General features: G+C 32.5%; 42 protein-coding genes, 1 other RNA gene and 2 other annotated features. Of the genes, 37 read left to right on the top strand and 6 right to left on the bottom strand.

Going from position 1 to position 42,922, the window contains the following annotated elements; genetic code table 11:
• The 14 genes from WBF61_RS00965 to WBF61_RS00900 form a co-directional block, all read left to right on the top strand.
• The coding region (locus WBF61_RS00965) for a cold shock domain-containing protein (protein WP_424253124.1) at nt 1–84 on the top strand (84 nt) is incomplete at its 5' end.
• Nucleotides 85–407: 323 nt separating this feature from the next.
• Nucleotides 408–1,421, top strand: a complete 1,014-nt coding sequence (locus WBF61_RS00960) for a rod shape-determining protein (protein WP_424253120.1) — start codon at nt 408–410, stop codon at nt 1,419–1,421.
• A 150-nt stretch (nt 1,422–1,571) separates the two neighbouring features.
• Entirely contained in the window at nt 1,572–2,423 is an 852-nt protein-coding gene (gene mreC, locus WBF61_RS00955) for a rod shape-determining protein MreC (RefSeq protein ID WP_424253118.1), read from the top strand.
• A gap of 2 nt (nt 2,424–2,425) precedes the next feature.
• Nucleotides 2,426–2,950 carry a rod shape-determining protein MreD gene (gene mreD, locus WBF61_RS00950; RefSeq protein WP_424253116.1) on the top strand — a complete coding sequence of 175 codons (525 nt, stop codon included), beginning with the start codon at nt 2,426–2,428 and terminating at the stop codon, nt 2,948–2,950.
• A gap of 47 nt (nt 2,951–2,997) precedes the next feature.
• Complete coding sequence (locus tag WBF61_RS00945) at nt 2,998–3,696, top strand: septum site-determining protein MinC (protein WP_424253115.1); 699 nt, start codon at nt 2,998–3,000, stop codon at nt 3,694–3,696.
• Nucleotides 3,697–4,491: a septum site-determining protein MinD gene (minD, locus tag WBF61_RS00940; RefSeq protein WP_424253113.1), complete on the top strand. Its 795-nt coding sequence runs from the start codon at nt 3,697–3,699 to the stop codon at nt 4,489–4,491.
• A gap of 23 nt (nt 4,492–4,514) precedes the next feature.
• Nucleotides 4,515–4,762, top strand: a binding site (T-box leader).
• 86 nt (nt 4,763–4,848) lie between these two features.
• Nucleotides 4,849–5,649 carry an amino acid ABC transporter substrate-binding protein gene (locus WBF61_RS00935; protein ID WP_424253111.1) on the top strand — a complete coding sequence of 267 codons (801 nt, stop codon included), beginning with the start codon at nt 4,849–4,851 and terminating at the stop codon, nt 5,647–5,649.
• Between the two features lie 116 nt (nt 5,650–5,765).
• Nucleotides 5,766–6,401: an amino acid ABC transporter permease gene (locus tag WBF61_RS00930; protein WP_424253110.1), complete on the top strand. Its 636-nt coding sequence runs from the start codon at nt 5,766–5,768 to the stop codon at nt 6,399–6,401.
• 13 nt (nt 6,402–6,414) lie between these two features.
• Nucleotides 6,415–7,089, top strand: a complete 675-nt coding sequence (locus WBF61_RS00925) for an amino acid ABC transporter ATP-binding protein (RefSeq protein ID WP_424253108.1) — start codon at nt 6,415–6,417, stop codon at nt 7,087–7,089.
• Between the two features lie 114 nt (nt 7,090–7,203).
• Nucleotides 7,204–7,278: a sequence feature (ribosomal protein L21 leader region), on the top strand.
• Nucleotides 7,279–7,293: 15 nt separating this feature from the next.
• Entirely contained in the window at nt 7,294–7,602 is a 309-nt protein-coding gene (gene rplU, locus WBF61_RS00920) for a 50S ribosomal protein L21 (protein WP_424253106.1), read from the top strand.
• Nucleotides 7,603–7,623: 21 nt separating this feature from the next.
• Nucleotides 7,624–7,962, top strand: a complete 339-nt coding sequence (locus tag WBF61_RS00915) for a ribosomal-processing cysteine protease Prp (protein WP_424253104.1) — start codon at nt 7,624–7,626, stop codon at nt 7,960–7,962.
• A gap of 20 nt (nt 7,963–7,982) precedes the next feature.
• The gene (gene rpmA, locus WBF61_RS00910) at nt 7,983–8,267 is read left to right on the top strand and encodes a 50S ribosomal protein L27 (protein WP_424253102.1); all 285 of its coding nucleotides are present in this window, start codon (nt 7,983–7,985) and stop codon (nt 8,265–8,267) included.
• A 539-nt stretch (nt 8,268–8,806) separates the two neighbouring features.
• The gene (locus tag WBF61_RS00905) at nt 8,807–9,820 is read left to right on the top strand and encodes a class I SAM-dependent methyltransferase (RefSeq protein WP_424253101.1); all 1,014 of its coding nucleotides are present in this window, start codon (nt 8,807–8,809) and stop codon (nt 9,818–9,820) included.
• 20 nt (nt 9,821–9,840) lie between these two features.
• The gene (locus tag WBF61_RS00900) at nt 9,841–11,031 is read left to right on the top strand and encodes an acetate kinase (RefSeq protein ID WP_424253099.1); all 1,191 of its coding nucleotides are present in this window, start codon (nt 9,841–9,843) and stop codon (nt 11,029–11,031) included.
• A 68-nt stretch (nt 11,032–11,099) separates the two neighbouring features.
• Here WBF61_RS00900 and WBF61_RS00895 read toward each other — a convergent pair whose 3' ends face one another.
• From WBF61_RS00895 to WBF61_RS00885, 3 genes are all read right to left on the bottom strand, one after another.
• The gene (locus WBF61_RS00895) at nt 11,100–11,561 is read right to left on the bottom strand and encodes a universal stress protein (protein ID WP_424253097.1); all 462 of its coding nucleotides are present in this window, start codon (nt 11,559–11,561) and stop codon (nt 11,100–11,102) included.
• 497 nt (nt 11,562–12,058) lie between these two features.
• Nucleotides 12,059–12,246, bottom strand: a non-coding RNA gene (gene ssrS / locus WBF61_RS00890) — 6S RNA.
• 95 nt (nt 12,247–12,341) lie between these two features.
• Nucleotides 12,342–13,613 (bottom strand): replication-associated recombination protein A, encoded by a 1,272-nt coding sequence (locus WBF61_RS00885; protein ID WP_424253095.1) that lies wholly within the window; start codon nt 13,611–13,613, stop codon nt 12,342–12,344.
• Nucleotides 13,614–13,845: 232 nt separating this feature from the next.
• Here WBF61_RS00885 and WBF61_RS00880 point away from each other — a divergent pair, with 232 nt between their 5' ends.
• The 8 genes from WBF61_RS00880 (at nt 13,846) to WBF61_RS00845 (ending at nt 24,097) form a co-directional block, all read left to right on the top strand.
• On the top strand, nt 13,846–14,877 hold the full coding sequence (locus WBF61_RS00880) for a hypothetical protein (protein ID WP_424253093.1): 1,032 nt from the start codon (nt 13,846–13,848) through the stop codon (nt 14,875–14,877).
• A 32-nt stretch (nt 14,878–14,909) separates the two neighbouring features.
• Nucleotides 14,910–15,440 (top strand): HAD family hydrolase, encoded by a 531-nt coding sequence (locus WBF61_RS00875; RefSeq protein ID WP_424253092.1) that lies wholly within the window; start codon nt 14,910–14,912, stop codon nt 15,438–15,440.
• Nucleotides 15,441–17,720, top strand: a complete 2,280-nt coding sequence (gene gshAB / locus WBF61_RS00870) for a bifunctional glutamate--cysteine ligase GshA/glutathione synthetase GshB (protein WP_424253090.1) — start codon at nt 15,441–15,443, stop codon at nt 17,718–17,720. It begins immediately after the preceding gene.
• Between the two features lie 109 nt (nt 17,721–17,829).
• The gene (locus WBF61_RS00865) at nt 17,830–18,978 is read left to right on the top strand and encodes a cysteine desulfurase family protein (RefSeq protein WP_424253088.1); all 1,149 of its coding nucleotides are present in this window, start codon (nt 17,830–17,832) and stop codon (nt 18,976–18,978) included.
• A gap of 126 nt (nt 18,979–19,104) precedes the next feature.
• The gene (locus tag WBF61_RS00860) at nt 19,105–19,446 is read left to right on the top strand and encodes a cysteine desulfurase (RefSeq protein ID WP_424253086.1); all 342 of its coding nucleotides are present in this window, start codon (nt 19,105–19,107) and stop codon (nt 19,444–19,446) included.
• A gap of 177 nt (nt 19,447–19,623) precedes the next feature.
• A complete protein-coding gene (mnmA, locus tag WBF61_RS00855) occupies nt 19,624–20,748 on the top strand; it encodes a tRNA 2-thiouridine(34) synthase MnmA (protein WP_424253084.1) in 1,125 nt (374 codons plus the stop codon).
• Nucleotides 20,749–20,878: 130 nt separating this feature from the next.
• A complete protein-coding gene (locus tag WBF61_RS00850) occupies nt 20,879–21,598 on the top strand; it encodes a tetratricopeptide repeat protein (RefSeq protein WP_424253082.1) in 720 nt (239 codons plus the stop codon).
• A gap of 3 nt (nt 21,599–21,601) precedes the next feature.
• Nucleotides 21,602–24,097 (top strand): ATP-dependent RecD-like DNA helicase, encoded by a 2,496-nt coding sequence (locus tag WBF61_RS00845; protein ID WP_424253080.1) that lies wholly within the window; start codon nt 21,602–21,604, stop codon nt 24,095–24,097.
• Nucleotides 24,098–24,114: 17 nt separating this feature from the next.
• Here the strand turns inward: WBF61_RS00845 and WBF61_RS00840 are convergent, their stop codons facing one another.
• Nucleotides 24,115–25,068: a diacylglycerol/lipid kinase family protein gene (locus WBF61_RS00840; RefSeq protein WP_424253078.1), complete on the bottom strand. Its 954-nt coding sequence runs from the start codon at nt 25,066–25,068 to the stop codon at nt 24,115–24,117.
• Nucleotides 25,069–25,223: 155 nt separating this feature from the next.
• Here WBF61_RS00840 and WBF61_RS00835 point away from each other — a divergent pair, with 155 nt between their 5' ends.
• The 12 genes from WBF61_RS00835 to WBF61_RS00780 all read left to right on the top strand — a co-directional run bounded on the left by WBF61_RS00835 (nt 25,224) and on the right by WBF61_RS00780 (nt 36,198).
• A complete protein-coding gene (locus WBF61_RS00835; protein WP_424253076.1) occupies nt 25,224–26,105 on the top strand; it encodes a YitT family protein in 882 nt (293 codons plus the stop codon).
• 383 nt (nt 26,106–26,488) lie between these two features.
• On the top strand, nt 26,489–29,137 hold the full coding sequence (alaS, locus tag WBF61_RS00830) for an alanine--tRNA ligase (protein ID WP_424253074.1): 2,649 nt from the start codon (nt 26,489–26,491) through the stop codon (nt 29,135–29,137).
• A 158-nt stretch (nt 29,138–29,295) separates the two neighbouring features.
• Nucleotides 29,296–29,562: an IreB family regulatory phosphoprotein gene (locus tag WBF61_RS00825; RefSeq protein WP_424253072.1), complete on the top strand. Its 267-nt coding sequence runs from the start codon at nt 29,296–29,298 to the stop codon at nt 29,560–29,562.
• Nucleotides 29,562–29,984: a Holliday junction resolvase RuvX gene (gene ruvX / locus WBF61_RS00820; RefSeq protein WP_424253070.1), complete on the top strand. Its 423-nt coding sequence runs from the start codon at nt 29,562–29,564 to the stop codon at nt 29,982–29,984. Before WBF61_RS00825 ends, ruvX begins: the two co-directional genes overlap by 1 nt.
• A 67-nt stretch (nt 29,985–30,051) precedes the next feature.
• Nucleotides 30,052–30,348, top strand: a complete 297-nt coding sequence (locus WBF61_RS00815) for a DUF1292 domain-containing protein (protein WP_424253068.1) — start codon at nt 30,052–30,054, stop codon at nt 30,346–30,348.
• A gap of 271 nt (nt 30,349–30,619) precedes the next feature.
• Nucleotides 30,620–31,774 (top strand): endolytic transglycosylase MltG, encoded by a 1,155-nt coding sequence (gene mltG, locus WBF61_RS00810; protein ID WP_424253067.1) that lies wholly within the window; start codon nt 30,620–30,622, stop codon nt 31,772–31,774.
• 76 nt (nt 31,775–31,850) lie between these two features.
• Entirely contained in the window at nt 31,851–32,492 is a 642-nt protein-coding gene (gene udk, locus WBF61_RS00805; RefSeq protein ID WP_424253065.1) for a uridine kinase, read from the top strand.
• A gap of 204 nt (nt 32,493–32,696) precedes the next feature.
• Nucleotides 32,697–33,170, top strand: a complete 474-nt coding sequence (gene greA / locus WBF61_RS00800) for a transcription elongation factor GreA (RefSeq protein ID WP_424253063.1) — start codon at nt 32,697–32,699, stop codon at nt 33,168–33,170.
• Nucleotides 33,171–33,341: 171 nt separating this feature from the next.
• Nucleotides 33,342–34,079 carry a cell wall-active antibiotics response protein LiaF gene (liaF, locus tag WBF61_RS00795; protein WP_424253061.1) on the top strand — a complete coding sequence of 246 codons (738 nt, stop codon included), beginning with the start codon at nt 33,342–33,344 and terminating at the stop codon, nt 34,077–34,079.
• On the top strand, nt 34,076–35,146 hold the full coding sequence (locus WBF61_RS00790) for a sensor histidine kinase (protein WP_424253060.1): 1,071 nt from the start codon (nt 34,076–34,078) through the stop codon (nt 35,144–35,146). The genes liaF and WBF61_RS00790 overlap by 4 nt, the downstream gene beginning before the upstream one ends.
• Entirely contained in the window at nt 35,143–35,775 is a 633-nt protein-coding gene (locus WBF61_RS00785; protein ID WP_424253058.1) for a response regulator, read from the top strand. Before WBF61_RS00790 ends, WBF61_RS00785 begins: the two co-directional genes overlap by 4 nt.
• A gap of 120 nt (nt 35,776–35,895) precedes the next feature.
• Nucleotides 35,896–36,198, top strand: coding sequence for a HesB/YadR/YfhF family protein (locus WBF61_RS00780; RefSeq protein WP_424253122.1), 303 nt, complete (start codon nt 35,896–35,898; stop codon nt 36,196–36,198).
• 42 nt (nt 36,199–36,240) lie between these two features.
• Here the strand turns inward: WBF61_RS00780 and rnjA are convergent, their stop codons facing one another.
• Nucleotides 36,241–37,917 carry a ribonuclease J1 gene (gene rnjA, locus WBF61_RS00775; RefSeq protein ID WP_424253057.1) on the bottom strand — a complete coding sequence of 559 codons (1,677 nt, stop codon included), beginning with the start codon at nt 37,915–37,917 and terminating at the stop codon, nt 36,241–36,243.
• Nucleotides 37,914–38,132, bottom strand: a complete 219-nt coding sequence (locus WBF61_RS00770; protein ID WP_424253055.1) for a DNA-directed RNA polymerase subunit epsilon — start codon at nt 38,130–38,132, stop codon at nt 37,914–37,916. The genes rnjA and WBF61_RS00770 overlap by 4 nt, the downstream gene beginning before the upstream one ends.
• A gap of 430 nt (nt 38,133–38,562) precedes the next feature.
• Here WBF61_RS00770 and WBF61_RS00765 point away from each other — a divergent pair, with 430 nt between their 5' ends.
• Genes WBF61_RS00765 through WBF61_RS00755 form a run of 3 tightly spaced genes read left to right on the top strand, consistent with a single transcriptional unit; the run spans nt 38,563 to nt 42,880 of the window.
• The gene (locus WBF61_RS00765; protein WP_424253053.1) at nt 38,563–40,293 is read left to right on the top strand and encodes an ABC transporter ATP-binding protein; all 1,731 of its coding nucleotides are present in this window, start codon (nt 38,563–38,565) and stop codon (nt 40,291–40,293) included.
• Nucleotides 40,290–42,068, top strand: a complete 1,779-nt coding sequence (locus tag WBF61_RS00760; protein WP_424253051.1) for an ABC transporter ATP-binding protein — start codon at nt 40,290–40,292, stop codon at nt 42,066–42,068. The genes WBF61_RS00765 and WBF61_RS00760 overlap by 4 nt, the downstream gene beginning before the upstream one ends.
• A 32-nt stretch (nt 42,069–42,100) precedes the next feature.
• Entirely contained in the window at nt 42,101–42,880 is a 780-nt protein-coding gene (locus WBF61_RS00755; protein ID WP_424253049.1) for a Cof-type HAD-IIB family hydrolase, read from the top strand.
• Nucleotides 42,881–42,922 lie beyond the last annotated feature (42 nt).

Here is a 42,922-nt window from a genome sequence, read left to right as displayed (position 1 = left end):
TCTTTAGAAGAAGGACAAGCAGTAACTTTCGACGTTGAAGAAGGAAACCGTGGACCTCAAGCAGCAAACGTAAACAAAGCTTAATTTAAAATTAAACTTCGAAAGACTTAGTGATTTTCACTAAGTCTTTTTTTGTTTTTAAAATCAATAGAATACACTAAAGAATCTGATTGATTTGTTGTTTCACTAGTTTAATTAAACATTTGATTAAGAATTTATAAGTTTTTTATTAAAAAAATGAAAAAAGTAATGTTTTGAGTGGCAAAAAGAAGTATGATGAAAGTATAATAAGGAAAGTATGTCTTTTTTTGTTATACTATCTTTAGAAACTTAATGGGTATTAATGATGAATAAAATAATACTCTATAAAAATGATAAGATTTGACCGACTCGAGAGGATGAAATATGTGTTTAGATTTGGAAGTAAAGATATTGGGATTGATTTAGGAACAGCGAATACGAATGTGTTTGTTGAGGGTAAAGGGATAGTTTTAAGAGATCCTTCAGTAGTCGCTAAAGATATATCAACTGGAGATATAGTGGCTGTTGGTGAAGATGCAAGAAATATGATTGGTAGAACACCTGGTTCAATTGTCGCTATTAGACCTATGAAAAATGGTGTCATTGCTGACTATGATACTACTGCTGCAATGATGAAATATTATATTGAAAAAGCTATTGGGAAAACGACATCTAAGCCTTATGTAATTGTATGTGTACCAAGCGGAGTAACGGAAGTTGAAAAACGCGCTGTAATAGATGCTACCAGAATGGCTGGAGCTAAAGATGCCTTTATTTTAGAAGAACCATTTGCGGCTGCTGTAGGTGCGGGACTGCCAGTTATGGAACCAACAGGTAGTATGGTTGTTGATATAGGTGGCGGAACAACAGATGTCGCAACTATAGCTCTAGGAGGAATTGTCAGTAGTCGTTCTATACGTTTAGCTGGAGACAGCATGGATGAGGGGATTATTCATTTTGTACGCAAAAAATATAATTTACTTATCGGAGAACGTACAGCTGAAGAAATCAAAATTGAAATAGGTTGCGCTTCTCTTGAAAAAGCAGCTGAGTACGGATCTATGGATGTTCGTGGAAGAGATCTATTAACTGGTTTACCGCAAACGATTCAAGTTTCAGCAGTAGATGTAGCAGAAGCAATCAAAGAAGTTGTTGATGGAATCGTTAGTGCTGTAAGGGAGACATTAGAAGAAACGCCGCCAGAGATTTCAGCAGACGTGATCGATCACGGGATTGTTTTAACGGGTGGTGGAGCATTGCTTAGAAATATTAGTGATGCGATAGCTGATGAAACTGAGGTGCCTGTTTTTGTAGCAAATGATCCTTTAGACTGTGTTGCTCTTGGAACTGGAGAATCAATTAAACATATGGATATTTATAAAAAGAAACGAATGAGATAAGATAAGAAACATATTCCAAACGAAAAGATGCAGAAGCTTTTTTGCTTCATGCATCTTTTCGTTTGAAATAAAAAATTAATGGATTCCTAAGCTATTTAGCTAAACTTATGGTAAAATAAACGAAGCCTGAAGAATTAATGAGGTGATAAATTGCGTCAATTTTTATCTAATAAAAAACTAATTATAGTATTGGTGAGTGTAATTGTTTGTTTAGGACTAATAGCCTATTCTATTTCAGGAAATGGTAGACCGCCAATAGTGCAACGATTTGGGAACGACATTACAGCGTTAACGGGTAGATTATTGTCAAAACCGACCAATGCGGTTATTAAGTTTGTAGATTCAGTAGAAAATTTAAAGAATACGTATAAAGAAAATCAATTATTAAAGTCAAAGATCGATGGACTATATGAGACAGAAGTAGAATTAAGTAACTTAAAACAAGATAACCAAAAAATGAAAGAGCAACTAGAATTGCAAGACACGCTTTCTGATTATAAAAAAATAAATGGGACTGTTATAAGTAGAAATCCTGATAACTGGATAAATCAAATCGTAGTTGATCGCGGAAGTCAAAGTGGTATAACGGTAGGTTTATCAGTTATGGCAGATAACGGTTTAATTGGGCGTGTAATTGAAGTAAACCCAGCTAGTTCAAAAGTTCAATTAATTACAACATCAGATCAAAATAATAGTAGAGTTGCCGCTTCCGTTTCTTCTAAAGAGGGATTTGTTCATGGAATTATAAATGGTTATGATTCAGAAACAAATCGACTGGTAATGAAACAAATTACAACTAAGGTAGCCTTAAAAAAAGGAGACCAGGTAATGACTTCAGGATTAGGCGGAATTTCACCAAGCTCTCTATTAATAGGTGAAATCGATGAAGTTAAACTGGATTCGCATGGTCTATCGCAAGAAGCTTACGTTGTACCCGCATCAGATTTTGATGATATTCGTTATGTGACCTTTATACAGCGCACAGCGGAAAGCGGGGAATAAAAATGAATGGAAAATTTAAAACAACTATTTTTGCCCCGATGCTTATATTTTTCGGTTTACTATTTGATGGTCTTATCTCAGCTGTGTTTTCTGAGTATTTATACACTGAAAACGGGAGTGTTATGGTGCCAAGATTGATTATCCTTATTTTTGTACTACTTTCATTCTATCTACCTAGAAATAAAATGATTTTATATGGAATTATTTTTGGATTTCTCTATGATAGTTATTACGTAGGGATTTTAGGAGTGTATGTAGCTATTTTCCCTTTGATTGTATACGTCACAAATAGTTTAAAGCAAGTTTTAAATCCGAATCCGATTACTATAGGAATGATGATTTTTATTAACTTAACCATTTTAGAAACAATGCTTTATTGGATATATAAAATTCTAGGTTTTACCATAATTGATATGAATACTTTTATGGCTGGAAGATTGGGTCCAACGCTGCTATTGAATTTAGTTTTTTTCATATTTACATTCTACCCGTTAAAGAAATTAATACTTAAAATGACTGGGAACTGAAAATAGTGTAATCCTTGTTCGTTATTTAGATGATTGGAGTTGTTTAAGTGAAGCAGAGTGTGACATTAAAAGGGAATAAAGATGGTTTTGTATTAACTTTAAACGAATCAGCTTCTTTTACTACAATTGTTGAAGAGTTAGAGCAGTTGCTAGAGCATCTTAAAGCGGAATCAAAAAAAGGTGACTTAAATGAAAAAAATAAGGAAATACAATTAGAAATATCCACTGGAAATCGTCTGCTAACAGTCGAAGAAAAAAATGTAGTAACAAAAGTAATTAAAGAGAATAGTCAATTTATAATAAAAAAAATTAATTCATCTGTTTTAACTTATGAAGCAGCAACGGCTTGGCAACAAGCCGTTAGCTTGCAGATGGAAATACAAACAATTCGTAGTGGCCAGGTACTGCAGGCTCCTGGGAACATTTTATTTGTAGGGAAGGTTCATCCAGGTGGGGTGATTCGTGCAAATGGAAGCATTTTTATTATTGGTGAATTACATGGTGTTGCTCATGCTGGATTTGAAGGGGATGCAACAGCGGTTGTTGTTGCAGATTTTCATACCAACGCACAAGTGCGAATTGCAGATAATGTTCAAATTATAGAAAACCAATTAACTGAAAAAGTAACGATAAAGAAAAATGAATTTGCATTTATAAATGATTTACATATATTAGATTTTCAAAATCTAGATCATTTAGGTAAGATGCGGCCGATGTTAGGTAAAATGACAGGGGGATTAATTTAAATGGGAAGAGCAATTGTCATTACTTCTGGAAAAGGTGGCGTTGGTAAAACGACGTCTACAGCAAATATAGGAACTGCGCTTGCGTTACAGGGTAAGCGGGTATGTTTAATTGATATGGATATAGGATTAAGAAATTTAGACGTTATTTTAGGATTAGAAAACCGAATTATCTATGATATTATTGATGTTGTTGAGGGACGTGCAAAATTACATCAAGCTATAATAAAAGATAAACGTTTCAATGATAATTTATATTTACTACCAGCAGCACAGAATGCAGATAAAAATGATGTTAATGGTGCACAAATGATAGAGATAGTGGCTGAATTAAAAGAAGAATATGATTATATACTAATTGATTGTCCAGCCGGAATTGAACAAGGATTTCAAAACTCTATTGCTGCTGCAGACGAAGCAATCTTAGTAACAACACCTGAAATATCAGCCATTCGTGATGCCGATCGTATAATTGGTTTGTTAGAACAGACTGAATTAGATCCTCCTCGTCTTATCATAAACAGAATTCGTAAAAGAATGATGCAAGATGGTGAGGTTTTAGACGTAGATGAAATTACAAGACACCTTTCAGTTGATTTGCTAGGAATTATTTTTGATGATGATGATGTTGTTCGTTCTTCTAATAAAGGTGATCCTATCGTCTTAAATCCGAAAAATCCGGCATCACAAGGATATAGAAATATTGCTCGTCGTATATTAGGTGAAACTGTACCTTTGATGTCCATAAAAAAAGAAAAAGAAAGTTTTTGGAAGAAAATATTTGGCAAAAAAAATTAAGTGTGTTATAGTCTTAAAAACAAACAAAAGCAAAGACGAGAAAAAGTAAGTTTAGAAACTTATCAGAGAGATTGCGGTTGGTGCGAGCAATTAAGAGTCTATTCCGAACACACATCTCTAAGCTGACAGTCGAACCATATATATAGTAGACTGATCCGGTTGTACCCGTTATAGTACTAGCGTTTAGTTGTTTTGAACGTGATGAGGTAGTTTTCTGTAAAGAAACTACAAAAAAAGGTGGTACCACGATATAAAAACTATCGTCCTTTGATTTCCTATTGTTTAGGAAATCAAAGGGCTTTTTTTGTTTTTATTTAAATAGGTTTTAAATACTAAAAAAGGATAGGGGAGATTGTAATGAAAAATAAATTATTTAAGATAGTAACAGGGTTGGGTTTATTGATAATATTTTTATCAGGTTGTAGTACTGAATCAGAAGAAAAAGATAATTATGAAGCAATAATGGAAAATGGCAAGATTATTATGGGATTAGATGATACATTTGCCCCAATGGGTTATAAAGATTCAAACGGTGAAATTGTTGGTTTTGATATTGACTTGGCTAAAGAAATTGGCAAACGCATGGATGTTGAGTTTGAGTTTCAAACAATTGATTGGGCATTAAAAGAAACAGAATTAAACGGTGGGAATATAGATGTTATTTGGAACGGGTATACAATAACAGAAGAAAGAAAAGAAAAAGTGCTATTTAGTAGTCCTTATTTAGATAATAGTCAACTAATTATTGTTTTAGAAGATAGCGAAATAAATAAAAAATCAGATTTGAAAAATAGAACCGTAGCAGCTCAACAATCATCGAGTGCAGTTGATGCAGTTATGGCTGACGAATCAAACATTATAGAGACTTTTAAGAATGGTGAAATAGTTCAGTATCCTTCAAATAATGATGTTTTTAATGATTTAGCATCAGGACGCAGCGATGCAATTGTAGTAGATGAAACGCTAGGTCGTTATTATATGAAACAAAATAAGGATGTTGACTATCGTGTTTTAGATGAAGATTTTGGCCAGGAAGAGTACGCTATAGGATTACGTAAGTCAGATGTCAAATTAAAAGAAGCTATTGATGAAAATCTAGCAGATATTAAAGAAGATGGAACCTACGATAAGATATACGCTAAGTGGTTTGCTGAGTAAAAGAATTTAGTGTTTAGGCGAAAAACATAAAAGTGCTTCGCTTAAACAACTGTTTAAAATTATTAAGATAAAGTAGTACGTTTCATTTGATTGTGCTATGTGAGAAGAGGGGAAATATGGATTTAATTAATGATATCGCACCTGCTTTAATTAGTGGACTAGGAACAACAATAAAGCTATTCCTTATTATTTTTTTTCTAACGATTCCTCTAGGTTTTTTAGTTGCATGTATACGGATATATTCACCAAAATTAATATCATGGATTATCCAACTTTATATCTATGTTATGCGTGGTACACCACTACTGTTACAATTAATGATTGTATTTTTTGGTTTACCATTAATTGGGATTACATTTGATCGTTTTACAGCTGCAATTATAGCTTTTGCTTTAAATTATACAGCCTATTATGCTGAAATATTTAGAGGTGGTATATTATCGATCCCAGACGGTCAGTTTGAGGCCATTAGAGTTTTGGGAATAGGGAAAGTACAAGGGTTTAGAAGGATAATCATTCCACAAGTTTTACGGACAGTTCTCCCTTCAGTTGGGAATGAGGTTATATCGTTAGTAAAAGATACCTCTCTAGTTTATATTTTAGGCTTAGGCGAACTATTAAGAGCTGGACAAATTGCAGCAAATACCTATGCTTCGTTGCTTCCTTTTGTAGCAGTAGGAATTATCTATCTTCTTATTACAGGGATACTTACAATACTATTGATGCTTATTGAAAAGAAAATCGATTTTTAAGGAGGCTAGCTATATGTTGATGGAGGCAAAAGGAATAACCAAGACATTTAATAAGGTAAAAATAATTAATAGTTTTGATTTTACAATTAGTCGCGGAGAAATTATATCTTTAGTAGGGGAGTCTGGGACCGGAAAGACAACCTTTATGAGGCTATTAAATGAACTTGAAAAAGTAGATGCAGGTACAATTTCAATAACAGGAGATTTCCTTTGCAGGATGACAGAAAAAAAAACAGTTCACTATTCATCAGCCAAAGAGAGAAATCAATATAGTAATAAAATTGGGATGGTTTTTCAAGATTATCAGCTATTTCCTAATTTGACAGTCCTACAAAACTGTGTAGAAGCACCTATACAAAAAAAAATAATGACAGTAAAAGAAGCAAAAATAAAAGCTGGAAAATTATTAAAACAGATGAACCTACTTGAAAAAAAAGAGTCTTATCCTAAAACTTTGTCTGGTGGACAACAGCAAAGGGTAGCGATAGCAAGAGCAATGATGTTGAGTCCAGAAATACTTTGTTTTGATGAGCCGACATCAGCGTTAGATCGACAATCTTCGAATGGAGTTGGGAAAATGATTCAAGATATAGCGGCTACCGGAACAGGCATACTAATTGTTACGCATGATATTGAGTTTGCAGATGAATTTAGTTCTAGAAGTATTTCTTCAGATACATTTATATAAAAACATATTTAATTAGTATTATCCAGTTTAGAGTGAATTTCAACAATTATTAAAACTATTGATTGACGTGAAGACTTGTCTTTGGTATGATACTACTGTTGTTAATGTGTAGCACCACAACTACAACCGCGCGGGAATGAGTCTGTAAGTCCAGTAATGGCACTCATGACGGCGAGTCTAAGTCTAATAAGGAGGTGCGAATAAATGTACGCAATTATTAAAACAGGTGGAAAACAAATTAAAGTTGAAGTAGGGCAAGAAATCTACATTGAAAAATTAAATGTTGAAGCTGGTGAAACAGTTATTTTTGACGAAGTTATCTTAGTAGGTGGCGAAGAAACAAAAGTTGGTGTTCCAACTATTGCAGGCGCTGTTGTTGAAGGTACTGTAGAAAAACATGGTCGTCAAAAGAAAGTTACGACTTTTGTCTACAAACGTAGAAAAGACTCACATCGTAAGCAAGGACATCGTCAACCATATACAAAAGTTATGATTAATGCAATCAATCTATAAGAAGAAAAGTGGTGTTTGTGAATGATTCATGCATTTTTTAAACGTAATAAAAAAGAGGAAATAATTTCTTTTGAAATTACAGGACATGCAGAGTCAGGAGCTTACGGAACTGACATTGTTTGTGCAGGTGTATCGGCTTTATCAATTGGGACAACGAATAGTTTATCTATTTTGGGAGAGTTTACTCCATTAGTTGAAACAAACGACGAAGTTGAGGGAGGTTATCTTTATGTTGAATTACCATTAGAAATTAATGAGAAACAACTGACCACTGCTCAAACCCTTCTGGAGAGTCTTCTAATTTCTTTGAAAAGTATTGAAGAAGAGTATCCAAAATATGTCAAATTGAATCTAGATTAAAAACAGGAGGTGCAATTAAAATGTTGAAAATGAATTTACAATTATTCGCCACTAAAAAAGGGGGCGGATCTACAACTAACGGTCGTGATTCTCAATCTAAACGTTTAGGAGCTAAACGTGCAGATGGTCAAACTGTTACAGGTGGATCAATTTTGTACCGTCAACGCGGAACAAAAATTTACCCAGGTACTAACGTAGGAATTGGTGGAGATGACACTTTATTTGCTAAAGTTGATGGTGTTGTTCGTTTCGAACGCAAAGGCCGCGACAAAAAGCAAGTATCTGTTTATCCTGCTGCTCAATAATTTAACAAAAGAAACTCTTCTATTTTAGAAGAGCTTTTTTTTTAGTTAATCTTTTAAAAAACAGAAAATAACTTTAAAAAAAAGGGGAATTATAGTGAGCGATTTCATTATTGGCATTATAGGTATTAGTATAATTTCTATAATTGTTATAACTATCCTTTTTGGTTTAGTAAAATTAGAACTGTGGGTATATAATGATGCGAATAGAAGAAACATGAAAGGCAGTTTTTGGATTTTTTTTGTATTTATCACCTTATTTGTTCCAGGAATTTTAGTTTATTTAGCTATTAGAAAATCTGCAAGTAGATTTAAGTACAATCGTTTTAAAAAAAATTCTTTTTAAGTGTTTTATCAACCATTACTAATAACATTAGTGGTATTATTGTAACAAGCTTAGATTTAAAATGAGTATTGAATAATTTAGATTTATTCGTTATTATAGTACAGGTAGTATATTTATTTAAAACAGAAAAATAAAAATATTTTTTATGAAAAAATTTAACGAAACATCTATATACAAAGAAAAGAGGTTGGGTAAAGTGTCTCAAAAAGAAATTGAACGTTTGTTTTCAGGATTAGATACTTCTGTTCAACTATTACAGAAAGAATTAGGTGTTTCATATCTAGAGGGACTTTCTGAAACAGGAGAAAACTTATTGAATAACAGAAAGGCAAGTCAAGAAAATGGAGTTCCTTCTGTCGAAACAATAAAGACATTGAATGAACTATATGAAGAATTACCTTTAAACGATATGGAAGCTGAAGAGATAAGAAAAAGTTTTCAATTAGCGCTATTGAAAGGGTCAAAAAATGACCAAATACAAGCTAATCATCAGATGACACCTGACGCTATAGGTTTCATATTAGCTTATCTAATTGAGAAATTATTTGATTCAGATGTAAAGAAAATTCGTTTACTAGATCCAGCAGTAGGCACAGGGAATTTGTTATCAACGGTTTATAATGGGTTGAGTTTAAGAAACATTGAAATTGAAGCTGAAGGTATAGATAATGATGATTTATTATTATCATTAGCTCTTATTAATACAGAACTTCAAGGGCAAGGCGTTAAATTAACTCATCAAGATGCATTAACTGATTTACTAATGGATCCGGTAGATCTAATTGTTAGTGATTTGCCTGTAGGTTTTTATCCAGTCGATGAGAATGCTAAGCGTTTTAAAACGAGTGCCTTGGAAGGCCATTCATACGCGCATCATTTATTTATCGAACAAAGTATGTATTACTTAAAGAATAATGGCTATGGTGCATTCTTGGTTCCTACTCAATTATTTGAATCAACAGAATCTGCAGCGTTAACTAAAACAATTCAAGCAGAAGCCTATTTACAAGGGATGCTTCATTTACCAAAAGAGCTGTTCAAATCAGAACAGTCAAGAAAATCGATTCTTTTAGTCCAGAAAACAGGAGAAAATGCAAAACAAGCAAAACAAGTTTTGTTGGCTCAGATACCTGATTTTAAGAACCAAACATCAATGCATTATTTTATGCAAGAGGTTGAAAATTGGAAACAAGAAAATATAAAAAAATAGAAAAATAAGGGGTTTTCATTATGTCAAAAACAATCGCAATTAACGCAGGTAGTTCTAGTTTAAAATTTACTCTTTATGAAATGCCAGCAGAAGAAGAAATCGTTTCAGGAATTATTGAAAGAGTAGGGTTGAAAGATTCTGTATTTACGACTAAATATAAAGATGAAAAATACAAAGTTGTTGAAGATATCAAGAACCATGAAATTGCAATACAGATGGTTTTAGATAAATTAATTGAATTAGAAGTAATCCAAAATTACGAAGAAATTACAGGAGTAGGTCATCGTGTTGTTGCTGGGGGAGAAATTTTTAAAGATTCAGCTCTAATTACGGATGAAGTTATCGCTCAAATTGAAGATTTAGCCGAATTTGCACCACTACACAATCCTGCTAATGCTACAGGAATAAAAGCATTTAAAAAATTATTACCCAATATTACTAGTGTTGCTGTTTTTGACACATCTTTTCATGCTGCTATGCCAAAGGAAAACTATTTATATAGTATTCCGATGAGCTATTATGAAGATTTTTCAGCTCGTAAATACGGAGCACATGGTACATCCCATAAATACGTTTCAGAGCGTGCAGCTGAGATGTTAGGTAAGCCGCTAGAAGAACTTAAATTAATTACTTGTCACTTAGGTAACGGAGGTTCTATAACAGCTGTAAAAGGAGGTAAATCAATTGATACGTCAATGGGCTTTACTCCTTTAGCAGGAATCACAATGGGAACTCGTTCAGGAGATATCGATGCATCTATCTTGCCGTTTTTAATGAATAAATTAGGTCTTAGCGACATTAATGAAATGATTTATATCTTAAATAACAAATCAGGGTTATTAGGACTTTCTGACATATCAAGTGATATGCGTGATGTAGAAGAAGCGGCAGAAGCTGGTAACGAACAAGCACAATTAGCTTTAGATATTTTCTATAACCGAGTGCAAAAATATATCGGACAGTACTTTGCCTTGTTAAATGGTGCTGATGCAATTGTTTTCACAGCAGGAATTGGAGAAAACTCACCAGAAACTCGTCAAATTCTTATTGAGGGCATTAATTGGTTTGGAGCAGAAATTGATGAAGAAGCGAATAAAGTTCGAGGAAAAGAACGTATTATTTCGACTCCTGATTCTAAAGTAAAAGTACTGTTAATCCCGACTGATGAAGAAATTGTTATCGCACGTGACGTAGAAAGATTACGTAAATAAAAAATTATTACAACAAAGAAGTCTTTAAAGGTACTTATGTACCTTTAAAGACTTCTTTTATTTAAAAATTATAAATCCGAAACATTATCTAAATCAGTTCGAACAATTAAAACATCACATTTAGCATGTCTAATAACGTATTCAGAAACAGACCCTATAAAAATACGTTCAACTGCGTTTAAACCAGTTGCCCCTAATAAAATCAAATCAATTTTTTTATCTTCTGGTATTTGTTTCGCGATTAAAACTTTTGGTGAACCATATTCAATAGAATAACTTATATCTGCAACTCGGTGATTTTTAGCATAACGTACATATTCGTCTAAAGTAGCAGTAGCTTGTTCATTAGCCTTTTCAGCCATAGAACCATCAAAGGTAGAGATACTTTGAAATGCTCTAGTATCGATAACGTGTGCTAAAATTAGCGAAGAATTATTTCTTACAGCGACTTGCACGCCTTTTTTAAAAGCAAGCTCAGCCTCTTTAGAACCATCAATAGCAACTAAAATACGACTATATTGTTGTAACATATAAACCACTCCATTCTAATAATTTATTCTATCTGTTGATATACTATTATTGTACCTCAAATAAATCCGTTTTCATAGAATTTGTATCTAATAAATACACGAGAGCGCTACATTAAGCTATTATAGGAAGAAATTTAAACCAAAAATGAATATAAGAATAAAAAGACTCACTAGACCTAAAATTCCGAATGAAAGAAGAATAGAGCTATAAAAAAGTAATACTAAACTGGATAATCCTAAAAGCATAAATATTATTCCGAAAGTAAAAAGGAACAATCGAGCATTTTTTTTCCTTTCAGTATGGAGATTAGAAATTAAACTAGCAATTTTTCCGCTTATTAAAAAATAAGATAGAAGGAATAAAAGAATAGAAAAGAGGAAGAATGAGATTTTAAGTAACATGCCGTTTTGCCCTTTCTTTCTAGAAATATTTTTAGTATTAAAATAGAAAAAAGCCACTCAATAAAGAATGGCTTTCAAAGTTTTTCAACTTTAACAAGAAATCCGGTGATGCCGTTTATACGTCCAGGTTGTATTGAACCCGCAGTTAGCAGGTGGGCTCCGCTGTCAAGCAGCTAACTACCAAGTGAAAAGGCATGTTATTTGTTTGAATCAGTTTGGATCCCAAGGTAATATTAATTGTTCGGTCAACACATGTTGGACATGACGAACATCTCAGAAATCTTATCTTTATATTAGCATACGATTAATAAACTGTCAATAATTCAGCAACATTTTAAATAGTATAAACACCTATATCATAACGAAGAAAGCGTTATCTTAGTCTTTATAATGATTTATCTTGTGGTATTGACGTGCTAAAGCATCTTCGTATTTTCCAGTATGGTTCGGATGGTAATAAATAGCTTTTTTTAATTTATCAGGTAAATATTGCTGATAAACCCACGCCTCAGGATAACTGTGAGGATATTTATATGTTAAGCCACGACCTAAATCTTTTGCACCTTTATAGTGAGAATCTTTTAAATGATCAGGTACATCTCCACTTTTCCCAGACCGAATATCTTGTATAGCAGCATCGATAGCAACTATAGAAGAATTTGACTTTGGTGAAAGGCACAAGTCTATAACTGCAGTTGCTAAGGGGATTCTAGCTTCTGGGAAACCGAGTTTTTCTGAAGCCTGAATAGCTGTGACGGTTCTTTGTGCAGCAGCAGGATTAGCTAGCCCAATATCTTCGTATGCAATTACCATTAATCTTCTAGCAATAATAGGCAAATCACCAGCTTCAATTAGTCGACCTAAATAATGTAAAGAAGCATTTACATCACTACCACGAATAGATTTTTGTAGGGCTGAGATAACATCATAATGAGCATCTCCATCTTTATCGTGAGTTAATGCTTTTTTTTGAATACACTCTTCTACTATATCTAGAGTAATTTGAATTATTCCGTTATCATCAGGATTGGTAGACTTGATAGCTAACTCCAACCCATTCAAAGAGCTTCTTAAATCACCGTTAGTTGTTCTTGAAAGATGTAAAAGAGCATTATCAGCAATATGAACAGTGTAATTGCCTAGGCCTCGTTCTTTATCTTCAAGAGCAGAAGATAATGCTAATTGTATATCTTTAATGGAAAGGGGCTTTAATTCAAAAATTTGAGTTCTGCTTCTAATGGCAGGACTGATAGATATATAAGGATTTTCGGTAGTTGCACCAATTAGGATAATTCGACCGCTTTCTAAATGAGGCAATAAAAAATCTTGTTTAGGTTTATCTAAACGATGTACTTCGTCAAGTAAAAGAATGACAGAACCACTCATTTTAGCCTCTTCTGCTACAATTTGTAAATCCTTTTTCGTATCGGTAGCAGCGTTCAATATTCGAAAAGCATATTGAGTAGAACCAGCAATTGCGCTAGCGATACTTGTTTTGCCTATACCTGGAGGACCATATAAAATCATAGAAGAGAGCATTTTTGCATCAACCATACGTTGAATGATTTTCCCAGGCCCTACTAAATGACTTTGCCCAATAACTTGATCTATGCTAGTGGGACGCATACGGAATGCTAAAGGTTTATTCATACTTAACACCTCCATAATGATTTCTCTAATAGTATATCACTTTAATAAGTTAGCTTCTACCTGAAAGGAAAGTCCGTTCTAATATCCTATTATACTTTATAATGAGAAAAAGTAAGTAATATTCCCTATTATTTAAAAATTATGCTATCATTACTTAGAATAGTGAGTGAAGTGTTTTTAATTATATATAAAACTTTCCTAAGAACTTTCGAGTTATGAAGGAGTGATAAAAGTGAGTAAAAATTTAGACGAAAAAAGTAGGATGTCTGTAGTTAATTCCAAAAAAATCAAGGCCCAGCTACAAACTAAGATGGAAGCTGAAGATATCTTGGATGAAGCCCACCGCCAAACTGAAAGTATTTATCGCCAAGTTCAAGGTGAACTAATAGAGATTAAACAAAAAATTAAAGAGTTTAAACAAATATCGGATATGAAAAATCAAGATATTATCCAACAGTGGGATAAAAACTATTCGTTATTGGAAGTTACTTATGCAATTAAGCAACAGTCATTAAAAAAAACATATGAGCAAGCTGGAAAAGAGATGGAGGCACTTCTAAGTGAAAAATCTATTGAATATAAAATTGAATTAGATATAAAAAAAGAACAATACCAAAAAGAATGGATAAGATACTTAGATTACTTAAGAAAAGAAAATCAATGGTTTATTTCATATCAAGAACAAGCTATGTCTAATTTAGAAAGCAAAGAAAAGCAATTATATTTAACTATGCAGAAAAAACAAGAAAAATATAAACTTAACGAGCAAGCATTAAAAAATCAATTAAATTATTATAAAGATTCAAAATATATGAATGAAAAGAGAATAGTTAAAATCGGCATAGGGATTCTTCTACTAGCTGCTGTGCGTATTATCCAGTTAACAATATCAAGACCGCAACTAATAATAGAAAAATTATTTCCCATCCTAATAGCTTGTGCAGCAGTATATTTACTCTCACTTAATATGTCAAAAGGAAAAAAAGAGAAAAAATATAATCAATTATTTCATCATAATCAACTTCTGATTGATCAAAATGAAAAACTAAAAAAGGAAGCAATGTATAGAGAAGAAGATTTAAGAAAACTAATGGATAAAAAAATTTTATCTGAAAAGTTAGATCGTTCTTTTTCTGATAATTTTCAATTTTTAAAAATTATGCAACAAGATCTTAGAGATTCAGAATTGAAACGTAAAGTTCTAGAATCAGAAAATACAGCCTTAAGAAAGTATTTATTATTAAAAAAAAATAATGAAGACTGAATTTTGTAAGTCTTGAAGGAGATAAGTTTAACTTGAGTATAAATCAACAATCTACATTTGAATTAGTAAAAGCATTTCATGATGTGTTTGATAGTCCAAAAAATAGTAGTCCAACAGCGCTTAACCAGAAAGAGGCACTCAATCGAGCGAACTTTTCTACAGAAGAAATAATAGAATTTCTATATGCAAGTGTACAAGGGGATATAAAATTATTTGAAAAAATTACCTTTCAATGGAAAGAGTCAATTGATAAAAGTGTAGCTAAAATTAAACGCGAAGAGAAAGAAGTTGAATCAATTTTAGTTGGGCAAGTAGATGCTTTAATAGATGCGAATTATTTTAATTATGGTTCATTTGTTTTAATGGGCATTGATCCAAGACCTATTTCAAGTATTGTTCATGAAGCGAATATGGGTAAGTTGTTTCCTGATGGTAGACCACATTATCGAATACCAGATGGAAAGGTATTAAAACCAAAGAATTGGGAAGCAGAATATGCTCCAGAAAAAAGAATTAAAGCTGAGATAGAAAGACAAATTAAAGAAAAAAGAGGGACTATATAAATGAAGACAGTTAAAGAAAACATTAAAGAACTTAAAATAAATAATGCTTTTTACAAAGCAATCTACGGAGTAGAAAAAGAAGGATTACGTGTTTTAGATACAGGAGAATTATCTCTAGCAGATCATCCAACTAAATTCGGTAATCGTTCATTCCATCCGTATATTCAAACCGATTTTAGTGAGTCGCAATTAGAATTGATTACACCGCCTCTAAGTTCTATTCAAGAAACATCTAGATGGTTGACTGCGGTACATGATGTAACATTGAGAACTTTGCCTGAGAATGAATTTATTTGGCCAATGAGTATGCCAGTCGCTTTACCAGAAGAATCGATTATACCGATAGCAAAATTAGATAGCAAAAAAGATGTGGCTTATCGTAAACATTTAGCGGATAAATATGGTAAAAATAAGCAGATGTTGAGCGGAGTTCATTATAATTTTGAACTAGATAAAGAGATGGTGAAACAGTTATTTTTAAACCAAACAGATAGTAAAGATATAGTTCATTTTCAAACTAATTTATATTTAAAATTAGCAAGGAATTTTTTGCGTTATAGATGGATTTTAACTTATTTACTAAGTGCTGCACCAGTAGTTGATTCTTCATTCTTCAAAAACAAAAAATGTGAATTGGCTCTTCCAAAAAAATATATTAGAAGTATTCGAAGCAGTCCATTTGGTTATGCTAATACAGACGATGTCGCTATTTCATTTGAGTCGATTGAAAAATATGTAGAAAATTTAGAATATGCTGTAAGTGAAGGTAAGTTATCAGAAGAAAAAGAATTTTATTCAGGTGTACGTTTAAGAGGAACCGAAGAAGCGCGCGGAATGTTAAAAAAAGGTATTTCTTATGTTGAATTAAGAATTTTCGATTTAAATCCATTCGATGCTTTTGGTATGTCTGAGCAAGATATGCAATTTATTCATTTATTCTGTATGCTAATGATTTGGAAAGATGAGTCGGCAACAATGCATGAAGTGGAAAAAGGGAAAGAAATGAGTGATTTAGTCGCTTTAGAATATCCATTTGACTCTACTCAGTACTACCAAGAAGGTATAGAAATTATTGATCAGATGTTTGAAATGATTCGAGAAACTAATGGTTCTATCCAGTATATCAATTGTGTTCAGCAAGCTAAAGAACAATTTGAAAAACCAGAAACAACACTAGCTGCGCGGATAGTAAAAAGGATTGAAGAAAATGGAACGTATGTAGCTCTCGGTATGCAATTAGCCAAAACATATAAAAAAGAGTCTCTTGAAAAACCTTATAGGTTAAGAGGATTTTCAAATATGGAATTATCAACTCAACTCCTTATTTTTGATGCTATCCAAAAAGGATTGAAAATAGAAATTTTAGATGAAACTGAACAGTTTTTAAAATTAAGTTATAAAGATCATGTTGAATATGTTAAAAATGCAAACATGACATCAAAAGATCAATATATTGCTCCCTTAATTATGGAAAATAAAACTGTCACAAAAAAAATTCTTGCTTCTAAGGGTTTTAATGTCCCAGCCGGAGAAGAATATCACACCAAAAAAGAAGCTGAAGAAAACTATTGGCTTTATAAAAATAAAGGGATTGTAATTAAACCTAAATCAACAAATTATGGTGTTGGTATTTCTATTTTTAAAGAAGGCGCAAAAATTGAGGATTATCAATCAGCCTTAGATTTTGCTTTTAAAGAAGACTCTACTATTTTAGTAGAAGAATTTATTGAAGGAACAGAGTATCGATTTTTTGTGCTAAACGGTGAAGTAGCAGCAATATTGTTACGTACACCGGCTAACGTAATTGGGGACGGAAAACACACTATAAAAGAATTAGTGTTAGAAAAAAATAAAAACCCGTTGCGCGGTACAAATCATCGCGCTCCACTTGAGGCTATACAGTTAGATGAAATTGAACAATTGATGCTAAAAGAGCAAGGCTATACTGTAACTAGTATTCCTGAAAAAGATACTCAAGTGTATTTACGCGAAAACTCAAACATGAGTACAGGAGGAGACTCTACAGACGTCACTGATATCATTGATGACTCTTATAAAAAAGCAGCAATAGAAATGACCGAAACAATAGGAGCTCGAGTTTGTGGGGTAGATTTAATTATTCCGGATTACACTCATATTTCTACAAAAGAATCTCCTGGATATACCGTAATAGAGGCAAACTTTAACCCTGCAATGCATATGCATGCATATGTTTCAAATGGACAAGGAAGACCACTAACGATGGGGATTTTAAAAATGCTTTTTCCAGAAATAATTTAATGTTATAAATAGATAAAGAGAGATTCGGCAAAAGTCGTTGAGTATCTCTTTTTATCTTTAATTTTAAAAAATTATAGGAAAGATAAAAATAGTGATACGGGGGATAATAATGGAAAGAATATATTTTGATTATGCTGCAACTAGCCCTGTTCATCCTGAAGTAATAGAGATTGTCTATGATGCTATGAAGAATCATTTTGGCAATGCATCAAGTATCCATTATTTTGGAAGAGATAGTCGACGTATTATGGATGATGCTAAGAAGGTATTTGCCAATAGCATTGGAGCTAAACCGAATGAAATAGTCCTAACAAGCGGTGGGACAGAAAGTGACAATACTGCTATTCTTGAAACGGCTTTAACTCGTGAAAAAGAAGGTAAGCATATCATCACGACAGTTGTTGAACACCACGCGGTCTTAAAACCAATGGAGTATCTAGAATCTTTAGGATTTGACGTTACGTATTTATCGGTAGATGAATTTGGAATGATAAACTTAAAAGATTTAGAAGAAAGTTTAAGAGAAGATACGACATTGGTTTCTATAATGTATGGAAATAATGAAGTAGGAACACTATCGAACGTTGAGGCGATTGGGAATATCATTCAAGAAAGTCTATCAACTGCCTATTTCCATACAGATGCTGTCCAAGCGTATGGATTAGAAAGAATAGACGTGAAAAAAGATCAAATCGATTTACTATCTACTTCAAGTCATAAAATAGGTGGACCTAAAGGGATTGGTTTCTTATATATAAACGAATCGATTCACTTACCAAGTTTTATGTTAGGTGGAGAACAAGAAATGAAACGCAGAGCAGGAACAGAAAATATTCCAGCATTAGCAGGATTCCAAAAAGCAGTAGAAATTACTCAATTAACAAAGGAATCACGCAAAGTAGAGTACAATGACTTTAGTACGCATTTAGTGAAACGACTAGAAGAATCTAACGTTGAATTTGAACTAAACGGTCATCTTGATTATCGCTTAATGCATATTATTAATATCTGGTTTAAAGGTGTTTCTTCAGAACAGTTGCTACTTTTATTGGACTTGTCTGGGATTTCAATTTCTGCTGGGTCAGCTTGTACAGCTGGAAATATTGACCCTAGTCATGTTTTAATGGCAATGTATGGTGAAAAAAGTCAGCGAGTCAATGAATCTGTACGAATTAGTTTTGGAATAGAAACGACTATGGAATCAATCGATTATTTAGCAAACGAATTAATTAGATTAATTAAAAAATTAAAAAAATAAAAAATATAGTTAATTCGTTTAAACTGATTATTATGATATAGTAAGTAAGTAAGTAAGTAAGTAAGTAAGTAAGTAAGTAAGTAAGTAAGTAAGTAAGTAAGTAAGTAAATGAATGAGGTGAAAGGATTGGCATTTGAAAAGACAGCAACACTTCAAGGATCAAATGACGTTTATACACTTAGTGCTAACTTGAAAAAATATACATTAAGAGATAATGCATTTGATGAATTAAAAACAGGTAATTTTCAATATCTTAGGACACTTACTAATGATTCTGTGACTAATCAAGAAGTTAAATTAAAAATTGTCATCTCTAATGACTTAACTAAATTAAAAATAGCAACAACTACTTTAAATGGTCTTAGACCGATTACTATTTATAAAAGTGCTGCTTTCAAAGAAATATGCGAAAAATATGAATTTATCATGCAAGATTTTTTAAACAAAGGTATTTTTGAAAAAAAATAAAGCAATAATAAAAAAGGCATAAAAGATGAGGTTGCTCATTTGATATGCTTTTTTTATTCACTAGAAAGTTCTGTTATCTTGCTTTCTTTCAAATAGTTAGTATAATGAATTAGACTGAAAAATACGACCTTCAAATCGTTAAGATTTTCAGAATCTATTTGAAATGATGGTGAAAACATGGAAGACAATAGCAATACACGTGTTGTAGTAGGTATGAGTGGTGGAGTAGATTCATCGGTTACTGCTTTATTACTAAAACAACAAGGGTATGATGTAGTAGGTATTTTTATGAAAAATTGGGATGATACGGATGAGTTTGGAATATGCACGGCTACGGAAGATTATAATGATGTAGCTCTAGTTGCAAACCAAATTGGCATTCCTTATTATTCGGTTAATTTTGAAAAACAGTATTGGGATAAAGTATTTCAATATTTCCTCGATGAATACAAAAAAGGCAGAACTCCTAACCCAGATGTAATGTGTAATAAAGAAATTAAATTTAAAGCTTTCCTAGATTATGCTATCGAATTAGGGGCGGATTATGTTGCTACAGGACATTATGCTCAAGTAGAACGTGACGAAAATGGTGTAGCTCATATGTTAAGAGGAGTCGACAACAATAAAGATCAAACCTATTTCTTAAATCAACTATCACAAGAACAACTAGCTAAAACCTTATTTCCGCTAGGTCATATGGAAAAAAGTGAAGTTCGTAAAATCGCAGCAGAAGCAAATTTAGCAACAGCTAAGAAAAAAGATTCTACGGGTGTTTGTTTTATTGGTGAGAGAGATTTTAAAAAATTCTTGATGAATTATTTACCAGCTCAACCTGGAAAAATGATGACGCCGGATGGAGAAGTAAAAGGGACTCATGATGGCTTGATGTACTATACAATCGGACAAAGACAAGGATTAGGTATTGGCGGAGGCGGGAATTCTAGCGAGCCTTGGTTTGTTATTGGAAAAGATTTAAAAACAAACACATTATTTGTTGGTCAAGGATTTCATCACGAATGGTTATATGCTACTCATCTAGATGCTACCGATATCCATTTTACAACCAATGAAATGAAATCAAAACCATTTAAGTGTACGGCTAAATTTCGTTATAGACAAGCTGATACAGCTGTCACAGTCCACTTGAATGAGGATGGTACAACAGCTAAAGTTGATTTTGACGAACCAGTCCGTGCAATTACCCCTGGACAAGCTGTTGTCTTTTATAAAGATATGGAATGTATAGGTGGAGGCACAATAGATGCTGCTTATAATGCATCAAGGGAATTACAATACGTTTAATTTTTTATACGGCGAGACAGAACGTTCTTAGTTCTGTCTTTTTTCTATTTTTAAAATTGAAGACTTAGTGAATATAGAAAAATTCAGTTGTTTAGTGTAAAATGAGATGAGTTGTAAAGGAGTGAGCAGAGTGAATAATGATCATAATGCTTTTCAATTATGGAGAAATGGTCAATTAAATGAAGCCGTTCAGCTATTATTTGGAGAAATTGAACTAAATAAAGATAACAGCGGTAGCTATTGTAATTTAGCAAGTATATTAACTTTGGCTAAAAAATATGAGGACGCACAGGCTGTTTTAGAGGTAGCTTTGGAAAAATTTCCAAACCATATAGAATTAGTATACGCCTTTGGAAATTTATATTACCAAAGGAACATGCCTAGAAAAGCTATTGAGTACTTTGAACAAGTTTTTAAAATAAATGAAACTAACTTCAAAAAAGATGCAACAGTTATGTTAGCTCAGTCTTATCTGTTGTTAAATAGTCCTAAAAAAGCACTGATTTATTTACTAATAGCGCATGATAATGATAAACAAGATAGTTTAATTATTAATTTACTTGGTGACTGTATGATGCAAACAAGGCATTTTAAGGAAGCAAAAGAATATTATATGCAAGTGCTAGAGAAATCCCCTGAAAATGACGAGGTTTTATTTAAGCGAGGATTGGTAGGCGCTGCATTAAAGGAAGAAAGAGAAACAGTTAATGCTTTTTTTGAAAAATCAAAAATAATAAATCCAAAAGCACATCAGGAAAGACTTTGCCAACTACAAGATAGTGAGAAATATAGTTCTACTTTAAGTGCAAAGATGATTAATAATGAAGCAAAAGAGAGAAAGGATGGATAAAAAATGGCTGAACAAGAAAACTTAGATCTATTTTCAACGGAAGAACCCTATATAGTGGGACAAACCGTAGCCATATTTTATCAAAATCCAACTAATTTTTATAAAGTCTTATTAGTAAGAATGACGGAGACAAACACAAGTTACGATGACAAAGAAATTGTTGTTACTGGAAGTTTTGGTCAAATTCAAGAAGAAGAGAGTTACCGGTTCTATGGGAAAATAACCGATCATCCAAAGTTTGGTGTTCAATTTAATGCGCATAGGTATAAACAAGAGAAGCCAACTTCTTTAGTTGGAGTAATAAATTATCTTTCTAGTGACAAATTCCCTGGAATTGGTAAAAAAACAGCAGAGAATATAGTTGAAGTTTTAGGAGAAGAAGCGATTGAACGAATTAGTGATAATCCTACCATTTTAGAAGAAGTTCAAGGTTTAAATGAAAAGAAAAAAGCTGTTTTAATTGAAACTATTCAAGCAAGTGATGGAATGGAGAAAATTATTATTGGTCTAAATGGTTTTGGGTTCGGAAGTCAATTAGCATATAATATTTATCAAACATATCAAAATGAAACTTTAGAAATTATTCAAGAAAATCCTTATCAATTGGTACAGGATATTGAGAATATTGGATTTAAAAAAGCTGATGCTATTGCTGAACAACTCGGTTTTGCTTCTGATTCACCAGCTCGTTTAAAAGCTGCAGTTTTTTACGCTTTAAATGAATTATGTTTAAGTCAAGGAAATACTTATACATTGGCAGGACCACTTTTAGAAGAAAGTCTGAGGGTTCTAGAATCTAGTCGACCATACATTATTGAACCAGAATCGGTTGCGTCTGAATTAGTTCATCTTATAGAAGAAAATCAAATTATTGAAGATGACAAAAAAATCTATATTAAATCTTTATATGCATCAGAATGGGGCATTTCTTCATCTATCAAAAGATTAATGGATCGAAAAAAAATAAGTTATAAAGCGCATAATATTCCAAAAGAAATTAGGAAGTTAGAAAAACGTTTAGCTATTTCTTATGGAAAGTCTCAATTACAGGCGATTGAAGAAGCGATGTTATCGCCTATATTTATCCTAACTGGTGGACCTGGTACAGGGAAAACTACTGTATTGAATGGGATAGTCTCTTTATTTGCCGAATTAAATGGGTTATCTCTAGATTTAAATGATTATAAGGAAATAGCTTTCCCTATTTTACTTGCCGCACCTACAGGAAGAGCAGCTAAAAGAATGAATGAAACAACCGGGTTACCAAGTAGCACAATTCACCGTCTTTTAGGATTAAATGGGAGGGAAAATAACAACGTAAATCAGCAATCTGAACGTGAATTAGAGGGCGGATTATTAATCATAGATGAAATGTCAATGGTAGATACTTGGCTAGCTAACCAACTACTAAGGGCAGTGCCCCAAAATATGCAAGTGTTATTAGTTGGTGATAAGAACCAACTTCCATCTGTAGGACCGGGCCAGGTTTTGCATGATCTAATTGACGCAAAATTAATATCAAGTATGGAATTAAGTGAAATATATCGTCAAGAAGATGGGTCTTCAATTATTCCTTTAGCACATGAGATTAAAGATGGTAATTTGCCAGCAGATTTTTCGGAAAATAAAAAGGACCGTTCATTAATCACTTGTAATACTTATCAAATTGAAGAAGTTATTCGTCAAGTAGTCACTAAAGCTAAATCAAGAGGGTATACTCATCAAGAGATACAAGTGCTAGCTCCAATGTATCGTGGACCAGCCGGGATTGATGCATTAAATAAAATGATGCAAGAGATACTTAATCCAAACGATACGGGAAGACGTAAAGAAGTTAAATTTAATGATAAAGTCTATCGAATTGGAGACAAAATTCTCCAACTAGTTAATAATCCTGAATTGAATGTGTTTAATGGAGATATGGGCGAGGTAACGAGTATCCTATATGCAAAAGAATCAGATGATAAAGTAGATGAATTAATAATTAAGTTTGATGCAAATGAAGTTACCTATAAAAGAAATGAATGGAACAAGATTACGCTTGCTTACTGCTGTTCTATTCATAAATCTCAAGGTAGTGAATTTAAAATGGTTATCTTACCAATGGTGCATAATTACGGTAGAATGCTCAGACGAGATCTATTATATACAGCTGTTACAAGGAGTAGCGAGCTATTAATTCTTTGTGGGGAGATTAGTGCTTTTCAAGAATGTGTTGAAAAATCTTCAGCTACAAGGCTGACAACATTAAAAGAGCGATTACGAGATAATGAAGGTATTATTTTAGAAGAAATAAAAAGTACGGAAGAAGAAGAAAATAGTGAAGAAATAGTAATTATAGAAAAAAAATCTCCAGAATTAACCAGAGAAAATGTATCTTTATTTGAAGAAGTAGTACAAGAACAACAAGATCAACCAAAAAATTATCGTTTAACAATGAATATGATAAAAAACAAAGAGATACATCCGATGATAGGAATGGAAGGAATAACTCCTTAAAAAATTAATTTTTTTTATTAAATCCAAAAATAACGAGCAGAAGGTTGAATAGACAAATTTATTGATTTATTTCCAGAAAATTCTCCGTCTGCTTGTACATCTTCTGATTGATTAGAAAGAATGTGTATATGAGATCCTCTGAAATAATGAACATCTTTATGTTTTAAGTGCCGTCCGTTACTCAACATTAAAATAAAAAGGAAAATAATTTTTGAAATAGAGACTTTTTCTAATACAATTAAATCAATATAATTATCGTAAGGAGAGGCTTTAGGAGAAATTTCAATACCACCTCCAAAATATGGATGATTATTGACAGTAACTAAAAAGGCGCTAGGGAAATTAAATTGTACCCCATCTATTTTTACCTCAATAGGGAATCCTTTTTGCTTTGTTAAGACAACAATTAAAGAGACTAAATATGTCAAAGATCCCATTTTGATTTTATTTAGTTTCTTTTTTATGGAGGATAGGTTAGCATGTTTGACAGTCGCAGCATCAAAACCTACTCCAATATTATTTACTGCATATCCCGTTTCATTTGAAAAATGTTCATAAAAATGAAGAATATCTATTTTTTTTGGTTCTTTAGACTTTAAAATTTTAGTCAAAACCTCAGTTACGTTTTTTGAAATTTCTAAGCCCTTAGCAAAATCATTTCCTGATCCAGCTGGTATGTAAGCTAAAGGAATATGTTTTTGTTCCTCGCCAAGCCCTATAAGAGCCTCATGCAAGGTTCCATCTCCACCGATGATAAGGAGTAAATGATTCTTTTTAATTAAATCAACAGTTTTATTTTTTGAAATAGTACTGGCTAAACATATAGTATGACCAGCATATCGTGATACGTTTAGACTAAAAAGAATATCTTTTTTATTTAATAATTTGATTAATTCAATTGAAACTTTTTTTCCATTACCTGAACCGGAAAGTTCATTTACGATAATATGAATTTTAGTTGGATTTTTCATATGTACTCCTTTTAAACATAATATCTGAATATAAACAAAGTATAAACTAAAAAAAGGATAAAGTAAGTAAATAGCAAAAATATATAGTTTAAATAAAGTGATTTAATGATAGAATAGGCATTAGTTTAAAAAGTCTAAAGAAAAAGGTGTTAAAAGTGAGAAAAAAATTTAAAAAAGATCAGTTTCCTCTACAAATAATCGACATAGTCTTTATTGTTGTCGGTTCTTTTATTGCAGCAGTCTCCTTTAACATATTTCTTTTGCCAAATGTAATTGTATCAGGTGGGATTGGAGGGCTTAGTACTATTTTGAATAGTCTGTATCAATGGAATCCCTCTGTCGTACAATTTTCTTTCAATATACCTTTGCTACTATTATGTTTTATTGCATTAGGTAAAGAAGCGGGATTCAAAACAATATTAGGAAGTTTAATCCTCCCAGCATTTATCGGGTTACTAAATTTTATGGAACCATTAACAATGAATCCATTATTAGCAGCATTATTTGGAGGAATTACCACCGGTATAGGTATTGGTTTAGTTTTTAAAGCTAAGGGTTCAACAGGTGGAACAAGTATAATTGCACAAATTATTCATGCTTATATGAAATTACCTTTAGGGACAAGTGTAGCATTAGTTGACGGTTTTGTTATAGTAGCTGCATTAATTGCTTTTGATGCTGAAACAGTCATGTTTTCAATTATATCCTTATTTGTTATTAGCCGAACGATTGATATCATCCAAGTTGGTTTCAATAGATCTAAAAATGTAATGATCATCTCAGATCATGCTAGTGAAATTAGAACTGCTATTTATCAAAATATCAATAGAGGTGTTACTAATTTAAGAATTACTGGTGGATACGGAAATAATAAAAAAGAAATGTTAATGTGTGTAATTGGTGAACAAGAATTTACCTATCTACGAGAAACTATTTTAGAAGTAGATCCAGATGCTTTTGTAGTAGTCATGAGTGCTAGCGAAGTTTGGGGTAAAGGTTTCACCTTAGCAAAAGACTCCACGATTGAAGAGATATAATTAGTACAAAATAAAATCAAATTAAGATAGCAATAAAGGGGAATTTGTAAAGAGTTTAATAGTTTTTTTTGTTGACTTTTGATAGCAGTTCTCCTATAATTTAAAACGATAGTGAAAAGGATATATTTTTTTAAAATTTATCTCTAGAGAAGTTTTCCTTGGCTGAAAGAAGACTGGTAAGATAAAAAAATGCTCCCTTTTTTAATGAACAGTAGAAATATTGTCGGTTCTCGCGTTATAGAGACTTAAGAGGTAATGAACATGTCAAATGACATCATTGCAAACAAGGTGGTACCGCGCTAAATGTCGTCCTTGTCTAGCAATGTTGTTGTTTGACTTTTTTTGCGTTAAAAAATACTAGATTGTGAAAGGAAGAAGTAGGAATGAAACAATTAACTAGTAATCAAGTTCGTCAGATGTTTTTAGATTTTTTTGAAGAGAAAGGCCATAAAGTTGAACCAAGTGCGTCTCTAGTACCGTTTGAAGATCCCTCTTTATTATGGATTAACTCTGGAGTAGCAACCTTAAAAAAATATTTTGATGGTTCCGTTGTACCGGAAAATCCTAGAATTGTAAATGCTCAAAAAAGTATCCGCACAAATGATATTGAAAATGTAGGCAAGACTGCTAGGCATCATACTCTGTTTGAAATGTTAGGCAATTTTTCTATTGGTGAATATTTTAAAGAAGAAGCAATTGTTTGGGCATGGGAATTCTTAACAAGTGACAAATGGTTAGCATTGGATTCTGAAAAATTATATGTGACTGTTTACCCAGAAGATAAAGAAGCAGCACAGTTATGGAGAGAAAAAATAGGCCTTACAGATGATCATATCATTGAGATTGAAGATAACTTTTGGGATATAGGAGTTGGACCAAGTGGACCAGATTCTGAAATTTTCTATGATCGTGGAGAAACATTTAATTTCTTACCAAAAGATGATCCTGAAAATTATCCAGGTGGTGAAAATGAAAGATGGCTTGAGATTTGGAATCTTGTGTTTTCTGAGTTTAATCATAAAGAAGATGGAAGTTATGAACCGCTACCAAATAAAAATATAGATACAGGGATGGGGCTTGAGAGAGTCGTTTCTATTCTTCAAGACGCGCCTACAAACTTTGAAACAGACTTATTTATGCCAATTATTCGTGAGATTGAAAGATTAAGCCTAAAAAAAGTTTATGGAGCAAATAAGCAAGATGATATTTCGTTTAAAGTTATCGCAGATCATTTACGTGCTGTTAGTTTTGCGATTGGAGATGGTGCTTTGCCATCAAATGAAGGCCGTGGCTATGTCTTAAGGAGATTGTTACGCCGTGCAGTGATGCATGGTAAAAAACTAGGAATTGATCAAGCGTTTATGTTCAAACTAGTCTCTGTGGTCGGAAACATTATGGATGCATTTTATCCAGAAATTTTAGAACAAAGAACATTTATTGAAAAAGTAATTAAAAATGAAGAAGAACGCTTCCATGAGACTATCAATGATGGCTTGACTATTTTAAATGAATTGATTTCAGAATTGAAATTATCTGGGGAGACAAAAATTACTGGGAAAGATATATTCAAGTTGTATGATACATTTGGTTTTCCTGTAGAATTAACAGAAGAGTACGCGGAAGAAGAAGGTCTGTCCGTAGACCACGAAGGTTTCATTAAGGAAATGGAAGCTCAACGCGAGCGTGCCAGATCAGCAAGAAGCGATAGTAAATCAATGGGTGTACAAACTAAATTGTTTTCGGATGTAGCAGTTGAGAGTATTTTTGTTGGTTATGATCAAACACTTGTAGAAGCTAAACTTGAAATAATAGCAACAGACGAAGAATTAGTTGAAATGGCTAAAATAGGAGAAACAGTTAGATTGATATTCAATCAAACAACTTTTTATGCTGAGATGGGCGGTCAAGTTGCAGATAAAGGTTTAGTGTTAGACTTCGAGGGCAATACAATTGGAAAAGTAATAGATGTTAAAAGAGCACCCGCTGGACAATTTTTACACTTAGTTGAATTGATGAGCGATGTTAAAGTAGGACAAATAATGAAGTTAGCTGTAGATAAAAACTTACGTAATAAAATAACACGCAACCATACCGCTACTCATTTATTGCACCAAGCTTTAAAAGATGTATTGGGAGAACATGCTAATCAAGCTGGATCACTAGTAATGGGTGACTATCTACGCTTTGACTTCACTCACTTCGGACAAGTAACTCAATCAGAATTAGATGAAATGGAACACAAAGTTAATGAAAAAATATGGGAGTCGTTAAAAGTTGAAACGACAGAGACAACCATTGAAAAAGCGCGTGAAATGGGTGCAATGGCACTATTTGGAGAAAAGTACGGCAATGAAGTGCGTGTTGTTAATATAGGTGATTATTCAATCGAATTATGTGGCGGAGTTCATGTATCGAACACTGATGAAATTGGACTTTTTAAAATATTATCAGAATCTGGTATTGGAGCTGGTGTAAGAAGAATTGAAGCTATCACTAGTGAAGCTGCATTTAACTATTTGCAAAATCAAGAAAGACGATTAAAGGTAATTGCAGGTTTAGTTAAAGCTCAGCAAATTAAAGATGTAGAAAGAAAAATTGAACAACTGCAAATAGAACTAAAAGAAACTCAAAAAGAAAATGAGTCATTGCAATCAAAATTAGCAAACGAACAAGCAAATAACATCTTTGATACTATCCAAACTGTAAAAGGCATCACAGTAGTAGTAGCACAAGTAGAAGTCTCAGATGTGAATCAATTGAGGCAGCTAGCTGATCAATGGAAACAACAAGCTATTTCAAACGTATTAGCACTAGGTTTTATAAAAGATGGAAAAGTCAACTTGTTAACTGCAATTGATCAAGAAACGGTGAAAAAAGGTTTGACTGCTGGAAATCTAATTAAAGAAATTGCACCAATAGTAGGTGGTGGTGGCGGTGGCCGTCCAGACTTAGCTCAAGCTGGTGGGAAAAACCCTGCTGGACTAACAGATGCGTTACAAAAGGCAGTAGAGTGGGTAGAAAAGCACAGTTAAGCCTATTCTAAAAGTTAATCACACTATTTTTTAACATTAATTGATGAATTAAAATGAAAAATAATCAAAATGTTTTTTTCATTTGCTTATAGTTATTGTAGTTTGAAGTGCTTTCTTGTAGAATAAAGATAGAGTTTACAGAAATCGAGGTGCAGAATATGAGTTCAATAGATGAAACAGTTCGGTTTAATGTTGGTGATAATCATGACAAAGACGTGAAACAAACATTGACACTAGTTTATGAAGCTTTGGAAGAAAAAGGGTACAACCCTATTAATCAAATAGTTGGCTATCTACTTTCTGGAGACCCAGCATATGTGCCACGTCATAATGACGCTAGAAACTTAATTAGACGTCATGAACGTGATGAAATTGTAGAAGAATTAGTAAAGAACTATTTGAAAGAGAGTGGTAAAGAAATCTAATGAGAACAATGGGATTAGATGTGGGTTCTAAAACAGTTGGAGTTGCAATTAGTGATCCATTCGGTTGGACAGCTCAAGGAATTGAAACAATTAAAATTAACGAAAATCAAGAAGAATTTGGTATGAAAAGAATCAAAGAATTGATTGATGAATACGAAGTTTCAAAAATTGTCGTAGGACTACCTAAAAACATGAATAATTCAATTGGACCACGAGCGGAAGCTTCTTATCATTATGCGGATCTTTTAAAAGAGTTGTTTCAGTTGCCTATTATTTTTCAAGATGAAAGACTAACGACGGTTCAGGCTGAGAGAATGTTGATTGAGGAAGGAAATGCCTCACGTGCAAAACGTAAACAAGTAATCGACAAGGTTGCTGCCGTAATGATTCTTCAAAATTATTTAGACAGTATTCAAAACTAGCTTTTAGTAAAGAGTTACGTTAAAATAAGTTAGTACAGTTATAGATTATTACAAAGGAGTGTTAAATATGGCGCACGAACACGATCATGATCATGAAGAGCATGAGCATATCACGATTATAGACGAGCAAGGAAATGAAGAATTATACGAAATTTTATTTACTTTTGATTCTGATGATTTTGAAAAATCGTATGTTTTAGTTTACCCAGCTGGTTCTGACGAAGGTGAAGAGGTTGAATTACAAGCCTACTCTTACGTTGAGAAAGCAGACGGCAAACAAGGGGACCTAGAGCCGATTGAAACAGATGAAGAGTGGGATATGATTGAAGAAGTATTAAATACTTTTATGGCTGATGAAGATTAACCATTTTAAATTTAATTAAATAATAGAGAATTGAGCTGATGGGTTACCCATCAGCTCAATTTTGTTGTAATTGTATTTATTAGAAAAAAATAAAAATTTTTAAATAGTACCAATGGATAGCATTTTTTCTATATAAAAAATCAGCTGTCTTTTTTTCTATTCACTTTGAGTATGGTATCATGTATAATAGTCCAAGTTAGTAGTTAAATTAGACAAAGAAAATGAAATATATGAATAGTTATTTATTTATTTTTGATAGGAGGACTTCTTTTTGGGAAAGAATGGAAAAAATGCTGAGTCAAATGATGAGAAACAAGACAAAACTGAGACACATCTTAAATTAGTAGAACGAGAAAAAGAAAAAAAGATGGTAAAAAAAATTGTTTGGAGTATTGTTACAATATTAGTAACCTTACTAGTTATTTTTGGAATAACTAGTTATCAGTATGTAACTTCATCTCTTAAACCTTTAGATGAGACTAGCAATGAAGAAATTCAAATAGAAGTGCCTTCAGGTTCTTCATCCGCAGATATTTCTCGTATTTTAGAAAAAAATAAAGTTATAAAAAGCGCATCTGTATTTAGGTTCTATATAAAATTAAATAACGAGACGAACTTTCAAGCAGGCTATTACCTATTTTCACCATCAATGACTTTGGAGGAGATTATTCAATCTCTACAAGAAGGCGGAAGCCCAGTTGCTTTTGATGGAACTAAGATATTAGTACAAGAAGGATTAACGATTGAACAAGTAGCTGAGTCAGTTGAAAAATCAACAAATTATAAAGCGTCAGATTTTATTGAAAAGGCAACTGATAAAAAGTTTCTTTTAAAATTAAAAACAACTTATCCTGAGTTATTAACCAGTGCTATAGAATCAAAAGAAACAAAATATGTTCTTGAAGGATATTTATTTCCAGCTACGTATGATTTTTCAGACGACTTTTCTCTAGAAACAGTTATAGAAAATATGGTTAAAAAAACAGACGAAGTTATGCAAAAATATTATTCGACTATTGAAGAGAAAAAAATGACTGTTCAGCAAGTTATCACTTTAGCTTCACTAATTGAGCGAGAAGGTAATTCATATGAAGATCGAACAAAAATTGCAAGTGTATTTTATAATCGATTAGAGGCGGAAATGCCTTTGCAATCAGATATAAGTGTGCTCTATGCGCTAAATAAGCATAAAGAAATTGTTACGTATAAAGATTTAGAAACAGATTCTCCTTATAATTTGTATCAAAACAAAGGCTATGGACCAGGACCATTTAATAATCCATCAGAAGATGCAATTAAATCCACTCTAAATCCCGAAGACACAAATTATATTTACTTCCTAGCAGATACAACAACAGGAAAAGTGTATTTTTCTAGGACATATGCAGAACATCAAGAATTAGTTGAGCAATATATCACACCATAATAATTTGAGATGAAGTAAAATAGTATTGAATCATTTATGAGTCAATGCAGTGTAATAAGAATGGAGCGAAAAAAGCATGGATGCCGAACGTAAGCCAATTGTCATCGGAGTAACAGGTGGATCAGGTAGTGGAAAGACAAGTGTGAGTCGTGCTGTCTATAATCACTTCTCAGGGCACTCAATATTAATGTTAGAACAAGATTTTTATTATAAAGATCAGAGTGATATATCGTATGAAGAAAGATTGGATACAAATTATGATCATCCTTTTGCCTTCGATACTAATTTATTAATAGAACACTTAACAGATTTAATTCATTACCGTTCAATAAAAAAACCTGTATATGATTATGCCGCACACACGAGAAGTGATAAATTTATTATTCAAGAACCGAAAGAAGTTATTATATTAGAAGGTATCTTAATTTTAGAAGATAAACGTTTAAGAGATTTAATGGATATCAAAGTTTACGTAGATACAGATGATGATATTAGAATTATACGAAGGATTAAACGTGACATTGAAGAACGTGGTAGAACGTTAAATTCTGTAATTGAGCAATACTTGACTGTTGTAAAACCAATGCATACACAATTTATTGAACCAACCAAAAAATTTGCTGACATAATTATCCCTGAAGGTGGAAGCAATCAAGTTGCAATTGACTTAATGACAACTAAGATTAAAAGTATTTTAGAATATCAATTGAAGTCTTAATTGTTTGTATGAATGTTCAATAAAAAGGTTTAAGTCTAAAAATTGAAAGTATTAACTTAAAATTATATGAGAATGACTTTAAAGTGTTTACAAATAAAAACCTTCATGGTATCTTATCTCTATTGAAATTATAAAGACGCTTTCAATAAATGAATAAGTATAAAACCAATAAACAAGCTTTTATTCAAAAAGGAGAATTTACTTATGATAGAAAAAATATATCCAATGACTTTAGATGGGAAAAATAAACTAGAGGCAGAATTAGAAGAATTAAAAACAGTGAAAAGAAAAGAAATAGTTGAAAGAATTAAAATAGCACGTAGTTTTGGAGATTTATCAGAAAATTCTGAATATGAATCAGCAAAAGACGAACAAGCATTTGTTGAAGGTCGGATTACAACAATTGAAACAATGTTACGATTTTCAGAAATTATAGATAATTCTAAAAGTGCATCAGACGAGGTTTCAATAGGTCGCAATATTAAATTTATCGAGTTACCTGATGGTGAAGTTGAAGAATATACAATTGTGGGAAGTGCAGAAGCTGATCCATTTAGTGGCCGAATCTCAAATGACTCACCTATCGCTAAAGCTTTAATGGGTAAAAAAGTTGGAGATGAAGTAGTTATTTCAACACCAGGTGGAGATATGACTATCAAAATAACAGGTATAGAATAATAGTAATCAAAAGGAAAGGATGGCTAGTGTTAAAGCTATTCTTTTATTTTTTTTATTAACCTATTTATCAGACTTTAGTACTAGACTGACTTCATGCTTTAGCAGGCTTTATTTACTTTTAAATTAGTTTATACTTGTGCTAAAGATATAACGTAAAGGAGATTAAATGCGGTGAAAAAAAAATGGAAACTATTTTTTCTAATTGAAGCATTTCTTTTAATATGGTTACTATATGAATCAGTAAATGATGGGTTTACTTTAATAACTTTTATATTAGGAACCTTAGTTTTAATGCGTAGTAAATACAAAAAAACCAACTCAAAACGACAGATGTACGTGATAACAGGCAGTATTTTAATTTTAGTTGCTCTACTATCAACAAATGCAATTTGGTTTATGTTAATTTCAGCAATTTTATTCTTTGTAGTTACAGATAAGAAGTCACTAAAAAATTTTAAATTTACTAACTTTGAAAGTGCTCCATGGCAAGAGAAAGATATAATTATAGTAGAAACAGCAAAAAGTTTGCCAAAAAATGGCAAGAGATTCAAAAGGAATTGGTTAGGAAATGAAAGAATTGGCAACAAAGTTTATGAATGGGATGATATTAATCTAACTATCTTTATGGGAGATACTATTGTTGATTTAGGGAATACACTCTTACCTAAAGATGAAAGCTACGTTATTATTCGTAAAGGGTTCGGAAAAACTCGTATCTTAGTTCCTTCAGGTGTCGGGGTAATGATTCAGCATAGCGCTTTTAAAGGAAAGGTTTGTTTTGATAATGATATCTTTGTATTAAATAATGAATCGGTTAAGTTGTATAGTGAACAATATGATGATAACATAAGAAAAATAAAACTTATCACTACGGTTTTAGTTGGAGATTTAGAGGTGATAACAATATGAAAAAGAAGAATATAAGTATAAGATTTATTCAGATTACTTTTTTTTCTTTTTTGTTTTTTTTAGTAATATCATCATCATACGGATACGCAATTGAGCCCAAGGATTGGGTTATAACTTTATTTACAACTCAGTTTTTACGTGTGCCTTATTTATTATACTTGCTTGGAATAGCGCTAATAATCGGTTTAGTCGTATCATTGTTATTATATGAACTTCAACGAAGAGAATGGCAACATATAGAAGAAAGTTTAAGGATGATTGCTAACGGAAATTATTCAGTCGAGTTTATGGATGGATTAGTTGATAATGAAATAGAAGAATTTGATTATTTAGAAGATATTAAAAATTCTATTTCTATTATACGCATTAAGTTATCTGATTTATCTAAAGAAGTTCAAAAGCAAAGCAATTATCCTACATTAATTAATGGAGAAACAAGAGAAGAGATATTGGAAACAGAACGACGTCGGATCGCTAGAGAATTGCATGATTCTGTTAGCCAGCAACTATTTGCAGCGATGATGATGTTGTCAGCAATTAATGAGCAACTCGAAGATTCAGATGATGTCATGAAGAAACAACTTAAACTGGTAGAAGGCATTATAAATGAATCACAATCTGAAATGCGAGCATTATTGCTCCATTTAAGACCAGTAAATTTAGAAGGCAAGACATTAAAACAGGGTATTGAGCAGTTATTAAAAGAACTTGAAACAAAAATACAAATTAAACTAACGTGGGATATTGACGAAGTGTCCCTAGAAACAGGGATGGAAGATCATCTTTTTCGGATAATACAAGAATTACTTTCTAACACTTTAAGACATTCAAAAGCTAAAGAACTAGAGGTTTATTTAAAAGAAACCCATGATTCGTTGTCCCTACGAGTAATTGATGACGGTATAGGATTCAATTCGAATGTAAAAAAAGCTGGTAATTATGGATTAGTTAACATAGGTGAACGAGTAAGTAATATGGGCGGGACTTTCAAAATTATTAGTTTTTCAAAAAAAGGAACTAGTATAGAAATTAAGATACCAGCTATTGATAGGGGTGAAGTGGAGTGATAAAAGTATTGTTGATTGATGATCATGAGATGGTGCGATTAGGTGTATCATCATATTTATCTGTTCAACCAGATATTGAAGTCATTGGTGAGGCAGAAAATGGGGAAATCGGATACCAAAAAGCAATTGAACTTAGACCTGATATTATTATGATGGACTTAGTAATGGATGTTATGGATGGCATTGAATCAACTAAAGCTATTATGGAAGAATGGCCAGATGCTAAAATTATTATCGTAACAAGTTTTATAGATGATGAGAAAGTTTATCCAGCACTCGAAGCAGGTGCAGCAAGTTATATTTTAAAGACCTCTACTGCGAAAGAGATTGCTGATGCTATTCGCTCTACCTATAAAGGGGAGTCTATTCTAGAAAAAGAAGTTACAGCCAAAATGATGACTCGTTTCTCAAAAAAAAGAGAGCATTTTCTTCATGATGATTTAACTAAGCGAGAGAATGAAATTTTACTGTTAATTGCACAAGGTAATTCAAACCAAGAAATAGCAAACAAACTATTCATCACCTTGAAAACTGTTAAAACTCATGTATCCAATATTTTAGCGAAATTAGATGTTGACGATCGTACTCAAGCTGCAATATATGCTTTTAAACATCATTTAATTAAATAAATATAAATATAAAAGAAGACTAAGGTTGTCAATTCCAGTTTATTATAGAAAGATATGTTAAACTAGTTATAAGAAAAATACGAAGGGAGGATTCATAGTTTGGATACTGTGAAACAAAAAATGAAAATAGAGCTAACTGAAAATGCCATTGAATGGTTTGAAAAAGAAGTTGGTGTTACAAAAGAAAATGGTGTACGCTTTATGGGTAAGGTATATGGAAAAACGGATATTCATGAAGGTTTTTCAGTAGGAATGAATGTTTGCCAACCTGAAGATAGTCTGACTAAAGTAACTATTAATGAGATAACTTATTTTGTCGAAAAAAATGATGATTGGTTTTTTAGTGGATACGATTTAAAAGTCGACTACAATAAAAAAAGAGATGAACCTGTTTACACGTTTATCGATCAAACTTTACTTTAATAAAAAAACCCTCTCATTACGAAAAGAGAGGGCTTTTTTATTTTATACGGGCATGATAACCGGTAAGACCATTGGATGACGTTTAGTCTTTTCGTATAAGAAAGGTTTTAAACTTTCGATAACAACAGATTTAATAGCTTGTTCTGTTAAAAGTTCATCATTTGAAGCAAGTAATTTTCTCAAACTGTTTGTAATAACTCGTTGTGCGTCATTAATTAGTTCGCCAGACTCACGCATATAAATAAATCCACGTGACAAGATATCTGGACCAGCTACTATTTCTTTAGATTTGTAGTCAATTGTTACCACAACAACCACTAGTCCTTCTTCAGAAAGTAAACGGCGATCGCGTAAGACAACATTACCGATGTCTCCGATACCTTTTCCATCCACATAAACATCACCAGCATCAAAATGGCCAGCTCTTCTAGCTGATTCTGCAGTTAAGGCTAGAACATCTCCATTTTCTAAAATAAAACAATCTTCTTTAGACATACCAATTTGTTCAGCTAAACCAGCATGTATTTTTTGCATGCGGTACTCACCGTGGACTGGAACAAAATATTTAGGTTTCATTAAACGCAACATTAATTTCTGTTCTTGTTGGCCACCATGACCTGAGGTATGAATATTGTTAACTTTACCGTGAATAACATTTGCTCCAGCCTCAGATAATAGATTAATAACGCGGTTAACACTGGCAGTATTTCCAGGAATTGGAGAACTTGAGAAAATAACTGTGTCTCCAGGTTGCACTGAAATTTGGCGATGTGTTCCATTGGCAATTCTACTTAATGCAGCCATTGGCTCACCTTGCGAACCTGTACATAAAATAATGGTTTCATTTGCGGGCATACGATTTAACTCTTGTGATTCTATAAATTTATCATCGGGTGCAGTAATATAACCAAGTGAACGGCCTGTTACAACTGAAGATTCCATACTTCGACCAAAAACAGCAATTTTTCTACCTGTTTTTATAGCAGCTTGAGCAACTTGTTCTAACCTTGAAATATTAGAGGCAAAAGTAGCGAAAATAATTCTTCCTTCAACTTTTTGCATAATATTTGTAATAGCCTCACCAACGCCTTGTTCTGAATTTGTAAAAGTAGGAATCTCAGCATTTGTGCTATCCGAAAGAAGCGCTAAGACTCCTTCATCACCAATACGTGCCATTTTATGAAGATCAGCAGGTTGACCAACTGGAGTGAAATCAAATTTAAAGTCACCTGTTGCGACAATATTACCAGGTGGTGTCTTAACAACAATTCCGAAAGCTTCAGGAATACTGTGCGTTGTTCTGAAGAAACTAACACTCGTTTTACGAAACTTTATAATGTCGTCTTCACCAATTTCATGTAATTCAGTATCACGTAACAATCCATGTTCATTCAATTTATTACGAATTAGAGCACTTGCTAATGGACCTGCATATATCGGGATATTTGCTTGTTTTAATAAGAACGGTATACCACCAATATGGTCTTCATGACCATGAGTGATAACTAAAGCCTTAACTTTATGAATATTTTGAACAATGTAGCTGTAATCTGGAATGACGTAATCAATTCCTAATAAGTCGTCTTCGGGAAATTTAATACCGGCATCAATAATGATTATTTCATCTTGAAACTGAACACCATAGGTATTTTTACCAATTTCACCTAAACCCCCAATGGCAAAAACGGCTGCTTCATTGTTTTTTATAGATGGTTTCATTTAGCAAACTCCGTTAGTTTAAAGTTCGGATTTTTTTGCTCATATTCTAGATGACTGCCATCTAAAGGTTGAACGAATTCAATGTTGAAGGGGGTTTTGGTCTCAACAATGCTGCGAGCTTCAATTTCTGTGGTAGCTTCAAGGTATAAAGATTTAGTCTCTTCCCTTTTTGGATTTCTTAATTTAGATTCTTGATAAGTGATTTTATAAATCATGTATTTCTCTCCTTTTTAGTATCATCGATAGGATGATTTGTTTATAGATAATTATTGGGCATATTGTTGCATAACGAAAAAAACCATCATTTTACACTATTTAGTGATGATTAGATGGAACCACATCAGTTTTGTTTCATAGATTCTAATGGTAAAACAAGCAGAAAAATTTCATAGTTAAACGGTATTTCTCAACGCTGAAATATTTTTACTATTTTTCCCGAACTGGTGGTTGTGTTAGTCTCACAACAGATAGTATTATTTTAACATAGTTCAATTAGTAAGTATAGAAACTAAGACCAATCGTTTGAAAATAAAAGAAATTTCTAAAAAAAAAGAAAATAATGAAGTACTAATGTTTCTTTCAATAGATTGTGCTATATTAGCTAGAAAGGATTTTATTCGTTAAGGATTAGAAGGAGATGGTTAGATGAAATTAATGTTGCGTTATTTGAAGAATTATAAAGGATTGCTTTGGTTGAATTTATTATGCGTTTTTGGCTTTGTTATTATAGAGTTGGGATTGCCAACGTTATTAGCCTTGATTATTGATAAGGGAATCATCATGAATGATTTTTCTTCTGTACTTAGTTATGGGAAATGGATGATTGTAATTGCTATTATAGGTTTAGCGGGCCTGGTAGGTTTAGCTTACACTGGAGGTAAAATAACTACGAATATAGTTAAAGATATTAGAAATGATATCTTTATGTCTGTACAGTCTTTTTCTCACGATGAGTTTAATCAAATTGGCGTTTCTTCATTAGTTACTAGAACGACAAATGATGCTTTTCAAGTAATGACTTTTTTACAGATGCTTTTAAGATTAGGCATGATGACTCCGGTGATGTCCATTTCAAGTTTTATCATGATTGTGCTAACAAGTCCATCCCTTGCATATACAGTATTAGTCGCTATTCCTTTTTTGTTTGCAATAGTATGGTTGATTGCTCGTAAATCTGAAATCTTGTCAGAGAAACAGCAAAAAAGCTTAGATAGTATTAATCAAAATTTACGAGAAAATTTAACTGGTCTTAGGGTAATTAGAGCCTTTGTTAAAGAAAAATTTCAAGAAGAAAGATTTATAAAAGTAAATGAAAATTATACAAGTATTTCAAAAAAATTATTTAAATTAATGGCGCTAGCTATGCCAGGATTCTCTATTGTTTTCAATATTATTCTAGTTACAATTGTTTGGTCAGGAACTGTAGAAATCCAAAGTGGTAATTTACAAATAGGTAGTTTAGTAGCGTTTATAGAATATATATTTCATGCTTTGTTCTCATTTATGCTATTCGCTAATGTTTTTATGATGTATCCAAGAGCTGCGGTATCGGCAGAGAGAATAGAAGAAATTTTACAAACAATCCCTTCAATCGATGAGAATGAAGATGGCGTTACAGAAACCACTATTCATGGGTACGTAGCATTTGAGAATGTTACATTTGCTTATCCGGGTAATACAGAATCGCCTGTAATTAGAGACGTTAGTTTTACTGCAAATCCTGGAGAAACAGTTGCTTTTATAGGAAGTACAGGTAGTGGTAAATCAACATTAATACAACTAATCCCACGTTTTTATGATGTCACCAAAGGTCGTGTTTTAGTAGATGGAGTAGACGTTAGAGATTATCAATTAAAAGCTTTGCGAAAGAAAATAGGATTTATTCCTCAGAAAGCTTTATTATTCACAGGAACAATTTCGCAAAATATGCGTTATGGAAAATGGAACGCTACAACCAATGAAGTTGAACAAGCATCTGATATTTCTCAAGCTAAGGAGTTTATTTTATCAAAACCTGATCAATATGAAGAACTTCTATCAGAAGGTGGTAGCAATATGTCAGGCGGTCAAAAACAGCGTTTATCTATTGCACGTGCTATTATAAAAAACCCAGACATATATGTTTTTGATGATAGTTTTTCTGCTTTAGATTATCAAACAGATGCGCGACTAAGAGATCGTTTAAAAGAAGAGACAAGAGATGCTTCTGTTTTAATTGTTGCACAAAGGGTTGGATCAATCAGACATGCTGACAAAATAATTGTTTTGGATAAAGGTATTGTAGTGGCCCAAGGCACACATGAAGAACTGTTGAAAACTTCTGATATTTATTATTCAATTGCCTCATCGCAATTGTCGAAGGAGGAGTTAGCATGAAAAATTCAACTTTAGCTATTCGCCGTCTATGGAGTTTTATAAAACCTTATAAGATAGGTTTTATTTCAGCAATTGGCTTAACGATGATCAGTATGTTGATGAGTGCTCTTCAACCTTTTATTATTGGTAAGGCACTGACAGAGGTTGGAGAAAATGTAGCAGAAATATTAAGAGGAGTACCTGGAGCGAGTATAAACTTTGCGTATGTCCGTCAAGTATTGATTATCATGCTAGTCGTATCAGCAATTTATCAAGTTACTTTATATGCTTCTTCTTATATTATGACAAACGTAGTGCAAAATACTATGCGTGATTTAAGGAACACAATTGAAAGTAAAATTAACAGATTACCTGTTTCTTATTTTGATCGGAATCAACAAGGGAATATTTTGAGTAGGGTTACTAACGATGTAGATGCTGTCAGTAATGCTATGCAACAAAGCTTAATTCAAATTGTAAATTCAGTTATGGGAATAGTTTTTGCAGTTATGATGATGTTATACTTATCTGTTCCGTTGGCAGCAGTTATTTTAATATTGATTCCTGCTTCTTTAATAATTTCAAAATACATTATTCGTAAATCACAGCCATTCTTTGTTGAACAGCAGAATGCTTTGGGTGCAATGAATGGACACGTACAAGAAAGCTATAGTGGCTTCTCCGAAATAAAACTATACGGAAAAGAAAAGGATAAGCTAGAAGAATTTAAAGTTATCAATAAAAGATTAAGCGAGTACGGGTTTAAAGCAGCATTTATTTCAGGAATAATGAGTCCGTTAATCGGTTTCGTTACACATCTAGTTTACTTTGTTGTTGCAGTATTGGGAGGTTTTTTTGTTATTCAAGGAACGCTATCGCTAGGTAACTTACAAGCATTTACTCAATATATTTGGCAAATTAATCAACCTCTTACGCAAATTACTCAACTATCAGGAGTGCTACAAAGTGCAGCAGCGGCTGTCGGGAGAATTTTTGAGATTTTGGATGAACCAGAGGAAAAACCAGATGTCATTAAAGTGGACTTACCTAAACCAGTATCTGGAGATGTAACTTTTGAAGAGGTAACTTTTGGATACGATAAAAATAAACCTTTAATTAAAAATTTAAATGTTACTGTAAAAAGTGGACAAAAAGTTGCTGTTGTAGGTCCAACCGGAGCAGGAAAAACTACTTTGATAAATTTATTGATGCGCTTTTATGATGTCGATAGTGGTGCGATAAAAATAGATGGTATTGATACGAAAACAATGGATCGCAAAGAGGTAAGAGCTCAGTTCGGAATGGTTTTACAAGATGCTTGGTTGTACAATGGAACAATAGCAGATAATATACGATTTGGTAAACTTGACGCTACAGAATACGAAGTAGTTGATGCAGCTAAAACAGCTAACGTTGATCATTTTATACGTACATTACCAGATGGCTATAATATGGAGTTGAACCAAGAAGCTTCGAATATTTCTTTAGGACAAAAACAATTATTAACAATCGCACGTGCAATTATCTCTAACCCGAGAATTTTAATACTAGACGAGGCAACTAGTTCTGTCGATACTCGTTTAGAATCATTGATACAAACCGCCATGAAGAAAGTCATGGAGGGTCGTACAAGTTTTGTTATTGCTCATAGGTTATCTACTATACGTGATGCAGACTTGATTTTGGTTATGGACCAAGGTGAAATTGTAGAACAAGGTAACCACCAAGAGTTATTAGATAAGGGTGGTTTTTATGAAAAATTATATAATAGCCAATTTAAACAAACTGAAGAATAAAAACTAGTTAAGTAAAGAAAGGATAGTGGGAAATGAAAAAAAAAATGATATTTTTTGATATAGATGGAACGTTATTAAATGATGAGAAAAAATTTTCACCAAATACTAAAAAAGCATTAGAAAAACTAAAGGAAAAAGGTCATGAAATTGTTATTGCAACAGGGAGGAATTTATTCTTAGCTAAATCAGTCATAGATGATTTAGCTTTTGAAAATTATATTCTTTGTAACGGTGCGGTAGGATATTACCATAATGAACTTGTATATGAGAACAGATTAGATCAAAGTGAATTAAAAAGATTAGTTGAAATAGCTGATAAACATGATCACGATGTTATTTATGAGTCTGCTGATAAGCTAAGAAGAAGAAGTAAAGACAATAATGCTAGAATGATTAATGCAATGAAAAGTGTAGGGTCTAGTCCTCCTCCGCACGATTCTGATTATCACTTAACAAATCCAATTTACCAAGGACTCATTTTTTATACGGATGAAGAAAAAAATGCCTATGAAAACGGACAATTTCCTAAGTTTAAATTTATTAGATGGCATGATCATGGAGTTGATATTGTTCCACATGATGGCTCTAAAGCCAATACAGTATTGAGCTATGCAAATAAATATGGGTTTGCGCTTGAAGATACTATTGCATTTGGAGATGGATTGAATGATCTTGAAATGCTTTCGGAAGTTGGTACAGGTATAGCAATGGGAAATGCCTTGGAAACTGTGAAATTAAAGGCAGATAAGATAACTAAGAACTGTAATGAAGACGGAATTTATCTTGCATTAAAAGAACTTAGTCTGATATAATAAAGCAGTAAATAAATAAGGATTTTATTCTTATTTATGGGG

The organism is Carnobacterium sp. (genome assembly GCF_049673005.1).
Lineage (GTDB): Bacteria > Bacillota > Bacilli > Lactobacillales > Carnobacteriaceae > Carnobacterium_A.
This window is presented reverse-complemented; position numbering and strand designations above follow the sequence as displayed.

Excerpts from the sequence above, each read along its gene's own strand:
- WBF61_RS00845 (WP_424253080.1), top strand. The coding sequence starts at position 21,602 with ATGGCTGAACAAGAAAACTTAGATCTATTTTCAACGGAAGAACCCTAT.
- WBF61_RS00825 (WP_424253072.1), top strand. The coding sequence starts at position 29,296 with ATGAGTTCAATAGATGAAACAGTTCGGTTTAATGTTGGTGATAATCAT.
- greA (WP_424253063.1), top strand. The coding sequence starts at position 32,697 with ATGATAGAAAAAATATATCCAATGACTTTAGATGGGAAAAATAAACTA.
- WBF61_RS00780 (WP_424253122.1), top strand. The coding sequence starts at position 35,896 with ATGAAAATAGAGCTAACTGAAAATGCCATTGAATGGTTTGAAAAAGAA.
- rplU (WP_424253106.1), top strand. The coding sequence starts at position 7,294 with ATGTACGCAATTATTAAAACAGGTGGAAAACAAATTAAAGTTGAAGTA.
- minD (WP_424253113.1), top strand. The coding sequence starts at position 3,697 with ATGGGAAGAGCAATTGTCATTACTTCTGGAAAAGGTGGCGTTGGTAAA.
- alaS (WP_424253074.1), top strand. The coding sequence starts at position 26,489 with ATGAAACAATTAACTAGTAATCAAGTTCGTCAGATGTTTTTAGATTTT.
- WBF61_RS00915 (WP_424253104.1), top strand. The coding sequence starts at position 7,624 with ATGATTCATGCATTTTTTAAACGTAATAAAAAAGAGGAAATAATTTCT.
- WBF61_RS00865 (WP_424253088.1), top strand. The coding sequence starts at position 17,830 with ATGGAAAGAATATATTTTGATTATGCTGCAACTAGCCCTGTTCATCCT.
- WBF61_RS00815 (WP_424253068.1), top strand. The coding sequence starts at position 30,052 with ATGGCGCACGAACACGATCATGATCATGAAGAGCATGAGCATATCACG.
- WBF61_RS00930 (WP_424253110.1), top strand. The coding sequence starts at position 5,766 with ATGGATTTAATTAATGATATCGCACCTGCTTTAATTAGTGGACTAGGA.
- WBF61_RS00765 (WP_424253053.1), top strand. The coding sequence starts at position 38,563 with ATGAAATTAATGTTGCGTTATTTGAAGAATTATAAAGGATTGCTTTGG.
- WBF61_RS00900 (WP_424253099.1), top strand. The coding sequence starts at position 9,841 with ATGTCAAAAACAATCGCAATTAACGCAGGTAGTTCTAGTTTAAAATTT.
- mnmA (WP_424253084.1), top strand. The coding sequence starts at position 19,624 with ATGGAAGACAATAGCAATACACGTGTTGTAGTAGGTATGAGTGGTGGA.
- WBF61_RS00935 (WP_424253111.1), top strand. The coding sequence starts at position 4,849 with ATGAAAAATAAATTATTTAAGATAGTAACAGGGTTGGGTTTATTGATA.
- WBF61_RS00885 (WP_424253095.1), bottom strand. The coding sequence starts at position 13,613 with ATGAATAAACCTTTAGCATTCCGTATGCGTCCCACTAGCATAGATCAA.
- WBF61_RS00770 (WP_424253055.1), bottom strand. The coding sequence starts at position 38,132 with ATGATTTATAAAATCACTTATCAAGAATCTAAATTAAGAAATCCAAAA.
- udk (WP_424253065.1), top strand. The coding sequence starts at position 31,851 with ATGGATGCCGAACGTAAGCCAATTGTCATCGGAGTAACAGGTGGATCA.
- WBF61_RS00840 (WP_424253078.1), bottom strand. The coding sequence starts at position 25,068 with ATGAAAAATCCAACTAAAATTCATATTATCGTAAATGAACTTTCCGGT.
- WBF61_RS00895 (WP_424253097.1), bottom strand. The coding sequence starts at position 11,561 with ATGTTACAACAATATAGTCGTATTTTAGTTGCTATTGATGGTTCTAAA.
- WBF61_RS00755 (WP_424253049.1), top strand. The coding sequence starts at position 42,101 with ATGAAAAAAAAAATGATATTTTTTGATATAGATGGAACGTTATTAAAT.
- rnjA (WP_424253057.1), bottom strand. The coding sequence starts at position 37,917 with ATGAAACCATCTATAAAAAACAATGAAGCAGCCGTTTTTGCCATTGGG.
- mreD (WP_424253116.1), top strand. The coding sequence starts at position 2,426 with ATGAATGGAAAATTTAAAACAACTATTTTTGCCCCGATGCTTATATTT.
- rpmA (WP_424253102.1), top strand. The coding sequence starts at position 7,983 with ATGTTGAAAATGAATTTACAATTATTCGCCACTAAAAAAGGGGGCGGA.
- WBF61_RS00790 (WP_424253060.1), top strand. The coding sequence starts at position 34,076 with ATGAAAAAGAAGAATATAAGTATAAGATTTATTCAGATTACTTTTTTT.
- ruvX (WP_424253070.1), top strand. The coding sequence starts at position 29,562 with ATGAGAACAATGGGATTAGATGTGGGTTCTAAAACAGTTGGAGTTGCA.
- WBF61_RS00760 (WP_424253051.1), top strand. The coding sequence starts at position 40,290 with ATGAAAAATTCAACTTTAGCTATTCGCCGTCTATGGAGTTTTATAAAA.
- gshAB (WP_424253090.1), top strand. The coding sequence starts at position 15,441 with ATGAAGACAGTTAAAGAAAACATTAAAGAACTTAAAATAAATAATGCT.
- WBF61_RS00925 (WP_424253108.1), top strand. The coding sequence starts at position 6,415 with ATGTTGATGGAGGCAAAAGGAATAACCAAGACATTTAATAAGGTAAAA.